Source organism: Nostoc sp. 'Peltigera membranacea cyanobiont' 210A (assembly GCF_002246015.1).
In the GTDB taxonomy this organism is placed as follows: Bacteria; Cyanobacteriota; Cyanobacteriia; order Cyanobacteriales; family Nostocaceae; genus Nostoc.
The window spans coordinates 16,092-73,762 of record NZ_NOLJ01000014.1 but is presented as its reverse complement, the minus strand read 5'-3'; the positions used below and the strand labels follow the sequence as shown (position 1 = coordinate 73,762).

The following is a 57,671-nucleotide window of genomic DNA, read 5'->3' as shown; positions in this document are numbered from 1 at the left end:
CATCGGCGGTTTGTTCGCGCCAGCAATGTTTTTAGGTGCTTCTTTTGGATCGGCTTACGCCAAAATGTTAGCCGTAGCATTCCCGACAATTTGCGATCAAATGGCGGCTCCCCCAGCTTACGCAATGGTCGGAATGGCAGCAGTGCTAGCTGCTAGTGTGAGAGCGCCGTTAACGGCTATTTTAATGCTGTTTGAATTAACCCGCGACTATCGAATTGTTTTACCATTGATGGCAGCTGTCGGTTTGAGTGTTTGGTTAGTAGAAAGGATTAAACCAACTTTTAACTCTAACTCTAATCTACAACAAATTGGTCTTTCGGAATTGAAAGATGAACAATCAGAAATTGTGCAGCAAATTTTGGTAGAAGATGCCATGTACCCTTGTCCCAAAAAGTTACCTGCAACTCTGGGAGTATTAGATGCCGCTGTAGAAATGACCCGCGATCGCGTCCGTAGTGCTTTAGTAATTGATGAAGCAGAGCAATTAGTTGGTATACTTTCTTTGGAAGATATTAACCGTGCCCTTGCTATTTGGCAAACATACCCAAATTCTCTAACCGAAATTCCCGATAATTTATCCAGTCAAACCCTCATAGACATTTGTACTACTGAAATTCTCTATGCATGGCAAGATGAACTTTTATCTGAGGCTTTAGACCGGATGAGTCTTCGAGGTTTACATCAATTACCAGTGGTAGCACGAGATAAACCCGATCGCATTTTGGGTTTATTAGAAAAAGAGCAAATTGCATTAACCTGTAATTTAGCAGTCACACGCAAGGCACTTCGCCACTATTTACCAGTCTTACCTACTACAGATATAGTCATTAGTCATTAGGTCATTGGTCATTGGTCATTTAGTCATTATTTTTCACAAAGGACACTTGACTAATGACTGTTTATAGTCATTGTTTTTCACAAAGGACAAATGACAAAGGACAAATGACAACGGAGAATTGACTAATGACCATTTATTTATTAAGCCGTGGCTTCTATGGCTTCATCACCTTCGCGATCTTCTGGATCTACCTGTCTCAGACGAATGTGCTTTTTGCCTAAAGTGATCAGAAACTCATCTCCTGGTTTCAGATTCATCTGTTTTGTATAAGCTGAACCTATAAGTAAGTTACCATTCGATTGCACACTAATTCTATAGCTAGCACTACGTCCACCACGCCCATTAGCACTGGGTGTACTGTCTAACTGAATGCCTTCAGCATCAATTAGGGCATTTAAGAACTTCATCATATTGACGCGTTCTATACCATTTTTGGTAACGGTATAGTAGCCGCACTTCTTAGCTTTGTCTTCTTTGCTCTCGTTCTCTAGCTCTTTGACTTTTTTGAGCAGTTCTTCGCCGAGTAAGGGTTCAATTTTTTTCTGTTTAGGCATCAACTTAGGTCGAAAATGAATGTTTGAAGTGTTTGAATCGATTTTATTTTAGCTGAGGTTGAGCTAACAGGAACATAATCCTTTAGTTTTTATCTCAACCTAGCCAAGTATATTACACTCAGATGCACAATTGTTATGCTATTACCAATATTGGCAAGACAATCTATTTTAGAGAATGCTGGCAATGCTGATAACTATATATATAGATATATAGTTTGTGAATTACTGCTAGACTATATAAGTTTTAAGTTTTCTAAACTAACGCTCAAGAGGTTGTCTATTTCTTAAGGATGAGAACTGAGTCACAGAATGATAAGCAAAACTGATCCTTAGTCATTGGTCATTGGTAATTAGTCATTGGTTATTTAGAAACGACAAACTAAAGAAGTCTCAGAGTCGGAAGCCGACCATCAGAATTTCTTTTCAGGGAGATGCAGTGCCAACAAAGACAAAGGACAAACAACAAAGCTTGCCAAAATGAAATTAACTACCAGAGGACACTACAGTGTAAAGGCGTTGCTAGATTTGAGTTTACAGCCAAGATATGGGCCTGCATCTGTGAGAGCGATCGCAAAACGCCAAGATATTCCAGCTCCTTACCTCGAAAAACTACTAATAGAAATGCGTCGTGCGTCTTTAGTGAAATCAATTCGTGGTAGCATCGGCGGATATCAATTGGCAAGAGAGCCTGCACAAATATCTATAGGAGAAATTTTAGAAGCTGTTGGCGAGACTAGCCATTTACCTCATCACACCCCAGCACCGACACAAGCTGAAGATTGGGTAACGTTTAGCCTCTGGCAGAGACTCAACCAAAAGCTCAAAGAAGCTTTATACAGTATTACTCTGGCAGACCTTTATTACGATGCTCGAAGCCGGCAAGCTTCCCTTGGAGAAGAAGCTAGTTTTGTGGTTTAGTCAAGAGTCAATAGTCAAAATATTGACCCTTGACTTTTAACCCAAGACTTGTGACTTATGACTAATAATATCTATATCTTAATAATTGCAGCATTTTTAGATTATTTAATTGGCGATCCTTGGGATTGGCCTCATCCAGTACAAATTATGGGATGGGTAATTTCTCGCCTGACCAAATTTTTTCTCCACTTGTGTCAAAATTCTCTAACACAACGCCTAGCTGGAATTGTACTAGGCATTATCTTGATAATTGGTAGCGGTCTTGTTGGCTTTTTGATGATTCAAATTGCCAGATGGGTTCATCCACTCTTAGGTATTGCAATAAATAGTATTCTTTTGGCTAGTTGTTTTGCTGGCAGAAGTTTGCGAGTAGCAGCGGAGGCTGTTTTACAACCTTTAACAGTCGGAGATTTAGAGAAGGCTCGAAAAATTTTAAGTAATTACGTTGGTCGAGATACCCAAAACCTCTCACAAGCAGAAATTTCACGAGCCGTTTTAGAAACGGTTGCAGAAAATGCCACCGATGGGGTGATGGCTCCGCTTTTTTATGCAATTGTTGGTGTCTTTATACCAGTTGTGGGGCCAACTCCCTTAGCTTTAGCATATAAAGCCAGCAGTACCCTTGATTCAATGGTGGGCTATCGGGAAGCACCCTATACTTATTTAGGATGGTTTTGTGCGCGGTTAGAAGATTATTTGACTTGGCTACCTTGTCGGTTAACAGTTGTGACTCTGGCGCTGCTATCAGGTAAACCGATGCATATTTGGCAAATTTGTCGTCGGGATGCAATTAAAGATCCTAGTCCCAATTCTGGCTGGAGTGAGTGCGCCTATGCTGCCTTTTTAGGTGTGCAGATGGGGGGTACAAATTGGTATCGGGGGGTAGCCAAGTACAAACCACTGCTAGGAGATGCTATTTATGCCATTACTGCAACTTCTATTCAGAATGCTTTACAGCTGACTCGATATTGTTTTTTGCTATGGTTAGGGATAGCGATCGCAATATTCTTAATGCTCCCAAATAGGTAATGATAAATATAAAGTTAGGAGTTAGAGACGCGATTAATCGCGTCTGTACAGGAGTTAAGAATAAAAATTCCTAACTCTTAACTTATCACTCCTAACTGATGACTCGCTATGTCTGCCAAAGTAGTTGAAATTCTCTCATCTGAAGAAATCCGTCGTACCTTGACTCGCCTTGCTTCTCAAATTGTCGAAAGGACGCGTGATTTATCTCAACTGGTGCTTCTTGGTATTTATACCAGGGGTGCGTTATTAGCCGAATTGTTAGCGCGTCAAATTGAGACACTGGAAGGTGTAGCCGTGTCAGTCGGCGCTTTAGACATTACATTTTATCGAGATGACCTTGACAAAATTGGATTGCGGACTCCAACGAAAAGCGAAATTCCTTTTGACCTTACGGGGAAAACGGTTGTACTCGTGGATGATGTGATTTTCAAAGGACGGACGATTCGCGCGGCTTTGAACGCAGTCAACGATTACGGTAGGCCAGAGGTGATTCGTTTAGCTGTGTTAGTAGACAGGGGTCATCGAGAATTACCAATCCACCCAGATTTTATTGGCAAGAAGTTACCTACGGCTAAAGAAGAAATTGTCAAAGTTTACTTACAAAATTGTGATGGAAGAGATGCAGTAGAGTTGATTGCAGATTAGGCTATAGAGGCAGGGGGCAGGGGGCAGGGGGCNCTTATTCACAGACCTGCTTTCGGTTTTGGTACAGGACAAAGAAGCCGAAGCTGATTACTCCCAACTATTAACCAAAATTACCCGTTGGGTTCGAGAATCATTCAATGAAGAAGATGTTCTCAAAACTACCTCAGAAGAAATTCGTAAAGCTTTAAGCATCGATCGCGTCACCATCTTTTGCTTCGACTCCAGCTATAATGGAACCTTTATCGCCGAATCAGTAGCACCTGGTTTACCGAAAATATTAGGGGTTACAATCTCTGAGCCTGGATTTGAGGCAGGGTATATAGAAAAATATCAGAATGGTAGCATCCATGCCATTGATAATATCCATCAAGGCGATCTCAGTGATGGTGATATTGAGTTGCTGGAGCAATTTGCTGTCAAATCTAATTTAGTAGCACCTATTCTCAAAGGCAAACAGCTATTCGGTTTATTGATTGCACATCAATGTTCTAGACTTCGCTTTTGGCAACAGTCTGAGATTGATTTGTTCTCTCAGATAGCTATGCAAGTAGGATTTGCCCTTGACTACGCCAACCTTCTACAACAAGTAGATACTAAGGCAGATAACGCTCAGGTATTTATCGAAATTACCCGCAGCATTCGCCAATCGCTCAACGAAGAAGATGTCCTCAAAACTACGGTGGAAGAGGTTCGTAAGGCATTGAGTACTGACCGAGTGCTGGTTTATAGCTTTGACGCTAATTGGTCTGGAACAGTGATTGCTGAATCAGTGGTTCCAGGTTATCCCAAAGTTTTGCGGTCTGAAATTCAAGACATCTGTTTCGGTCAGGGTTATGTAGAAAAGTATCAGTCTGGTCGCGTTGTAGCCACAAACAACATTCATGAGTCTGGTTTGGCTGACTGCCATATTAACTTACTCAAATCCTTTGCTGTCAAAGCAAATCTGGTCGCCCCCATTCTCAAAGATGAACAATTATTTGGCTTATTAATTGCACATCAATGCTCCAGACCCCGTGATTGGCAACAATCTGAGATTGATTTATTTGCTCAGATAGCGATGCAAGTCGGGTTTGCTCTCGACCATGCAAGACTCCTGCAACGAACCGAGGCTGAGGGTGTGCAAAGTCAGTTGTTAGCAGATACTATCGGCATTATTCGCCAATCACTCAACGAAGAGGATGTCCTCAAAACAACTGTGGAAGAGGTTCGCAAAGCTCTGAGTACTGACCGAGTGATGGTTTATAGCTTTGATGCTAATTGGTCTGGAACAGTGATTGCTGAATCAGTTGTTCTCACTTACCCAAAAGTTTTGCGAGCTGAAATCCAAGACCCATGTTTCGGTCAAGGCTATGTAGAAGAGTATCAGTCTGGTCGCGTTCTCGCAATCAACAACATTTATGAAGCTGGTTTGGCTGACTGCCATATTAACTTGCTCGAATCCTTTGGTGTGAAAGCAAATCTGGTCGCCCCCATTATTAAAGATAAAGAGCTATTTGGCTTGTTAATCGCACATCAATGCTCCAAACCCCGTGATTGGCAACAAGCTGAGATTGATTTATTTGGCCAGATGGCGATGCAAGTAGGATTTGCTCTCGACCATGCAAGACTCCTGCAAAGAATCGAAGCTGAAAGGATGCGAAGTCAGTTACTAGTGGATATTATCCGCAGCATTCGCCAATCCCTCAAGGAAGAGGATATCATCAAAACTACTGTGGAAGAGGTTCGTAAAGCACTGAGTACTGACCGAGTGCTGGTTTATAGCTTTTACGCTAATTGGTTTGGAATTATCATTGCTGAATCAGTGCTTCCAGGTTATCCCAAAGTTTTGCGGTCTAAAATTCACGACCCTTGTTTCACTCAAGGCTATGTAGAAAAGTACCAGTCTGGTCGCGTTGTCGCAATCAACAACATTTATGAGTCTAGTTTGGCTGATTGTCACATTAACCTGCTCGCATCTTTTGGTGTGAAAGCAAATTTAGTCGCACCAATTATCAAAGATGAACAGCTATTTGGCTTGTTAATTGCACACCAATGTTCTGAACCCCGTGATTGGCAACAATCTGAGATTGATTTATTTACCCAGATAGCGATGCAAGTAGGATTTACTCTCGATCATGCTAGGCTCCTACAAGCGTATCAAACTGCTGAAGCTAATTCTGATGAATAGTAGGGGCGTGCAGCTGTGCATAGGTGTCAACTTAAGCCGAAAACTATATCGGACAGGCGTTTTGCAAATCCCTCACGCCCTCATCCCCTAACCCCTTCTCCCAAGGGAGAAGGGGAATTGAATGTCTAGCTCCCCTCTCACGGATGGGAGAGGGGCTGGGGGTGAGGGTAAAACGTTGTCACCAAGCGGGTTTAGCGGTTGACACAAATGGCAGCTGTGCGCCCCTAATTGATATATGTATTTTTACGTTACGCTTAGTGTAACTTTTGACGAAGAAGCTGCTAGAGCGATCGCTAGCGGCAAAATTCGATGTTCCTGAATTTGAATCCTGGCGTGGAGTGTTTCTGCTGTATCATCCGGCAATACTGGTACTGCGGCTTGCATCAAGATTGGGCCACTGTCCATTTCTAAACAAGCTATATGCGCTGTACAACCAGTGATTTTTACCCCAGATGCCAAGGCTTGTTCTACAGCATGGATTCCCTTGAAACTAGGTAACAAACTAGGATGGATATTAATAATTTTGTCAGGAAAGGCATCAATGAAAACTGACGTTAACAATCGCATCCAACCTGCCAAAATCACCCATTCCACATCGTAGTGCCGCAATGTCTGCACAATTTTTTCATCCAACTCTTCTCGGATTTTATAGTTGCGGTGATTCAATAAAACAGCTTCTACACCTCTATTGGCTGCTTTGACGGCTGCTTTCGCCGAGGGGTTATTGTAAATTAAAACTTGAATTTGGGCATTTAGCTGCCCATCTTGGATAGCTTGAGCAACGACATCAAAATTACTGCCATTCCCAGAAGCCATAATTCCCAGTTTTAAGGGGGCGACTTGTTGACAAACATCGCTAGTGCTAGGAGAAATCAAGCTCAGGGTAGAATCAGGGCGGAGGGTCATAACAGCTAAGAGGGAAAATTATAGATGCCAAAAATATATAATACGTACACTTTTGTGTAAAAGCGTAGCTTGTTTAATGCAAGGGGACGCATTAATATTGTTACCCAATGCATTGGCATTGTCAGCCAATGCATTAACATTGCAGGGTATTACCAAATTTACCTTGCAATGAATTAATGAAATTATCAGAGGACTCGCTTGGGATTGGAGACAACTGAGGCGAAGGCGATCAAAGATGATGTGTTGGAACCGTACCGCAACGAGTTCCGCGAAAAACTCAAACACAGCAGGTGTTTACTGAGCTACTGGAGCGAGACGAAACAATTACCCAAGCGATCGCCTGTGGGAAAGTGCGATCGCTTTAGTAAGCTAGAATATTAGTACGAATTATTTTTGCTACTAATTGGTAGGAAGATGAATGTAGAAAAACTCTCTATTTCCTTGCCACCGTCTTTAGTGGAGTTTGTCGAAAACTACAAGCTCAATAAAGGCTGTAAATCTCGTTCTCAAGTAATTGAAGAAGCATTAGAATTGCTGCGAAACCGAGAATTAGAGTCAGCTTACCGAGAAGCATCTGCTGAAGTTGATAACGATTGGGATGTGACAATAGCAGATGGTTTAACAGATGAAACGTGGTGATATTTATTACGCAAATCTTAGTCCGGTGATGGGTTCAGAAATGGGTAAACGTCGTCCAGTGATAATTGTCAGTAATGATATAAGTAATAGTGCTGCTACCACTGTGACAATTTTACCGCTAACTTCTAATGTGAGCCGTGTTTATCCCTTTGAAGTTCTGCTTAATCCAGAGGTTAGTGGTTTAACGAAGCCTTCTAAAGTACAGGCGCAGCAAGTGCGAACAATTTCTAAGCAACGAATTACTGCTGAAGTATTAGGTAGTTTAAACGAAGAAATGATGGTACTAATTGATGCGGCGTTAAAATTGCATTTGGGATTGATTTGAGTTTGTAAAAAAATAGCGATGTTTAAGTAAAGACTCCAACTAGAGATAATTATGAACCAAGAGCTTACCCAAGCGATCGCCTTAGAAGTTCAGCTATTCCATCAATATTAAGCATCAAGCTAAGAGGGTTAATTATAGATGCAAAAAAAATATACTAAGTCGTGGTTGGATAATGATACAGTAGCCGCGTGGATTTTTCTCGCACCAGCATTAATTTTGCTGGGTGTTTTTATCATTTGGCCAATCGTCTATTTGTTCTATCTCAGTTTCACTGCTGGTAGTTTCAGCTTAAAAGGTATTTATTGGATAGGCTTAAAAAACTATTGGCGCTTGCTACTCGACCCCGATTTCTGGCAAGTTCTGGGTAACACCTTTTATTTTACTGTTGCCACCATCATTCCCAGTTTAGTTATCTCCTTGGGATTGGCAGTACTATTAAACCGTTCTATTCCCTTGCGGGGCATTCTGCGGAGTGCTTATTTTCTACCTTCAATTATTTCACTTGTGGCAGCCGGTTTGGGATTTCGCTGGCTGTTTCAAACATCAGGGCCAGTTAACGGACTTTTAGATTTTTTTGGGATTTCAGAAATCCCCTGGCTAGGAGACACATTTTGGGCAATGCCGGTAATTATTTTAATGAGTATTTGGAAACAACTCGGTTTCAATATGGTAGTTTTTTTAGCAGGGTTGCAAGCAATTCCTTCCAGTCGTTATGAAGCAGCAGACTTAGATGGAGCGAATGCTTGGCAACAATTTTGGTATATTACTTTGCCCGGATTGCGCCCGACTGTGATATTTGCAGTCATTACTACCGCAATTTTTACATTGCGGAGTTTTGAGCAAGTTTTTGTGATGACTGGGGGTGGACCACTGAATTCTACTAATCTGCTGGTTTACTACATTTATCAAGAGGCTTTTGGACAGTTTGATTTTGGTTATGCAGGTAAGTTTGGATGGAGAAATTAACTAAACCAGTGCGATTTTGGCTTTGTGCAACTATCATAATTTTAAATTTGATGGGCTGCGATCGCTTTATCGGTACTTCTGGAGAACCGGTTGANTCAACCGGTTCTCCAGAAGTACCGATAAAGCGATCGCAGCCCATCAAATTTAAAATTATGATAGTTGCACAAAGCCAAAATCGCACTGGTTTAGTTAATTTCTCCATCCAAACTTACCTGCATTACCTCTGTGGGATGATATTAGCAAAATACAAAGATATATTTGTTAACTGTTGACATATAGTTCCACAGGCAATTTAAAATGGTAAGACCCTCCGGCGGCAACCGATAGAAAATGCGGATTAGTATAAGAATTGTAACCTTCCAATTGTCAGCGGGAATTTCTGATGAACTTCTTGACTAACCTTCTGCATCTAGCTGGTTCAAGTGTCTTTGCCTATTACTCTGCTGCTCAAATTCGCGATTCTAAAACCCGCCCCAATATCCTTGCGGGGTTTCAGTTGGCCGAATCTGGCTCTGTGCCATTTTTATCCGCACTTAGCGATCGCGCCGCAGCAGAAGGCGATACATGGCTAGCCGAAAAATTAGCAAAACATGCATCAGATGAAACTAAGCATGGTCAAATTTTTGCCCACGCCTTACAACAGCTGAATAAACAAGTTATAGATTTCAAGCGTCAACCCCCAACTACATCCACAAAAAAATCACAACAGCGTAGTCCTTTTTTCGCAGCATTCTTTGAAGGCTACACCCAAGAACAGCTAAAACCGGCTGTCATTGACTGGGATGTCTTTATGGCTAGCACATACATTCTGGAGTTAGATGCTAGTAAAGACTTTGCGCGGATGGCAAAAGTATTACCTGATAACGAGCCAACCGCTCGTAACTTGAAATTAGGAATGCTTTGTATTGCCCAAGATGAAACTGGACATGCTGCTTATCTCTACGAAGCGATGATGCGCCGGATGTCTGCGACTAAAGTGCAAAACCTCGTAGATATGTGGCGAACTCGCAAGGTAAACGCCTTGTTGGCAATGGTTGGCAGTATCCTCCAGCGTAATGGCGAAACGCGATCGCTAGTCCAAGATAGCGCGCCGTCGGAAATTGATTCTGAGTTGGTAGCTACGTAATTATAGATATCTTGAGTACCTAATGATCAACTACCCCTGGCTCAAACTTTCGTTAGCGAGGGGTTTCTTAACCTGAAATTTTTGTTGCTGTATACTACTAGTTTGTCGGCGTATTTTGGTAGAGATTGGGACTCATTATCTAAAGCTTCTCAGACATCCTCTAAGAGCGATCGCAATCTAATGACGTTAAATAAGATTTATCACATAATTTTTCAATATAGCAGGTAGTTTTTCCTTGCTTATTTCATGCGTAACTACCTTTACTGTTAATTTCTCAGCTTCTTCTTCTGTTATTTCAATATCATAATCATTCGCATAGCAGCAAAAGCAGTGCGTTTGTTATACCAATTTGAAAAAAGAATGCGACAAATAGACCACTTGTAGAGACGCGATTCATCGCGTCTTTACCCAAGGATGTGTTGCAATCATTAATTGAAGTTGAGCTATCTCTTGTGTAAGCTCATCTTGCGAGATCCCTCTAGTACTGACAATTTCAGCGAGTTTGGCGCTGGCTTCATGTTGTGCATGAGGAAAATCCAAGTATTGCTGAAACCGCTCTACTTGTGCTTGAAATGTTGAGATTGTTTCCTGTGTGAGCATGAAGTCTGGAGCGATTGCCTTGCTGGAAGGCTTTACTTGATTGGATAGCTAGTTATCCAATTATAAAACAAGCGATGCCTACGGCGGTAAACTACGCACTTTGCTGATTACTGTTACAGTAATAAGCAAACATCTGCCTCCAGTGGACTGCAAAAGACAGCAAGTATCTATTCTATTGTCATATTCCCGCAGATGCTACACTAGTTATGAAAGACCTAAAACAAGTAACAGATAATTAGCGGTATATCCAGCAAACCTGAGTCAGGTTATTCCTACAAAAAAACTATGAAAGCTGAAGCAGAAAACCATTTCAGGCTGACTTGTGAAGTAGAAACTACCCTAAAGGTGATTGGCGGACGCTGGAAAGTTTTGATTATTAGAGAATTAATGACTGGCGTAAAACGGTTTGGTGAGCTGCAACGAGCTTTACCTGGAGTTACGCAAAAGATGCTAACTCAGCAACTCCGAGAAATGGAGGAAGATGGAATTATTCATCGAGAAGTTTATCCCCAGATTCCACCCAAGGTAGAATATTCACTGACACCTTTAGGAGAAACTTTGCAACCAATTCTGTATGCTATGCACGAATGGGCTGTGCAACATTTAGCTCAAACAAATCATCATTAATATTGATTATAAATAATAATTGCTAATTTTCAATTCAAGCAAGCACATTGATGAGCAGGATATTGAATTTTTAATTCATTCATTGCTTCTTAAATATTCAATTGCTGCCTCTAATTTTGAAGGATAACTTTCAGCAAACCTTTCAAACCAAAGTCCTTCAGACGAAAGTGGATCTACTTTGGTTAACCATTCTTTCGCCTGCACTTTTAAACCTTCGAGTTGTTTGGCTTTAAGTTGTTCTTGTCGAATTCGTTCCTGTTCTAGTTCTTGCTGTCTTTTTAATTCAATAGCAGCATCTTCTTCGGCAAAATCAGCCTTAACATCTGCCAAAAGCTTATCCATAAAAGATGCTGACTTTGGTGATGATGGAATAAACGATTTGGCTGTGGCTGATTTTGACTGTTGCTGTTGTGGTTGTACTTCTTTGTATTCAGTTTCGAGTTGGGCTAACAGTTTATCAAGGGAATCCATTTTTGCAATTCCTAAAAAATAGTATAGCTAGTCATTAATAGCATTGAGTAGCACTTCTGATAGACTCAAATCTTCCATATCTTCCATAGTAATGGTGTCACAGATATCAAACTTAGCACCAGCACTTTGGAGTTCATCATCTAAGACTTTGAGAAAGCGGGTAGCTTGTTGATCTGTGCCAACTTGAATAAAAGAAATAGCTAATTCTTCATCTCGTTCGATGCGACGAGAAGCTTCAATAATTACCCTCATTACTGCTTTGCGATCGTCGGGTTCACCATCAGTAACTACTAAAATTGTTTCACCATTTGGTTTGGTTTGACCGGCTGCTTTGCGTTGAAGGTAATCATCAGTTGCATGTTTTAACACACTTGCCAAGTCAGTTGTACCAGAAGGATCGTTCTCTCGAAAAATTTGTGATACCTTGCTGGATGTGACATTTTCGTATCGCTTGAATTTGCCAGAAAATACATAGATAGTAATGCCATCTGGATCAAATTGCTCACATTTACTAGCTAAAGCTAAAGTTGATTCTTGGGCTGCAAGCCATCTAGTTCTACCACCCTTTTGATCTTGGGTTGCCATGCTACCGCTTTTGTCAATAATCAAGGTATAGTCACGATTTTCTAGCATTATTCAATTCTCCAATCTAGAATTAATAGTTACTGAACTATGGGCGATCAACACATTAGTCAGTTATGGCATTGCTCAATACATCTGCAAGGCTCATTTCTTCTAAGTCGTCTAAAGTGACGGTATCACAAATATCAAATTTAGCGCCAACACTTTGCAACTGATCATCCAAAGCTTTGAGAAACTTAGTTGCTTGGGCATCTGAACCTACTTGAATGATCGAAATTGCTAATTCTTCATCACGTTCCATCTGGCGAGTAGCATGAATGATGACTTCAAACACAGCTTTGCGATCGTCTGGTTCACCATCGGTGATGACTAAAATTGTCTCTCCGTTTGGCTTGGTTTTACCGGCTGTTTTGCGTTGAAAGTAGTTATTGAGGGCATCCTGGAGTACACCTGCTAAGTTTGTCGTTCCTGAAGGGTCATTTTCGAGAAATATCTGGGCGACTTTGGCTGATGTGACATCATCGTAGCGTTTAAATCTCCCAGAAAACACGTAAACGGTGATGCCATCGGGGTCAAACTGTTCGGCCTTTCTGGCCAAAGCGAGAGTAGACTCTTGAGCGATTTCCCATCTACTTCTACCACCCACTTGGTCGGGTGTAGACATACTACCGCTTTTATCAATTATTAAGGTATAGTCGCGATCGCTCATCATAATCTTCCTTTGATTGTTACCCTGTGGTTCTAGTCTAATCCACGAATTTAACGATACCGTAAGTACTTTAAGGTTTCGTATCAATTATGCTATTCAAAAAAGCCTCGCCACAGTTGATGAATGCGTTGGTGTAGCCCGCCGCAGCTATCGCCTAAGCAAACCTAACCTCATCTCTTTGTTCCCCCAGAACATAATCCTCTCAATCCTGGATTTCTCACAAGTGAGAAATCCAAGGGGTGTGGGAGGTGTGGGAGGATGAGGAAGAAGTCTTACCCCCCCCACACTCCCCACACTCNGGGGGTAAGACTTCTTCCTCATCCTCCCACACCTCCCACACTCCCCACACTCCCCACACTCCTCTTCCCCCTCTGCCTACACTATGCGTGAGAAATCCGGGTCAATCCCCAATTCCCTGTTGCATCCGTAGTGATTCTGGGAATAATAAATACTACTCATGCTGACACACAGGGAACTAAACAAAAGCTGTTTAGCTCCATTTTAGAAATAAATTTGGGTATGAACCATTCTCGATACTTAGATAACCACGAGCAAAAAAACACACGGCAGCAAAACTTCTCCCCAGCATTTCTGCATCAAATAATTAATGGCATCTCTGACCCAATTTTTGTCAAAGACCGTCAACATCGCTGGGTGTTACTTAACGATCGCTACTGTGATTTCGTCGGTCATCGCCGAGAAGAATTAATTGGCAAGTCAGACTATAATTTTTTTCCGCAAGTAGAAGCTGATGTGTTCCGGGAAATAGATGAACTGGTTTTCACGACAAATATTACTAATGAGAACCAGCATCTTTTTACTGATGCTCAGGGTATAACCCATCTCATCTCTACAAAAAAGTCTTGCTTTCAGGATGAGACTGGTAATCAATTTCTGGTCGGTAGTATTCGAGACATCATTTTACAGAATGAAGTCGGGAAAGTTCAAGATGTGACTGGCATTACCGATAGTACCAATCTTATGCAAACCTGCGATGCACTTCGGGAAACCCTGGAAGAACTGCGTCAACAAAACGAAGAATTAGCGATCGCTCGTGAAAAGGCTGAATTAGAGCATCAGCGTTACCAGGATTTGTTCGATCTCGCCCCAGATGCTTACTTGGTGACGGATCTAGTCGGCATCATCAAAGAGGCTAACTATGTAGCCGCAGCCTTACTATCTGTGAAACAAAAATATCTGGTAGGTAAACCATTAATCCTGTTTATCGCTGAATCCGACCGCCAAACCTTCATCAACCAATTGGCAAATTTACAGCAAGTGCAGGATTGGGAAATCGATCTACAGCCGCGAAAAAGTGCAGCCTTTCCGGCTCGGATCAAAATGGTTGCTATGTATAATTCACAGGGTCAGCAGGTCGGCTGGCGTTGGTTGCTTTGCGACATCAGCGAACAGCAAGCTGCGCTGCACAATCGCCAGCAAGCAGAAAAAGACCTACACCGCATTAATGCTGTACTCCAAGCTCAACAAGAAGCTTCCATCGACGGAATTCTGATTATTGATGAAAATCTTACAGTTACATCATTTAATCAGAAATTCTCCCAGTTATGGCAAATTCCTGCGGCACTGATCGAAACACGGGACGATCGCCAACTCGTGGGATGGGTACTAGACAAACTAGTAAATCCAGACGAATTTCTGGCTAAGGTGGAGTACCTTTACCAGCATCCAGAGGAAAGCAGCCATGATGAAATTTTCCTCAAATCTGGAAAGATTTTTGAGCGCTATTCTGCACCTGTGCGTAAACAGCAAGGGGCTTGCGATCGGATATCACCTTTAGGAGACTATTACGGTAGGATTTGGTATTATCGCGACATTACCGAATACAAGCAAGCAGACGCACAACTCAGGGCTTCAAAGCAAAGGCTAGCATTGCTGATTGAACAAACACCTTTAGCCATAATTGAATGGAATACCAACTTTGAGGTTCAGACATGGAATCGGGCAGCAGAGAGAATCTTTGGATACACCACAGAGGAAATGCTGGGGAATCGTTTTGAGATCATAGTACCTGAAAACGCCAGAAAGCACGTAAATGAGATTATCACTGCCCTGTTAACACAACGTGGAGGAAGTTTTAGTGTCAACGAGAACGTCACTAAAGATGACAGGAGGATAGTCGGCGAGTGGTATAACAACCCCTTAGTGGCTCCTGATGGCCAGGTGCTTGGCATTGCCTCAATGGTGCTGGACATTACAGAACGCAAACGAGCTGAAGAGGAACAGCAAAAATTTGTAGCGTTAGTTGAAAACAGCAGTGACTTTATTGGCATTTCTTCAATGGAAGGGCAAGTTCTCTATGTAAACCCTGCTGGACTCAAGATGGTGGGACTTAGTAGCCTGGAAGCAGCCAAAACCAAGCCAGTGGTTGATTTTCATTCACCAGAAGCTTTTGCAGAGTTTCAGCAACAAATTATTCCTTTGATGCTTCAATATGGTTTCTGGCAAGGCGAGTTTCGCCATAGACATTTTCAAACAGGTATAGAAATTCCTACTGATTGCAGCCTGTTTATCGTTAAACACCCTGAAACAGGAGAGCCTTTTTGTCGGGTAGCTGTTGTTAGGGACATCACAGAACGCAAACAAGCCAAGGAAGCCCTGCTAAAGTCGGAAGCGCAACTACGACAACAAGCCCAAGAACTCAAAGAAACACTCCGCGAACTTCAACGCACCCAGATTCACTTAATTCAAAGTGAAAAAATGTCCAGTTTGGGGCAACTAGTTGCAGGAGTGGCACACGAAATCAACAACCCAGTCAATTTTATCTATGGCAACCTCAACCCTGCCAAAGAATACACCCAAGATTTACTTTCACTTTTGCAACTCTATCAAAGTCATTATCCCCAACCTGTGCTAGAAATTCAGGATTTTGCAGAACAAATCGAACTAGACTTTTTGAAATCAGATTTCCCACAAATAATCAACTCAATGAAAGTTGGTGCAGACCGCATTCGCGAGATTGTGCTTTCCCTACGAACTTTTTCGCGCTTAGATGAAGCCGAAATGAAAGCTGTTGATATCCATGAGGGAATCGACAGTACTCTAATGATTTTGCAAAGCCGCCTCAAGGGTAATGACCAGCGCTTGACAATTGAAATAATCAAAGAATACGGTAAGCTACCACTGGTTGAATGTTACGCAGGGCAGCTAAATCAAGTATTCATGAATATTTTGTCAAATGCGATCGATGCTTTAGAAGAGGGACTGGGGAAGGTGGGGCCCCCTCTGGGGATAAGGGGTAATGGGGACAAGGGGGACAAGGAGAATAAACAATGCCCCATGCCCAATTCTCAATGCCCAATTCCGACAATTTGCATTCGTACCGAACTACAGCAGCCAAATCAGGTAACAATTAGGATTACCGACAATGGATTGGGAATATCAGAAGATGTTAAAAAACAACTATTTAACCCCTTCTTTACCACCAAGCCCATCGGTCAAGGTACAGGAATGGGTCTTGCCATTAGCTACCAGATAATTACAGAAAGACATGGCGGTTGCTTAGAATGTATTTCGCAGCCAGGACAAGGCGCTGACTTTGTGATTAAGATTCCCCTGATTCAAGATACGTCAACATCAGAATTAGGAATTAGCTAAATACCTCCACTTCTTCAGGAACCTTCATTTGGTCGAGAATTCCCCAAATTTCCTGTAACATCGGTTCTAACCCGGTGCGAGTAACCGCTGAAATCACAAAAACCGGGGCGTAGGAGAGATGATTAAGCTGGGTGGCTAACGCTTCCAAATCGACGGTTTCCCGATCGACTGCATCAATTTTATTCAGCGCCAAAATTTGCGGACGTTCTGCTAAACCCCGTCCATAAGCTTGTAATTCTTCCTTAATTGTGTTGTAGTCTCTAACCACATCATCACTAGTGGCATCAATCAAGTGAAGTAGCACCCGCGTGCGCTCGATGTGGCGCAAGAAATCATGTCCCAGCCCTGCCCCATGAGCTGCTCCCTCAATGAGTCCGGGAATGTCAGCGAAAACAGTTCCATCGCCAGTAGGTTTCCGCACTACACCCAAATTTGGAATCAGGGTAGTAAAAGGGTAGTCTGCAATTTTTGGACGTGCAGCTGATAAAGATGAAATTAAAGTGGACTTACCAGCATTTGGTAAGCCAATAATCCCCACTTCTGCCAAAAGTTTTAACTCCAGGCGCAGCTGCTTTATTTCTCCTGGTAATCCTGGAAGGGCATATTCTGGGGCGCGGTTACGGTTACTCAAGAAATGCTGATTTCCCAGTCCGCCTTTACCACCTTGGGCAATCAGCAAAGTCTGCTTAGGCTCAATTAAATCTCCCAGCAGTTCGCCAGTTTCAGCATCATAAATGGTTGTACCGCAAGGAACTTCGATAATTAAATCCTTGCCTGCTGCCCCAGTACAGTTATTTGGCCCGCCACGAGTCCCCTTTTCTGCCTGAAAGCGATGGTTGTATCTGAAGTCCAACAAAGTTTGTAGGTTTTCTTCGGCAACGAAAAATACCGAACCACCTCGTCCCCCATTACCACCAGAGGGGCCACCAGTCGGCACGTACTTCTCTCGCCGGAAAGCGACAATACCATCGCCGCCTTTACCAGCTTCAATTTCAATTTTTGCTTGATCGATAAATTGCATCTTTCTAGAGTCCTGTTAGCGGATAGCTAGGGTTTAACCCGTGCTGAATTATGAGTTGCGAGTTATAAATTATAAGTTTTATAAGTTTTAAAATTTCATTCCTCACTATTTACTTGTAACTCACACTTCATCCTCCCCTGCCCCTTTTGCTCAAGATATGGCAATATTATAAAGTTGTAGCTAACCGCCTACGTAGAGGTTTAAAGTGGATACCATTGCAATTCCTGCTCTAAATCGGCCAGTGGATGCCACAGTAGAAATTCCCGGTTCTAAAAGTCTTACCAATCGGGCGTTGCTTGTCGCTGCTTTGGCGCAAGGTGACTCCATTTTAGAAAATGCCTTATTTAGTGAAGACAGCGAGTATTTTGCCAAATGCGTAGAGCAATTGGGCATTCCCATTACTTTGAATCCTCAGTTGGCACAAATTCAAGTGGCGGGAAGGGGAGGCGAGATTCCAGCTAAACAGGCAGATTTATTTGTGGGTTTGGCAGGTACAGCAGCACGGTTTATTTCGGCGCTGGTGGCACTGGGGAACGGCGAATATCGCCTAGATGGCGTTCCTCGGATGCGAGAACGACCGATGGGCGACTTGTTAACGGTACTACAAATGGGTGGAGCAACCATTAACTTTGAGGGAAACTCTGGGTTTATGCCGTACACCGTCTATAGTCGGCAATTCGCTGGCGGCAATTTTCGGGTGAAAGCTAACCAAACAAGTCAGCAACTTTCGGCATTACTGATGATTGCGCCTTATGCTCAACAAGACACAATTGTTGAGGTTGAAGGTACGTTGGTTTCTCAGTCTTACGTCAAAATGACCTGTCGTCTGATGGCAGATTTTGGCGTGGAGGTAATTCAAATTGGCGATAATCAATTTCAGATTAAAGCAGGTCAACGTTACCAAGCTCGACATTACACAGTCGAACCCGATGCGTCAAATGCTTCTTACTTTTTTGCCGCCGCCGCTGTCACGGGTGGACGGGTGCGCGTCAAACATTTGACTAAACAATCCTGTCAGGGTGATATTCTCTGGTTGAATGTTTTAGAACAGATGGGTTGCCAAATTAAGGATGCGGATGATTACACCGAAGTGACGGGGCCGAAGCAATTGCAAGGCATCGACATTGATATGAATGATATATCGGATTTAGTGCAAACATTAGGAGCGATCGCACCCTTTGCCAGTTCACCAATTACCATTCGGAACGTGGAACATATTCGCTATAAGGAAACTGACCGAATTAAAGCTGTTGTTACAGAGTTGCGGCGGCTAGGAGTTGAAGTGGAAGAATTTGCAGATAGACTGAAAATTCAGCCTGGCCCCATTACCCCGGCGGCAATTGAAACCTATCACGATCATCGAATGGCGATGGCTTTTGCTGTGACTGGCTTGAAGGTTCCAGGGATTGTAATTAAAGATCCTGGTTGTACAGCGAAGACTTTTCCAGATTACTTTACCCGATTCTTCCAAATGTTAGAACAATAAGAGCTATTTTCGCTAAACTTACCTTTTCAGTGCCAAAGTTAAGCCATCTGCGATCGCTACTAAACTAAGACTAACTCGCTGGTCTTGATGCAGTTTTTGATTAAAGGCACGAATTCTTTTAGTTCTATTATCTTGCACTTGGGGATCGGCAACCCTGCCTGACCAGAGAACATTATCGATCGCAATCAATCCCCCCGGACGCACTAATTGCAGCGATCGCTCATAATAGGCATCATAGTTGCTCTTATCTGCATCGATAAAGGCAAAATCAAAAGTTTCTGCTTCTTTGGTTGCCAGTAGCCGATCCAAAGTCTGCAAAGCTGGGGCAATATGCAGTTGAATTTTATCTGCCACTCCTGCTTGTTGCCAATAACGTCTAGCGATCGTTGTAAATTCATCACTAATATCACAGGCTACCACCTTACCATCGCTCGGTAACGCCAATGCCACCACCAGGGAACTATAACCTGTAAATACCCCAATTTCCAAAGTTTTCTTAGCTCCTAGCAACTGCACCAGTAATGCCAAAAACTGCCCTTGTTCGGGAGCAATCTGCATTCTCCCGATCGGATACTGGGCTGTTTCTTGTCTCAGTTGGGTTAAAATTTCTGGTTCTCGCAGAGAGACTGACAGTAAATAGTCGTAGAGGTTTTGTTCGAGTCCTAGTGTTTTAGTTGTCATGGGCATTGGGCATGGAGAATAGGGAACGAGTCTTTGATATTCGTGAATGATTTTTTAAAAGTCAAATTTATATTTAAATGCAACTCAGTATGATGAGCAAAGCGATGTCTACGACGGGCTGCGCCTACGCTCAGGATATTTTAAATCATGCCAAACCTTAAAGAAGATGATAACGCTCTGCATGAGGTGTTAATCCAAGCAAAAACCATCGCTGTTATAGGTCACTCTGATAAACGCGATGCCTACGGCAAGGGCTTCGCCCAACGCACCAGTTATCAAATCGCCCAATTCTTGCGACAAAAAGGCTATACAGTCTATGCCATCAACCCGCTAATTAAAGAAATTGAAGGTCAACCCAGTTATGCCGCACTCCAGGAATTACCCGAACCCGTGGATATTGTAAACGTATTTCGTCGTTCTGAGTACTTGCCAGAAATTGTAGATGAAGCAATTTCTATCAATGCGAAAACTGTATGGACACAACTGGGTATCTGGCATCAACCATCAGCACAAAGAGCTATAGATGCAGGACTCAATGTGGTTATGGATGCTTGTATCAAAATTGAATATCTGCGGCTGAGAGTAGGTTTAACAGGAAATGTCTAGTATTTTATGTGTACAGATAACTCTAACAATCATGTAGATTGTAATTATTATGCAAAAAGCAATCGCACAAACATTTTATGTGTAGAGATATTGCATACCAAGTCTTTGTTTGAGTTACTTGCTTAAACCCTTCTAGAATAAAAACTATTGTGGGTATTTTATTACTAAAGTTGTTTTTATTGTGGGAGGTTATGATGAGCCGTCCAATAATTCTTGGTATTGTCGGCGACAGCGCGGCTGGTAAAACAACACTAACGCGAGGAATCGCTCAGGTACTCGGCCCAGAAAATGTCACGCTCATTTGTACAGATGATTATCACCGTTACGATCGCCAACAACGTGCAGAAATTGGCATCACTGCCCTTCACCCCGACTGCAATTACTTAGATATTATGCAGCAACATCTGTCGCTGCTACGCACGGGACAGCCAATTCTTAAGCCAGTTTACAGTCATAAAACCGGCACATTCGAGCCACCGCAATATATCAAGCCGAATAAATTCGTCATTATTGAAGGATTACTCGGTTATTCTACCCGTGCCGCTCGTGATTCCTACGATGTTAAAGTTTACCTTGCACCCCCAGAAACACTACGCGCTAAGTGGAAAGTGAAGCGAGACACCCAAAAGCGCGGCTACACAGCTGAACAGGTATTAGCAGAATTAGAAAAGCGCGAACCAGATTCAGCAGAGTTTATCCGTCCGCAGCGGCAATGGTCTGATATAGTCATTAGTTTTTATCCACCCACTGAGGACGATGATGAAAGTAATGGACACTTGAATGTCCGTTTGGTACTTCGTCCAACAATTCCGCACCCAGATTTTACCGAGATTATCAGCTCTGGCTATGGTAATTTTGACTCAGCGATCCGCTTGGGGCTAGACAGGGATATGAGTAAGCCTGTGGATGTCTTAGAAGTTGATGGTCATGCCACCTTAGACCAAGTAAATAAGCTAGAGCATATTATTTGTTCTGATATGCCCCATTTACGAAGTATTTGCGATCGCGAAAGTAATCCAGAACTGGGTAAAATTGCTGGTACAACTGGAGAAACACTGCAAAGTTACCCCCTGGCTTTGACTCAGTTGATCATTACCTACCACATGCTGAAAGCAACGCAAACTTATCAGTAATTAGCGACAATGAAGGGGTTTAAATGGTTTGCGATCGCGTGTAGTATTGGAATGTTGAATTATGCAATGCCTACGGCGCTAAACTACGCACCTTGCTAATTACTCAAATTTCAGATATTGCTCATGATTGTGACTTGACGGGCGCTTGCAGCAATTCAATATCTCTAATCTGAAGAATGCCACTACTCTCAAATTGCACACTGATTTGAATATTGGCAGCATTCGCTTCTTTTTTAAAATAGGCACGCACTTTGTAAGGCTGAAAATTTTCCGTTTGTGAAACTCCTCTACCCCATGAAGTTGTTCTCATTCCGCCCGATTCTCGTGGTCTACCTACACCCAAACTTACTGCAATTGATTCTTCTGTGTTCAGCGCTTTCGCATTAAATTGACAAGCAAGAACACACTCTTGAACATCGGGTTCTGCAACTTCAAACAAGATGACTTTTCGCAAAGGATCTGTACTATTAGTTAGAAAGCGCTGAGTATTATCATAAGCTTCAATTTGCCAACTTTCTCCGACAATTCCAATGCCTCCCTTTGTGACTATGGAATCGGCAAGTGTGAATCGACGAATCAGCACAAATGGCTCTGCGGGTTCGGGAATAGCGAGGGGTTTTTCTAGCTCGTTAAGGGCTTCCTTAGCTTTAGAGACAATAAAATTTGTCAGATTGTTGAATAGCTCGTCAAACATAGCGTAGTTTACTGCCGTAGGCATCGCCCTAAATTATATTATTTTTAGTATTCCCTTTGAAATAGTAGTCTTTTGTCATATTTGGGCGTTCTTGTTCATCCGCTCATATCATGTTCGGGTAACTTAGTTATGATTTCCACAATCATTGCACCCCACCCCAGCCCTTCCCCAAGCTCATGATTGTTACTTTACAGGCGCTTGCAGCAATTCAATATCTTTAATCTGAAGAATGCCACTACTCTCAAATTGCACACTAATTTGAACTTTGGCAGCATCTGCTTCTTTTTTAAAATGGGCACGCACTTCGTAAGGTTTAAAATTTTCTGTTGGTAAAACTTCTGTAGACCATGAAGTTGTTGTCATTCCGCCCCATTGTCCTGGTCTACGCAAACCTAAACTCACTTTAATTGCTTTTTCTGTGTCTAGCGCTTTCGCGTTAAATTGGCAAGCAAAAACACACTCTTGGACATCGGGTTCTGCAACTTCAAACAAGATGACATTTCGCAAAGGATCTGTACTATTAGTTAGAAAGCGCTGAGTATTATCGTCATAAGCTTCAATTTGCCAGCTTTCTCCGACAATTGCAATACATCCCTTTGTCACAGTGGAATCGGCAGGTGTGAATCGACGAATCAGCACAAATGGCTCTGCGGGTTCGGGAACGCCGAAGCGCTTTTGCAGATCGTTACCGACTTCTTGAATTTTAGAGTCAATAAAACCTTTGAGATTGTTGAATAAATCATCGAACATAGCGATCGCCTATGGCAGCAGGTACATAATTGCACTTATTAAACTTGGTAATAAGTATATTTTCACTGAAAGTCTACTGTTGTTAGGGGTAAAGCGAAAAACCTAATCATTAAACTCTTGACATCAACTTAGCAATTTGCTAAGTTTGAATAACTACGGTTTGATACTTCGAGGAACGTTATTATGAGCTTTATTTTGAAAAAATTCATTTATTATGCATATTATTTCCAATACAGCACTAAAACTTTTTTATCAAAAGTATCCCGATGCTGAATCTAGTTTACGTGGTTGGAACAAAGTTGCAAAATTAGCCAAGTGGCAAAATATACTTGAAGTTCGCCAAGCTTTTAACTCTGCCGATCCAGTAGGTGAACTTACAGTTTTTAATATTCAAGGAAACAAGTATCGCCTTATTACCTATATTGACTATCAAAGTCAAAAAGTATTTATTCGCAACGTATTAACTCATACAGAGTACGATACAGACAAATGGAAAAATGATCCTTGGTTTAAATAAACGTCCTACCTACATTGAACTGCTGCAAGCATTTCCTCCTCGTCCTATCAAGACTGAGGATGAGTTATTTGCTACCCAAAAAGTTATTAATTCTTTGATAGATAGCGCTCCGTTAACATTGGATGAAAAAGATTATCTTAATATTTTAGGCACTCTAGTTTACGAGTTTGAACAAACGCAAGAGCCTGTGCCTGATATTTATGGAATAGATTTACTTCAAGTTTTGATAGAAGAAAATGGGCTACTTCAAAAAGATTTAGTACCCATTTTCAAAACAGAATCTATTATATCGGCCATATTGAAAAAGCAGCGTAAATTAACAACTAGACACATTGAAGAACTGGCGAAGTTTTTTCATATTTCACCTGCTGCTTTCTTCCCAAATAGTCTTGAGTAACTTGTTATTGGTTGATTGTGGAAGTGCGATAGCCTACGGCGGGCGGGTAAAATTAAAGATTTTCTCAAATTAAAGATGATTTTGAGAGCAAACGAGGGATAACTAAGGATAGTTCTATGTGTGGTGCTATTTTCTTACTTTAATATGACCTATTGCCTCAGAATTGCCGACCTACCTACAAATGAGCGTCCGCGTGAGCGATTAATGACGCATGGTGCAAAAATTTTAGCCACAGCGGAGTTAATCGCAATTCTTCTAGGCACTGGTCAAGGACCGGGAAAACTATCTGCTGTGGGTTTGGGACAATATATCTTAAGCGAATTAGGCAAACACCAACGCGATCCTTTGGTAGTTCTGCGAGAAGTTAGCCCTGCTGAGTTGATGCAAATTTCTGGTGTTGGCCCGGCGAAGGCGACAAGTATTTTAGCAGCAATTGAATTGGGTAAACGCGCCTTTCAATCTCGCCCCAATGATGGCACATTAATTGATAGCCCACTTGCTGCTGCTGCTACCCTCAGTCAAGATTTGATGTGGCAGGTACAAGAACGTTTTGCAGTGGTGCTATTAGATGTCAAGAATCGCTTATTGGGTACGCAAGTAATTACTATTGGTACTGCAACCGAAACCTTAGCCTCTCCCCGTGATATTTTTCGAGAAGTTATTCGTCAAGGCGCAACGCGGGTAATAGTTGCCCATAACCACCCTTCTGGGAACCTTGAACCCAGCCAAGAAGATATAGAATTAACGCGCCAGTTGTTAGCAGGGGCGCAGCTTTTGGGCATTCCGGTACTAGATCATTTGATTTTGGGTAATGGCAATCATCAAAGTTTACGGGAACTGACAACTTTGTGGGATGAGCATCCACAGGGGGATTAAAATAATTCGTAATTCGTAATGACGCTCCTGCGGACGCTCGAGTACTCGCTACCGCTTCGCTAACGCTAACGCTGCGCTAACGTAATTCGTAATTAAAGACTTGTGAGAATCGCAACCCGCAGATCCCCGACTTCTTAAAGAAGTCGGGGATATTGTTTCTGAGCGGAATGGCACTAAGAAAAGCCCAAAGACTTATTGTATCCTTGTTCCCAGCCTGGAGGCTGGGAACAAGTTCCGAGAGGCTCTGCCTCTTGTCAAGAAAAAGGAGGCGGAGCCTCCGAGAATGGTTTCCCAGCCTGGAGGCTGGGAAACAGTTGGGGCAAGGGCTGTATCTTAACTTAGTACCATTCGTTTCTGAGCGTTTGATTTAGGATTGCTGTGTTACAACTTATTTGCTTTCCTGCATATTTCTAACTAGTTTAGTTACTAGCTTTCTGGGAGTAAATCTTACAGATTCAGCGAGTAGCTTATTTTTAATTCCAGGAACTACAACAGTTTTGTTTTCAAATAGACCGCGATAACCGATTTGGGCTACTGTTTCCGCAGTCATAATTTTTTGACCGCTTACCAACTTTGAGTCTTCCATTGCGGCTCTTTGTTGAAAACCAGATTCGGTAGGCCCTGGACAAAGTGCTGTTACAGAAACGCCTGTACCTTCTAATTCATTAGCGATCGCTTCTGAGAATGATAAGACATAGGCTTTGCTAGCGTAGTATACTGCCATCAGTGGCCCTGGTTGAAAAGCAGCAGTGGAAGCCAAGTTTAATATTTTTCCAGATCCCCGTTTAACCATACCTTTGAGAAATAACTTGGTTAAATGTGTCAGACATAAAACATTAACCTGTAGCAATTGCATTTCAGCATTCAGGTCAATTTCGTTAAATAATCCGTAGGTAGCAAACCCGGCATTGTTCACCAACACATCAATATTGATTGATGCTTGTTCTAGCTCTGTGAAAATTTCTTCTGGGGCTGATGGGTTAGATAAATCTTTGGAAATAACTTTGACATCAATGCCAAATTTATTTTTAAATTCATCGGCGATTTTATTCAGCTTGTCCACGCTTCTAGCTACCAACACAAGATTGTAACCATCCTGAGCAAATAATTTCACGAATTCATAACCGATGCCGCCAGATGCACCAGTAATAAGAGCCGTTTGTTTGCGATTAGTCTGCATAATTTTCCTCTATTAACAGCTTGAAATAAATAGACATCTGGTGAAAATAACTATGTGTTAATCCAGAAACCTTATAGATACGTAGGTTGTATCTATCCATTCTTTTTCACTCATGTCTTTTATAAATCATTAGTTATTAGTCATTATTAACCTAACGTTCTTTAAGCTTGATTATTCTCTCTCCAGAATAATTAAGAAGTGCTAAGTCAACACAATTAATCACTGACTACACAACAAAAAATTATTTATTTCCATTGGGAGATTTCCAAGCGAACTGCCGCATTTGTTCCTAAGACTTTTTGCCCACGTTCAGGTAAGTAAACATACGCAACATATATACCTGGACTGGATTCGGAAGTCGGATTTAACTTTGTTACTGGCTCTTTTTCTTCAGAGTTCCAACTGTATTTAGCCTCATAAGTGCTATTTGATTCGGCAACATCAGTAATTAGATAGTCAGACCACAAAGGTACTTGGTCGAGATGACTGTCACGTAACCAATTTGTCTCTTGTTTTGTGAATGAATGTAGTGCTAAACGCAGAGCATATCTACATATATTATCATCACTGGCTGAGTTTCTTGGGATTAAGAAAGCTGTAAATAGGGGAACAGGTTTATCTGTTCGGGTTAACTCTTGTGTAATTGGGCAATAATGAGCGATCGCTTGCTCATATATAGGAATAGGAAGACCACGCAAAGCCACCCTAGTTTCTAGTTGATAAAAGTTCTTGTCCAAGTCTTGTAACTCAACATTGCTCAGAGACAGTTTCACCTGGATATCACCAAACAAAAATCGTTGCAGGTTTTGATAACCTTCTTCGGAGTTCAATATGCCATAACGTCCCCCATGAGAGCGATGAACATAAGCACGATGAGATCCCCTGATATAAGCTTTATCAATCTGAACTAAACCATCACTTTTCACTCCCACAGTCTTGCGTGAGAGACCAAAAGCTTCTTCATAATCATGTGCATTAGTGCCGATTAAAGAAAAAACGCGGTCTGGCGAAAATCCATTCTCTATGATTTGTAGTTTTTCTAGCTGAAAGTTATCGGGTAACTCATCTGTTGGCCGGACATCAGGTGTTAAATACTGATACATCCGCTGAGGACCAAAGTCATCAGAATTATTCAATTGAAATTTGTCCCTCAGATTTTCCAGCAAGCCACTCCCCACTTCAAAATAAATACCGCCATGAGGTGTAGCGTAGGTAAAGAATTTGTCAATGCTGTCGGCAGCTTGCTCGCCTTGTTCTGGATAAATCTTTTGAATCAAGCTGCGACAAACAAGACCTCCCATTGAATGGGCAATAAGATAAATTTTGTCAGCACCCGTCGTTTCCTTGACATTCTGGATCAAGTCTCTTAAACCCTTGGCGATCTCCTCCATCTCTTGTCGAACTACACTTGAAGAGCCAAAACTAGGTGTAGATATATCATAAAATCGATAGATCCAAATAGTTTTATGAAGTTGACCGGACAATCTTTTAATCTGATGGCTCACATTCTGATTGTCAACAATCGGTTGATAACCATGATCGGTCATTAGCCGCAGCAATGGACTCTCGAAAAAAAACTTCTGAGGATTTTCCTTCTCATCTACTCGAATATGCGTTGAACCACTATTGAATCCATAAAAGGGATCGTTGACTGTTTGCTCAACGTCTTTTTGTGTACCTGCATATCCACGAACGAAGACGATTGGTAAATACTGCATATATATCCTTGCTATTTAATCAATATTTTTTCTCGTTCCCAGGTTAAATCTGGGAACGAGTGCAGAATATCAAGACAAGTTGTCTTATAGCGGTTCTCAGTGAGGTACAAGAACCCCACCCCCAACCCCCTCCCCGCAAGCAAGGAGGGGACTATGATGTACCTCATGTGATTAGTAAACGCTATAGTACAAACATTTTATTAATTCGTAGCGAATTCTCTGCGTTTAAAACACTACGATTTTACACGGGAGCTGTACTTAGAAAGTTTTCACGAACTCAATTAGGGCTTTCTTATCTTCATCTGGGAGATTTGAGCCAAAATAATGACCCTCATCTTCCACAAAGTCAGGAGATTTGTTGGCTCTTAAAAGTACACGTGCCAATTTACCCTTAATTCCACCGCCCGGTTTCAAGTCTTGGAAAAGGTTGCCGAGATTGAGAGATGTAATCGCCTCTCTGATATTGATGCTTGCTAGCAAATTCACAGGTGTACCTTTAGGAACAGGAAGCCTAAATCTAGGATTCGGATCTCCTGGGGGAAGCTCTAATTTGGTATCTCGATCTGTCCTACTGATAATTCCCTCACGCTTTTCAGGCCACAGCAGCTTTTCCATCGCATCCGTATAGGCTTCTACACGTCCTTTCACTGAAGGATCTTCGTTGTAAAGTCCTAGTGTGTTGTTGTGAAGAAGTGGTGCTGTTGCCCAAATGCTCACTAGTGAAGGTGTACGGTAATATCCCAAACCGCCGTCAGGTATCTTAAATTCGATAGGTTTTTTCTCATCGAAGGGGTTGTACAGCGTCAAAGTACCCGGTGAAGGCAGTTCTTTGTAAGTCTTCGACGAGAACTGATCCCAAATATGCCCCTTAGCGGCATTTGTCCCTAGCGATCGCGCCGCATTCGTACCAATTAGTGTAACTGGATAACGCTGGTCATCAGACAAGAAGTTGTGGTCGAGGAAATTACTACTGAGTACAGACTCTTCGTACCATTTTTGAGCCTGTTCGGCGTCAGCTGCGATCGCAGCCGGTGGCTTTTTGCTGGAATGACAACTAGCACAAGTGCTGGCAAAAACCAGCTTGCCACGTTTGAGAACTTCTTCATCTTTAGTCAAGAACTCTTCACCACCTGGTGCATCTTTCAGGTGCATCGGCTGGATGGTTTTTAAGAATGCTTCCGCATCAGCCATGCGTGCTTCTGTCTGTCTCCAGCCTTCGCACTCCTTCCGTGCCTTTTCGATATCAAAAGGTTTTTGGGGAGTTCTGCCTAATAAAGGCTCATGGAGACTTGTCCAGTAATCGCCGCACATCCCAATGTTGACGTAGACGCGTAATGAGGCAATTGGCACTCCTGTAGAGTCTGCACCATCCTTGAGAATATGATTGACATCCTTGGTTGAACCATCGTTCATCACCTCTGGATATTTGGGGCGATCGCCTAAATTAAAAATGGAATTGATCGCATTCGGATTGTTGATGTGATCGGTGGCAATCCGAGAAGTATCAGAAGTTCCAGGTCTTTGAGAATCAAGTACTTGCTTAACAAAACTATTTTCTCCAACGCTGGATGCAAATAATTTATTTTCCTTAATGTACTGATTACCCAATGCTGCTACAAGGTTTTCCCATTTTGGATGTTCCTTGTCTTTGGGTGGATTGAGGGGATCTAATGCTACGTGACAGATGGCGCAGGACTGGCCAATTACGTAGGGAGGCTCAACTTGTGAGTTTTTGGCATATTCAACAGGGTTCCATTTAGCCGAGTCGAAGTTGGGGTTGGGGAACTTACGCAACCCAATTACGCCAGTTGAGAGCGGATCTTTACATTTATCTAGCAGCAATCCGTATTCATCTGGCGCTGTCGCCTTTTCACATCCAGGATCGTTAATTGCACCATAACGTTGCAATCGCTCGTCATGCATACGCGAGTCAATCAGCTTTAGCAGATCAACACCGCCACGCGTTCGCTTCGCTAAATCGCGATAGTACTTAGAATTACCGCCAGTCCATAAGTACCAAGTGCAACGACCCCGTTTCTCGGCATCTGTCAAATTCTCCTTTGTGTACTCTGGGAGATAACCGATACCTTCGCAGTTATCAGGGTATTCAGATACACCCGTATCTAAATACTCAGTACTTATGGAGGTAGGTATTTTACTATACTCATCAGCTAGAGCTGTAGGCGTTCCATAAAAGCCGCAGACTATAAACATAGTCACGAATAGGAGGAGCAGACAGCCCTTAAAAATTAGACTTGTCTTTTTCATAAAACTCTCTGGTTGTAACACCTAAACCTTTTACACTGCACCTCACGTTTGCAGAGGTACATTAATGATTCATCACTAATTTCCCATTTTCCAGATTTAGTCTAAGGAGATTTTGATGATTAATGTACCTTACTGAGGTTCGTTATATATGAAGTTACTACACAACTTTGTAAAACGTCATCAATAAACTTTTATACATTTCTAAATCAAAAATTTAAAAATTTGTAAATTTACAATGGTGTTCAATAACCAATTTGCTATGGTTATATCGATTTCCTACATACTTGGTTAAATTTGTAACAAATTGTTAGCAGCTACTTTTAAGGTTGCCTTAACCTTTTAAGAGAAATAAAAGACGGAAATTTTCACTTTTTTTAAGAATTGCTCTGTAAATCCCGTAGGTTTACAAACTGCAAAAGTCCTTATATAACTGTAAAAACCAATAAGGATAAATATCCATGCTGAAACTTGGTAGGTAAATTTAAGTAACAAAAACTTAATACTTAGCGATCGCATCCGAAAACCTCCACTGTAGATTTGTAGACATAAAAAACTGCCCTCCCAGAGACACTAGAAAAAATAGTTCTCTGGCGAGACTGTTAGTGCTACGAATAATTTTGACTTCTAATTTTATTGCCGAAACAATAGATAAAGACAGAGAAACACATGGAAAACGATATTATATTTGAGCCATTGAGATTCCGTAATCTCACAGTAAAAAATCGGATATTTCGCTCTAGTATTTCTGGCAGATGGGATAACTATGATGGTTCAGGTACTCAAGCCCGAATCAACTGGGAAGAAAAGTTTGCTCGTGGTGGTGTAGGAGCGATTATCAGTTCCTTTGTTCCAGTCGCCATCCGGGGACGAATTATGCCCAATTACGCCACCATTAACTGTGATGAGCGCATTCCTTTTTGGCGAAAAGTAGGAGAAAGAGTCCACGAATATGACTGTAAATTTATTTTGCAATTAAGTCATTCGGGGCGACAGCAAGATATTGGTGGTGTAGAAAACTTAGGAAAAAAAGCCTTAAGTTCCACTAGCCAAACTGAGCCATTCCACGGCTTTTTGTGTCAAGCGATGACACTAACAGAGATAAAAGAAACAATCCAATACTTCGCCGATGGTGCTAGACGTGCCCGTGAAGCAGGTTTAGACGGGGTGGAATTGCACAGTGCTAATGGATATCTTTTTAATCAATTTCTCAGTTCTGGAATTAACGACCGTCAAGATGAATATGGTGGTTCATTAGAGAATCGAGCGCGGTTTTTGCTAGATGTAATTAGAGCAATCCGCAAAGAAGTAGGCAACGACTTTCATCTGCAATTCAAAATTAGTGCCGTTGACTATAACAACGCCGTCACCTTTTGGGAAAAACCAGGTAATACCATAGAAGATTCCATCCAAGTTTGTCAATGGGCAGAAGAAGCTGGGGCTGATGCCGTGCATGTGTCAACTGGTAGCTTATTTCCTCACCCGCTCAATCCCATTGGTGATTTTAATTTTGATGTCATTACAAAAACTTATGATGCCATGTTGTCAAGTGGTGTCGAAACCACACGTAACTACATTTTATTTCGTAAAGCATTTTTGCATCCAATTTTCAATTTTTTATGGAATCGGGTGAAAAAGCAATTGCCTCCTCAAGCTTTTAGTGGTGATGATGTAAAAGACCCTAAAATCAAGCAGTTACTAATAGAGAACCAAGGCAGAAACTTACTAGATTCCAGAGAAATTAAAAAGCACGTTAATATTCCTGTATTATGTACAGGTGGTTTACAGCAAGCTTCTTATATTCGTCAGGCAATTAGCGATCGCTATTGTGATGGGGTGACAATGGCTCGTACCCTAATTGCTAATAATGACCTAGTTAAATCTTTTCAAGCAGGTAAAGACCTGGCAGAGAAACCCTGTACTTATTGCAATAAATGTCTGCTGAATGTAATTGAAAATCCTTTGGGTTGTTACGAGCAGGATCGCTTCAATAGCTATGAAGAGATGATGGAAGAAGTAATGTCAGTCTTTCATGAAACTCAGTTTGCAAATTTATCTAGATAAAAAAGCGATGCGTATCACATCGACAATTTCGCTTACAAATAATCTCGACAAAATGGGGAGTGTTTCATGACTGAACAAACAAACCCTACCCTACTTCCAACCTCAATCAAGGGAGTATTCCAGCGGATTTGGGTTGTAATTGTAGGTATTGTAGCAGTAGCAGTATTTTTCCTTTGGCCTGTTTTGTCCAACTCCCCAGTGGATTATGCTGATATTGAAAACCACTTTAAATATGGTTCAATCGGCAGCGAACCCATCAATGGCATCCCTTACTGGATTTGGAAAGTTTTACCAGAATTATTCTCAGATAAATTACCTGGAAAAGGTTACACTTCTCTGGGATTTATCAAAGAACCTGATAAAGATTTACCTATAGGTTTTTCGCAACGCAGAATCTTTATCGATAGAGTTGGGTTGAATTGTGCTGTATGTCATACAGGAACCCTGCGAAATACCCCTAATAGCGAACATCAAGTCATCACGACAATGCCTGCTAATGTGGTTAATTTGCAGGGATATATCAAATTCTTATCAGCAGTTGGTGTAGATGAGCGCTTTACTGCTAACCGGATGTTGCCAGAAATTGAAAAAATTAGTGGTGGTCTTAATCCCATTGAAAAATTACTTTATCGCTTCATTGCAATTCCTCAAACTAGAGATGCACTAATTAATCAGGCATCTCGACTTGATTTCGTTGAAAAACAACCAGATTGGGGCCCAGGAAGAGTAGATACTTTTAATCCTTATAAAGCAATTCAATTCCATTTCCCAATGGATAAATTGCGTGAGGATGAACTGATTGGTACTTCTGATTTCCCCTCAGTTTGGAATCAAAAACCCCGTGAGGGATTGCAGTTACATTGGGATGGTAATAATACTTCTGTTGATGAACGAAATAAGAGTGCGGCTTTAGGCGCTGGAGTTACACCCACAACAATTGATTTGCCTCGAATTCAGAGAGTTGCCGATTGGCTTTGGGAACTACCACCACCAAAATATCCCTACGAAGTTAACGAAACTATAGCAGCGAAGGGAGAACAGCTTTTTCAAAGCAATTGTGCTAGTTGTCACGCTTTTGGTGGTGCATATACAGGCAAAGTTGTCCCAATTCAAGAAATTGGTACAGACCCTCATCGTCTTGACTCATATACCTACAAAACGATGTCTAACCAAAATACTCTGTATACAGGGTATCCGTGGCGCTTTAAAAATTTCCGTAAGACTAATGGCTATGCAAATATGCCCCTTGATGGTGTTTGGTTACGTGGCCCTTATCTGCACAATGGCTCAGTTCCCACCTTACGGGATTTACTAGAAACACCAGAAAATAGACCTAAAGAATTCTATCGTGGCTACGATGTCATTGACAGAGCAAAAGTTGGCTTTGTATCTGATGTCGGTGTAGAAAACGGTAAGCAATACTTTAAGTTCGATACCACAAAACCTGGAAATAGTAACAGTGGTCATTTATATGGTACCGATCTTCCTACAGAAGATAAAAATGCACTAGTTGAGTACATGAAAAAGCTTTAAAAGGAGAGAAAAATGAATAATTACGCTAAATGGTTTAGTCGCGTTACTTGGGTTGGCATTATTGTTAATATGCTTTTTGTCATTCCCTCTTGCTTCTTTCCAGAACTAATGTTGACGTTCCTTCAAATGCATATACCAGAGCCAATTATCTGGGTTCGCGCTGCGGGAATGCTGTTGTTTATTATTAGCGCATTTTATATTCCTGGGGCACTTGACCCGTACCGATATCAGGCAACTGCCTGGATATCAATATTTCCTTCAAGAGCTTTCGGATCGACATTTTTCATTTGTGCAGTGCTTTTCTTTGGGCAAGATAAAGGATTTTTATCCATTGCCTTTGTAGACCTGTTTTTTGGATTAGCGGAAGTAATTCTTCTGACTTTAGCAATGCGTAGCAAAATGCAATCGCTGCAATTCCAGTGAAGCAATTCTTCTAATTTTATCCCTAGTCTAGTGTAGGTATATTCCTGCACTACAAACAGATTCTTCTGCAAAGGAGCAAAAGAGTGCCATGACAATACTCAAAAATAACATAGGTAAGGTAATCACAAGCATTGTTTTAATTGTGATCCTTTTAGCTGGTGTAGTTGGGTATGTGGGATGGTACAACCTTTTTCGAGAGGTTCCCACATATTATGAATCGCCTGAAGAACACTTTAAATATGGTTCTATTGGTACAGAAGAAGCGCAAGGTGTTCCCTATTGGATTTGGCTGGTACTACCACGAATATTCCCTGATAAATTACCAGGGTCAGGTGGTTATACTTCCTTGGGAATCACATGGGAAGAGGGTAAAGAAATGCCAGTTGGATTTACGAAAAAAACCATTGGCTTCCCTCGCGTCGGTATAACTTGTGCCGTTTGCCATACTGCTACCTATAGAAAAACAGAGAAAGATAAACCCACAATTGTGGCCGCTGCTCCTGCTAATAAGTTTGATTCGCAAGGCTATTTACGATTTTTGAGTGCAACTGCTGGTGATGCGAGATTTACAGCAGATTATATCCTTGACGAAATCAAATATAATTACAACCTTTCCTGGTTAGAAAATTTACTTTATCGCTATGTGCTAATTCCTCAAACTAAGAAAGCACTGCTGCAACAAAAAGAAGACTATAGTTGGACAGATTCTCGTCCTAACTGGGGCCCTGGTCGAATTGACCCTTTTAATCCAGTTAAATTCAATACTTTAAAGTTGCCCAAAGATAACACTATTGGCAACTCTGATATGATGCCTCTTTGGAATCAAAAGATGCACAAAGGGTTTGCACTCCATTGGGATGGGTTAGAAACTTCACTAACAGAAACTGTTCAAACTGGAGCAATTGGTGACGGTGCTACCAAAAAATCACTTCCTGTAGCCGATTTACAACGAGTAGAAGATTTTATTCGAGAACTACCACCTCCTAAATATCCATTTGCTATTGATGAGCAAGTGGCTACAAAAGGAAGTCAAATTTTTGCTAATACTTGTGCATCTTGTCACGCTTTTGGTGGGGAAAGAACGGGTACTGTTATCCCTGTGGAAGAAGTGGGAACTGACCGCCATCGATTAGATATGTGGACGCAAGAAGGAGCGGATACTTACAATCATTTTGGTGATGGCTACCCTTGGGACTTTAAAAACTTACGCAAAACCAATGGGTATGTATCTGTTTCTCTAGATGGATTATGGTTAAGAGCGCCATATTTACATAATGGTTCAGTCCCATCTCTACAAGATTTGTTAGAAAAACCAGAGAATCGTCCTCAAGTTTTCTATCGAGGATATGATGTCTACGACCCGAAAAAAGTTGGCTTTATTACTGAGGGAGATGAAGCCAAAGCTATAGGTTTTAAATACGATACGACGGTAACTGCTAATTCAAGTCAGGGACATATTTATGGCACTGATTTATCTGATGAGAATAAAAAAGCTTTGATTGAGTATCTGAAAACTCTGTAATGAAAGTTGCTAAATCACATCAGCATTTAGCAACTTTATGATGTCGATCCTTTACTACCAAATGCTAAAAAACTTAATTGGAGATAATCGTGAAACCATATTTACCACAAAAAGATCCTGATGTTAATGTCCGAATCAATTGGCTAGATAGAAATCGAGAAGAGTACAAATTTAATTACGATTATCTAGCTCCTCTACCAGTCATTGATAAAGTTCCTCATAAGGAAATCTTCTCGGCAGAATATACTGCTAAACGTTTGGCAAGTATGGCAAGTCTTGCACCAAATATGCTAGCTGCTAAAGCCAGAAACTTCTTAGACCCATTAGATGAATTGGAAGAATACGAAGAACTTTTGTCACTCCTACCAAAACCCGATGTCATAAAAAATTACAAAACAGACTCTTGTTTTGCGGAACAACGACTCTCTGGAGCGAACCCATTAGCTATCCAAAAAATTGATGTATTACCTGATAATTTTGCTGTCACAGATGCACATTTTCAGAAGGTTGCAGGTACAGAATTTACTTTGCAAAAAGCACTCAAGGAAGGCAAGCTGTATTTCTTAGATTATCCTTTATTATCTGATATTAAAGGTGGTGTCTACGATAATGTTAAAAAGTACCTTCCCAAGCCACAAGCTCTATTTTACTGGCAAAGTAATGATAGTTCTAATGGTGGTTCTCTAGTGCCTGTTGCCATCCAGATTAATCATGACTCTGGTGGAAAAAGCGTGATTTATACACCAGATGACCCCCATTTAGATTGGTTTTTGGCAAAAACCTGCGTTCAAATTGCTGATGGCAACCATCAAGAATTGGGTAGTCATTTCGCCTATACCCATGCAGTTATGGCTCCGTTCGCGATTGTAACTGCGCGGCAACTAGCAGAAAATCATCCCATCGCTTTACTGTTAAAACCCCACTTCCGTTTTATGCTATTTGATAACGATTTGGGGCGCACTCAGTTTTTACAACCTGGAGGCCCGGTTGATCAGTTTATGGCAGGTTCATTGGCGGAGTCTCTTGGATTTGTAGCGAAGGTTTATGAAGAATGGAGTGTTGAAAAATTTACCTTCCCTCGGTTAATAAAAAGTCGCCGAACCGATAACCCAGAAATTTTACCGCACTTTCCTTTCCGGGACGATGGCATATTAATTTGGAATGCCGTCGAAAAGTTTGTGGCTGAATACTTGCAACTCTATTACAAAACCTCACAAGATATCAGTGACGACTATGAGTTGCAAAATTGGGCTAGAGAATTAGTAGCTCAAGATGGTGGTAAAGTCAAGGGAATGCCAGCCAAGATTGAGACTCTAGAACAACTGATTGAAATCATCAGTGTGGTAGTATTCACTTGCGCTCCTCTACATTCTGCTTTGAATTTTTCTCAGTACGAATATATGGCTTTTGTACCCAATATGCCCTATGCAGCCTACCACCCAATTCCAGAAACTAAAGGTGTGGACTTGGAAACTATCATGAAGATACTTCCTCCTTTTAAACAAGCTGCCGATCAGGTGATGTGGACTGAGATTTTAACATCGTACCACTATGACAAATTGGGTTTTTATGATGAGGAGTTTGCCGATTCATTGGCGCAGGAAATTGTGGTGCAATTCCAACAAAATTTGCATGAAATAGAACGGCAAATAGACATTAGAAATCAAACTCGTCCCATACCTTACAACTACTTCAAGCCTTCGGAAATTATTAACAGCATTAATACTTGAATTAGTTTTAGTAAAAAAGAGGAATCACAATGTCAAATCAGCAAGTAACCGTCACCGCTCGACTAAAAGTGAAGCCAGGTTTGGAAGACAATTTCAAGCAGGAATTCCAACCTGTAATAGCTCTTACTCTTACAGAAGAAGGTTGTATTAATTACGATTTGCACCAATCTGTTGACGATCCATCTTTGTTTCTGTTGCATGAAAACTGGGTCAGCCAGGAAATTTTAGCTCAACACCTAGAGCAGCCGTATATTAAAGCTTTAGGGGAAAAATCAGGACAATTTTTAGTTGAACCACCTGAAGTCAGGTTATGGCAGCAGATTGCGAACAACTCCTAGCTGGTGATAATAATGACATCAAGGGTGTTATTGTATGGTGCAACTGGCTATGCTGGAAAACTCATTGCTGAATCTGCTAAAAATAATGGACTGGAATTAATTTTAGCTGGACGCAATCAAAGTTCACTAGCAGCTGTAGCCAATGAATTAAGTTTGGACTTTCGGGTTTTTGGCTTAGACGATCCGCAAGCGATCGCTCGCTCTCTTGAGGATATAATTGCTGTCATCAACTGCTCTGGGCCTTTCTCCAAAACCTCAAAGCCACTTGTCGATGCCTGCCTTCAAACTAAAACTCATTATTTAGATATAGCTGGCGAAGTACCTGAATTTCAGGCGCTACAAGCACGAGATGCTGAGGCTAAAAGTGCAGGGATAATGCTTCTCCCTGGTGTGGGATTTGGAGTTGTCCCTACTGATTGTGTAGCTGCTTATCTCAAACATAAGTTAGCAGTTGCAACGCGACTGATTTTAATCTACGAAACAGTCGGCGGTGTATCTCAGGGAACTGCAAATACAGTACTGCCAACTTTACATCATATCGGGGTAGTCCGAGAAGCAGGTAAGCTCATTCCATCTCGCCCAGCATCGAAAAGACGTAAAGTTGATTTTGGTTATGGCTCCGTGACAGCGGTAACAAACCCTTGGCGTGCTGATATTATCACTGCCTTTCAGACTACGGGTATTCTCAATATTGAGGTTTATACCGTATTTCCTAATCCTGTGCGCTTCTTGATGGAGTCGAGCCAGTATTTAGGATGGTTATTTAACTTGTCTCTATTCCAAAGTACTTTAGCAAGTCTAATTAAAACTTTACCCACTGGGCCAACGGTGGCAGAACGAGCCAAGGGACAAGTTCGAGTAATTGGTATTGCTGAAGATGAAACTGGTCAACAAGTAACTGCAAAGCTCTTAGGCCCGGAAGCATACGATTTTACGGCATTAGCGGCTGTAGCGGTTATCAAACGGGTAATTAAAGGCGAAGTTAAGGTAGGATTCCAGACTCCTGCATCCGTATATGGGGCAGATTTTGTCCTTGAAATTCCGGGAGTTATCGGGTTCGACTAAAATTAGGACTGACGCAAAACTAATACCAATTCAATCGATGATTGCAACACATACTTGGGTAAAGACGCGATTCATCGCGTCTCTACAAATGGTCTATGTGTTGCATTTTTTTTCAAACTGCAACTATACGCGCTCTGGGGCAATTCATGAATTGCCCCTACCTGGAAATAATTCTTTTTGCCTATTGTTTGCGTTAGTCCTGTAAAGATATACCAGGAAACTGGGTTTTTAGGTTTGATATCTTCTTCCGTGAGATTGATTCTACAAAACATCCTCAAGCATAGATGTTAATTCTTTATTTAACCGACCAGATTTGACAAATTCTGCATAAGTATCTGCCTCAATTGCCAACAGTTCTCCTCGAAATTGTTCAGTCGTAAAGCTCTGAAGATTCGGATATTCACCTTGTAATTTGTCAATTTCCATCCGTAAATCTGCAAGTTCGCCTTTGATTAGTGTCTCTTGATAACGGCGAAATTCTGGGTCAATACCGGGGCGTTGGTCTGCCTGGAGGTGTTCTAAAACGCGTTCTAAGGCAACATGACGGGCAACGAATTCTAAATATTGCTCGCGTAAGGGTGCATCACCTAGCAAATTGAGTTTTTCCAGCAAAGGTTTGATGGTCAATCCCTGAACAAGTAGAGTAAATAAAACTACTCCAAATACCGTTGCAATGATTTTTTCTCGCTCTGGTAGTATTGTCGATACACTCAATGCCAGGGCAATGGAGACGGAACCGCGTAACCCACCCCACCATAGGATAGTTTGTTCTGGTAAAGAAATTTCCGATTTGGTGATGCTAGTACTCAATTTGCTGAGAATGTAAATACCAACTGCCCGCATCACAATCATTGCTGCGACTGTCACCATTATGATTTGCAGGTTTTCGCCTAAACTAGCAAAGCGTATTTGGTCGCCAATTAGCAGGAAGACAATTGAATTAACAAAGAACGCCAGAAATTCCCAAAATTCGGAAACAATAATCCGGGTGCGGGGATTCATGCCGATACGAGAGCCAAAGTTGCCTAAAATCAAACCTGTGGTGACAACTCCAATTACCCCAGAACCGCCCAAGTCTTCAATAATCAGGTAAGTCCCATAAGCGGAAACTAGAGTTAAAGATTGTTCCACTAAGGGCAAATCGAAACGCTGGGTAAGGTAGGAAATACCAAATCCGATAAAAGCTCCCACCGCTACACCGATGCCAATAACTGTAAATAACTGTAATAAAATTGGCTGGAATTCCAATTCTACAGTTCCCAAAGATAAGGCTACCAAAAAACCAAAGGCAACTACAGCCATGCCATCATTGAACAAGCTTTCGCCTTCCATTAAGGTGACAAGCCGACTATCTACGCCCAGTTCACGAAACAAAGCGGTGACAGAAACAGGGTCAGTGGCAGATAGACTAGCTGCAATGAGTAAAGCTGTAGTTAGAGAAATACCAACGAGTTGATTGAGAGCGATCGCTACCCCTGCGATCGCAATTAACACTCCAAACACCGCATACAAGCAAATTGGCACTAAATCCCGCTTCAGTTCCGCCCATTTCAAATTCCATGCGGCTTCAAATAGCAGCGGTGGTAAAAAAATGAACAAAATTAATTCGGGGGAAAGGGTTACTAAACGGACATCAACAAACGCCAAACCTAAGCCGACAATCACCAATAGTAAGGTGTAAGGTATGTTGCGAAACCAGCTAAATATCTGCGGTAGTGTCGCCACGCCTAAAGACACCGAAAGTACCAACAGAAACTGCTTGAGATTATTTGTAATGACTTCCTCGGCGATCGCTGATTCAAGCACCATAAGAAAATTCCTGGTATAATTTTGCCTTTATCCTCATCTGACTATTTTTAGATGAGACTAGATTAATGTAAGACTTTAATTAACAAAGAAAGAAGATTTAACAGTTAACCGAGTATTTAGGAGGAAGGTCTTGGGTAATAACATTCGAGACCGGTTTAAAAATTTCCGCCGTCGGGGTTCGCAGCCGGAACAACTCCAACAGCTACAAACAGACTTGCTGGCTGAATCCACTCTAGACTCAGCTTACATAATTTTGATTATTAGCTCCTGCGCAATTGCTACTTTGGGTTTATTGTCTAACAGTGCGGCTGTGATTATTGGCGCGATGATTATTGCCCCCCTGATGTTGCCGATTCGCGGGTTAGCTTTTGGTGCTTTGCAAGCAGATATTAGCTTATTTCGCAAAGGAATTATTGCCGTAGCGGTGGGTACAGGATTAGCGGTAGCGATCGCCTTTACTCTGGGTTTGCTGGTGGGATTGCCGAGTTATGGTAGCGAAGTACTGGCTCGATCTAGACCAACGCTGTTAGATTTGGGAATTGCGGTAGCAGCTGGTGGTATCAGTGGCTACGCGAAAATTGAAACGAAAATCTCTGGTAGTTTAGCGGGAACTGCGATCGCTGTTGCCCTCATGCCTCCCATTTGTGTCATTGGCTTAGGCTTGGCACAAGGAAATTGGTCACTCAGTTTCGGGGCAACTCTACTTTATCTCACCAACTTGCTAGGTATTGCCCTCTCGTGTATGGTGACATTTGTGGTAGCAGGTTACACTTCAATGGCGCGGGCGCGTCAACCCCTAATTTGGACTATGGCATTGACAGCTATCCTGCTAATTCCCTTGGGAGTCAGCTTTGCCCGACTTGTACGACAAGCACAACTAGAAAGCAGTCTACGACGGGCATTGTTGAACCGAACTGTCACCTTTGGCCGCTTGCAGTTGCTTAACAGTAATACCAATTGGTTGACAAATCCCCCAGAAGTGCGTTTGAGTGTCCGGGCAAGAGAACCCGTCACACCTCGGCAAGTAGAATTATTAGAAGCATTTATCAAACAAGAGATGGGGCAAGCATTCACGCTAATTTTTGAAGTTGGTCAAGTTGACGAAATTCGCCGTTCCGAATCCACTCCCTGAACTTGCTAATTTGGCATGAATGAGGGGAGAATCTATCAGTCAAGTCAAACTAACTCTCCAAAACGTAATAGTGGATGTTACCGAATTAGTCAAAGTTTCAATTATTCTCTTGGTTCTGGCTACAGGTGTAGCTTTGCTGTCCCGGCGGTTGAGAATCCCTTATGTTACGGGTTTAGTATTAGCTGGTTTGCCCATCACTGAGTTATTGTCTCGTCGGATTGGTTTAAATCCAACCCTTGTTTTGGATCTTTTCTTGCCAATTCTCATCTTTGAAGCTGGTATTAATACAGATGTTAGCCGCCTACGCAGCACCTTTAAACCAATTGCCCTACTAGCTGGGCCAGGTGCTTTGGTTTCCAGTGCGATTATTGCCGTCCTGTTGAAATTTGGGCTGGGACTGAGTTGGATACCTGCGTTATTTGTCGGAGTAATTCTGGCAAACACTGATACTGTTTCCATGATTGCTGTATTTAAAGATATACCAGTACCCTCGCGGCTTTCCACCATCGTTGAAGGAGAAACTCTATTCAATGATGCCGCTGCCCTAGTTTCCTTCAACCTAATTTTGCAAGTATATTCAACAGGCTCACTCACATTTATAGAGGGAATCCAACAACTGCTATTTATCTCTCTAGGAGGCTGCGTTGTGGGGTTAGTCTTGGGCTACTTGAGTATACCTGTTTTCGCCCGTTTAGATGATGCTCTTAGCAGTCTTTTGCTCACAGTCGCAGTTGCATTAGGAACTTTTCAGGTTGGGCAATTTCTCGGTGTATCAGGTGCTGTAGCCGTAGTTGTAGCTGGATTAATTTTCGGGAATTTGGGGCTTTCTCAGAATACTTCTGCTTCTAGCCGCATCACTTTGTTGAGTTTTTGGGAATATGCGAGTTTTACTGTCAACACCTTTATTTTTCTGTTGATTGGTGTAGAAATAAATTTGGTAACGCTCTGGAAAACTTTACCTGCAATTCTACTTGCAGTTTTGGCTTATCAAATCGGGCGAGTTCTTACGGTGTATCCACTGCTAGCAGTAGTTCGTTGGATTGACCGCCCAATTCCGCTGCGCTGGCAACATTTACTGTTTTTAGGCAACATTAAAGGTTCACTCTCAATGGCTCTGGCATTGAGTTTACCTACAACACTGCCAGGGCGAGATGTCCTGATAGCTATAGTCTTCGGCTGTGTGCTGGTTTCGTTAGTGGGACAGGGTTTAAGTTTGCCTTGGGTGGTAAAACGCTTAAAATTATCTAAATTTTCCGAAGTTCAACAACAGGTTGAAGAGTTGCAAGCTCAGTTGATAACGGGTAAGGCAGCACAAGATGAATTAGATAGCTTGTTGAAATCAGGGGTATTACCAAAAGCCGTTTATGAAGAGATGCGTTCAGCTTATCAGGTACGAATTGCCGGTGCAGAAAAAACACTACGCGAATTATATAATCGTCGCCCTGATGAGGTGGAAGGTGGAAGTGGCAAGAGTAGTAAACTTGAAGCTATTCGCCGACGTTTACTGCTGGCAGAAAAAGGAGCGCTCAATGAGGCAATGCGGAAGCGAATTCTCTCGGAAGAAATTGTGCGTGGACGGATACAAACTCTCGATGAACAATTACTGAAATTAGAAGATGATTAAGGATATGGGGATTGGGAATGGGGCATAGTCTGGGTTTTATCAATGAACCTTTGAGCTTCGTTATTCTGAAGGGGGTGACAAAGAAGCTGAAGCAGAGAAAATACAGCATTGTGACCGTTTTCAGGTAAAAAAAGATCGGTCAGAGTAAGAACTTTAGTCGTTACTTTCTAAGCACTAAAATTCTTACTACAAACCTCAAAACTAGCTTATACCAATTAAATTAAGGATTGCAACACATCCTTGGGTAAAGACGCGATTCATCGCGTCTCTACAGAGGGTCTATTTGTCGCATTCTTTTTTCAAGTTGGTATTAACAAAGTGCTAGGTGATTACAGTTGGCTGTTCCCGTCCTGTCAGTTCGCGAATCTGGACTATCTCCTGAGCAATAGTGATTAAAGAAGCAAGTGCTTGCTGTGGATCGAGGTCATGTTTGGCGGGATCTGGCTCGTAGCTTTCTAGATAAACTCTTAGGGTTGCACCTTGAGTCCCCGTACCAGAAAGTCGCACGACAATGCGGGAGCCATCAGTAAAGCCAATGCGAACACCTTGTTGCTCGCTAATGCTACCATCAACAGGGTCGGTATAACTAAAGTCATCACTGTATTCAACTTGATAGTTACCGAATTGCTTGCCTTTAAGATTTGGCAATAAGGAACGCAGTCTTTCTATTAAAGTGTTGGCTGGGCCTGTCTCTATCTCTTCATAGTCATGGCGAGAGTAATAATTGCGTCCATAGGTTTGCCAGTGTTCCCGGACAATCTGCTCAACAGATTGTTGCCGGACTGCTAGGATATTCAGCCAAAACAGGACAGCCCATAGCCCATCTTTTTCACGGATATGGTTAGAGCCGGTACCAAAACTTTCTTCACCGCACAGAGTTGCTTTCCCCGCGTCTAAGAGATTGCCGAAAAACTTCCAGCCTGTGGGTGTTTCATAAGATTCAATCCCAATCTGAGCAGCAACTCGATCTACTGCTTGGCTAGTAGGCATCGATCGCGCTACCCCGGCTAAACCTGCACTATAACCAGGGACTAGCTTGGCGTTTGCGGCTAACACTGCGAGGCTATCGCTAGGGGTGACAAAGAACTTACGCCCTAAGATCATATTGCGATCGCCATCTCCATCAAAAGCTGCCCCAAAGTCGGGTGCATTCTCTCCGTACAAAATATCCACCAAATCATGGGCATAAACCAGATTTGGGTCAGGGTGGCCGCCGCCAAAGTCTTCTAGGGGTGTACCATTTTGCACAGTTCCCACTGGTGCGCCTAAACGTTGCTCAAAAATAGCATGGGCATAAGGGCCAGCCACCGCATGTAAGGCATCGATGCTGAACCGAAAATTTCCTTTTGTCAACAGTTGGTGAATCCGTTCAAAATCAAACAGGGACTCCATTAACTCTTGATAATCATGTACGGAGTCAATCACCTCAACTACCGTCTCTCCTAAATGTGACTCACCCAAAGTTTCTAAATCTACATCTGATGCTTCCAGAATTTGGTAGCTATCAATCACTTTACTGCGATCGTACATAGCCTCTGTCACCTTTTCCGGCGCTGGGCCACCGTTGTTAATGTTATATTTCACGCCAAAGTCACCATTTGGCCCGCCCGGATTATGGCTAGCAGACAAGATGACGCCACCAATAGCCTCGTACTTGCGAATAATCGCGGAAGTTGCAGGAGTAGACAAAATCCCCCGTTGGCCAACTTTAATCCGCCCAATTCCATTGGCCGCAGCCATTTTCAAAATGATTTGAATGGCTTGGCGATTGTAATAACGACCATCACCACCCAGGACTATGGTTTGTCCCTGCAAGTCCCCTACAGAATCGAAGATGGATTGGACAAAATTTTCCAGGTAGTGGGGCTGCTGAAAAACCTTAACTGCTTTCCGCAGCCCAGAAGTACCAGGCTTTTGGTCGCTGAAGGGAGTAGTAGAGACTTTATGGATGTTCATAGATTTAACAAGGCATTTTTCTTTTACAGCTTTACATAAGTTCGTTACAAAAAAAAAATTGCTAAGTATTATCTATCTATTGGCTACTAACTCCCTTGTTCTCCAATTTTCGATAGCGCCGCACCATACAGCCCCTTTTACCATACTCAGTGATGAGTGATGAGTGCTGAGTGCTGAGGGCTGAGTAATGAGTGCTGAGGGCTGAGTGATGAGTGCTGAGTGCTGAGTGCTGAGTGCTGAATTCTGCTCGATAAATTAGCTTTTGAAAATTTCTATTTTAAAGGCGATCGCTTATCGTTATTTTGACTTTTAATTACTCTACCAGGACTGATAAAAGAAATTCCTTGTTGAAAGTCAGTACCAATCATGACTGCCTCCACTATCGGTTCGGATATTTCTGTTTGGGCTACCCACTCGACAATGAAGTTTGCGCCTAAACCTCCACTGGTGTCATTTCTATTGATAAAAAAATCTGTCGAAGCCAGCGCATCAAGTTGAATAGGGCGCTCTAAATACTGCTTAATTAGTTTCCCTTCTGAGTTGTAGTAGCGCACAGAAGTAATAATAATCGGATTGGTCAAATCTGTATTCCGAATACTAAGCGTAGCTGCTAACTCAAAAACCTCTTGGCGATTGTGATGATAGATATGAGAGTAGACTGGAACATAAAGAGTTTGACCGCTGGCTATCTTAAAATTCTGATCCAGCGTCACTGTTTTTTGTAATGGGGTTGCTGGAATGGCATTGGGTTGTGACTTGGGTGTTGATTCACAAGATGCAAGAATAATAACAGCGATCGCTAAATAAATATATCTATACAGCTTCATCAAAACTCACCAATTTTTTATATGTGTAGCCAACCCTACCTAATAAACAGTTTAGGTAGGAACTGCGCTCAACATCTTTGTTCAATAAAATCAATGACTTGATGTAAGCATCTTGGTTTAGTCACAATCAGCACAGTTGAATGAGGTTCCAGTATTGTACTGCCGTTAGGAATCATCAAATCTTCGTGGGGATGAGATTGATAGCCAATAATTAGCGAACCAGTGGGGAATTGGGGATCTTGAGCAATTTCGGCAACGCTACGACCGGCAACATAGCAATTGTTGGGAATGGAAAGTTTCAGAACCTCAATCTGTCCCTGCTCAAAATGCATCATTGATTCCACTTGTGGATACTCAATGGCATTCACCATTGTTGAAACTGATAGTTCCACAGTACTGATAATATGGTTGGCTCCAGCTATCCGCAATGGTTCGGCAAAATCGGGGTGGCGCATCCGACTCAAAATATGGGTGACGCCGTAGTGTTTAGCAAGAGTTACCATTGCTAAGTTTAAGGCATCACTTCTCAGAACTGCTGCCAAGGAACCGGCTTTGCGAATCCCCGCTTCTAACAATACTTCTGTACTCACAGCACTGCCTTCAAAAGCCATTGCTCCTACTTGTTCGCGGGCGTAGCGGCAAGCGATAGGGTCAATGTCAATTACGGCAACAGTATGTCCTAGTTCTACCAGTTTTTGCGCTAAACTTAGCCCCACTAAGCCTGCTCCACCGATGAGTACGTACATGATTCCTGATATTCTTTGAATTTTTACTTCAGTTTACAGGTTAACAAATAGTCATTGGTCATTTGTCATTTGTCATTTGTCATTTGTCATTTGTCATTTGTCATTTGTCATTGGTCATTAGTTATTGGGCATTGGGCATTAATTCTACTTCTACAGCGATTGAAGGTTTTTTCAATTGTAATTTTTGAATTGGTATTTTTCGAGTAACTCTTTAACTTGAGCAGACACTAAAGGATGTGGATCTTTTTGTAGCTGGGGGAGGATTTGCAGGAGAACGCGATGTGAAACCATATTCAAGTATGCGATCGCAGCTTCTCTGACAAAGCCGGTGGGATGACGCAAACTCACTAATATCTCAGAACTGGTTAGTCGGATGCGTGTCACCTGAGCATAATGAAAACAGCAAGCTAGGCACCAATCAGAAAGTAAGTTACCCAACATCAGCAATCTGTGGAGGCGATCGCTAACTATCATGTTCTCATATTCTACGATCTTGGCTTCGACAAGATATTGTAATTTTTCTGCCTGTGGCCGGTTATCTAAAATATTCAGCAATAAAGACTTTGAAGACAAAGTTACGGTATGCTCTAAGATTTCTAACCCCCGCGCTAAGTTTACCACTGAGAGCGATCGCAGATTGAAGGATGCTGCCTGCATCTTTTCTGGCGAATAAAGCAGTTTCAGTAATAGTAGCAGCCGCTCTTTGACATCCAATTCCAATTCGATAAGGGCGCGTTGCAGTAATTCAGAGACAATCACAATCCTCTCATTGGATTGATAATTTTCTTTTTGGTCTAGTGTTTGGAAGTCAATGTATGCGGCGTAAATTTCACCTAAAAACTTTAATTCCTGCTTAATTAAATTTTCTACCCGACTTTCATAAAATCGATCTACTAAACCCTTAATTCCTGGTTGTTTGTGGATTTTTAATAAGCTGCGGAGAATATTATCCCTAGTAGTACCCCAGGATATTTCCAAGTTTTCCCATAAACTCTCCAATGCTTGCTGGGTTCCGACTTGAGCAATGGTACGCCAAGCATACATCCGCACTACTTCTGGTTTGTAAATATTGGTTGCCAACCGCAACAGCATTTCTAAAGCTTCATTTTCTAGTCGCACTAGGGCTGACATGGCTGTGCTGCGGGTTGATTTGTAATAAAGTGCTGCAATCAGTGCCGAATAGTACTCTTCTAAATGGGTGGCTGAAATCATTTCTAATACGGCACAGCGCACCCGTAATGACTCATCTTGTAATAAATTCGGGATATGAATCCGCAATGCCTGCAAATAAACTGCTTCTCTCAACGCTCTAACTCCATTCACCCGTTCCCGTTCTTGCTTATGAGTTAGCATCCGGCGCATGGTTTGCGTAGCTACTACCTTTTGCATGGGCGTTCCCTGGCGTAAGACTAAAGCGGCGGCGGTGGCGCGGATGAGTGAGTTTTGTCGGGGGTGTAAATATTCTTCTAGGAGGCTTAAATTGGGATTTGGTTCCGCCAGCCAAACGTAGCGCAACGCTAAAGCAAAAACTTCGGGGTTAGTTTCTTGGGATTCTTCTAACAAAGGACGGATGGCGGCTAGATAAACCGGATTGACACCTCCCATCAGCATCACTTCCAAACTTTGGCGCTGCAAATCTGGGGTTAACTTCACTAGTAGCGGTGCTAAAACTTCCGCCGCGCCTTGGGAGTCAATTTGGGCTAAAAGTTCAATACAAGAGCGTTTATCAGCCTCACTGCCTTTTTCTGCTAAAGCTTTGACTACACCCTGTTTGAAAAATCGTAAGCCGACATTGCTTGCACTCAAGTGACCCCGCGCCACACTCAAGACTAACAGTTCCACATAGCGCGATCGCAATTCCCAAACTACTGTTAAACAAGTGCCAGTTATCAGCATGGTTTCTGCTACCAACACCCATTTTTGTAGTGGTTCGGGTACAAATCGCCCACAAAACAAGATAGTTGCAAAAATTAGCGCTCCTGTCAAACCTGTAGCGATCGCTTCGGCAGTTCCACCAGATAAAGTCTGCATCCGGCTGCGAATTGCCTCTGGAATCGGTTGATACAAGATGGGGCCGCTACTCATCACAAAGGTGTAGCGCAGAAGTTCATCAAAGAATTTGACAATTATCAAACCCCAGAAAAAGCTTTGCGATTGCATGGCTGGAATTAAATGCAGTAATACCAGCACTCCTGGGAGTGAAAAGCCGACGGTAATTGGTAAAAGCGTCGCAGTGAAAAATACCCCCATGCGTTCGATGAGTCGGCTGGAAAAAAACCACTGCAACAACAACTCACACAGTCCCAACATTCCACCAAAAAGACCCAAAAAGCTCGCAAGTTCTCGGTCGCTCAAATTGGATTGGAGTTCGCGCAGATACTGAAAATCTATTAACAACCCAATGACTTGCAACAGTCCCACAAAAGCAAACAACTGCCAGACGTACCGCTTTAGGGGACTTTTAATGAAACGCTCTCGTGAAGCTTGTTGTTCGGGAACTAGTCTTTGTGGGGTTTCAGGAAAAGCTGCTCGATAGTGATGAGTTAAATAGAATAGAATCCCCGATCCTAATAAAATCACGATACAGGCGATGAGGATGATCTTATTCAACGTGGTGTATTGCACTAGCCAAGGTAAGCTAAAGCCACTGATCACATCTGCTACCAAAAGACCACTACTCACCAGTGGGTAAGTCCGTTTAATCTCCCGAATATTAAATATTTGGTTGGCGACAATGGAAGTGTTGAGGTCATTGACCACATAAAGTGCATCTACCCACAGCCGCAGCAGAAATGCCGAAATCACTGCCAGGTAGGAAAAATGATATCCCCAACGTAATATAACTAATAAAACTAATGGCATCAACATGCAAGGTGCGATCGCCACAATTACCCGACGTAAGGGAAAAATCTTTTGCAGCCAAGAGTATAAAAAAACCAGTCCGGCACTCATTACCGCACTAGCAATATACATCCACGGCAGTAAATGAGTCCCATATTCATCCAAAAACAGCGCCACCGTACTGTCTTCTGCCCACCGCAATCCTACACATACAGTTGTGTAAAAAAGAAACATTATCTGGGTTCGTTCGCTCTCCTCTGGTCGGAGATTCACCCACTGTAGTAGTCGTGGTAAAGCAACTTTATGTGCAGCCAACCAGTGATTTTTCAGTTCCATGCAGTTTTATTTTCTGGTAGTATCACCGCGTAATGGGGAGGCAGGGGAGCAGGGGGCAGGGGGAAAGAAATATACCTTCCTTGGTTGCTCTCCTTGTCCCCTTGTCCTCCTAACTCCCTTGTCTCTCCATTCCCTGGAAATAGCAAAAGTCCTGAGCAACTGAGTATTATGTTTCCCACTCAGCGTTCAGGACTATCGATTTTAGATAAATTTAAACGCTTTTGTAGGAGTGCATAGCTAACTGTGCGCTCAAAGCGTATATTGCATTCAAATAAAAGATGAAAAAATCCCCTGGCTAGAAGTCAGGGGATTTTCAAACTTGGTCTATTAAACAGTTAGAGAATTATTTTTTAGGCGAAATGAGCATCATCATGTTTCGTCCTTCTTTTTTAGGCGCTTGTTGAAGCTCACCAAAAGGCTCCAAATCCGTTGCCATTCGCTTGAGCAAATCTTCTGCTAGGTCGCTGTGTTGAATTTCTCGACCCCGGAACATCACAGTCGCTTTGACTTTATCGCCATCTTTCAAAAAGCGTTCTGCTTGCTTAACACGCACATTGTAGTCGTGTTCTTCTATTTTGTAGCGCATCTTAACTTCTTTGACATCAGCCGTGTGCTGTTTTTTCCGGGCTTCTCGCGCCTTTTTTTCCTGCTCAAACTTGTATTTCCCGTAGTCCATAACCCGACAAACCGGCGGGTCAGCTTTATCGCTGATTAGCACCAAATCTAGCTCTTTTTCTTCTGCTAGTTGTAGTGCTTCCTGTGGGGGCATAATTCCCAGTTGGGCACCGTCAGTGTCAATGACCCGAATTTTCGGGAAGCGAATTCGTTCGTTAATTTGGGGCAGATCGCGAGTTCTTTTCTTCTCAATCACAGCCATTATGATTAGTGGGAGCTCTTAAATGAAGGATTTGGTGTAGTCTAAATTGGTATGCCTCAGAGGCAAAATACAGAAGTAACTCAGGACTGAAAACATAGTCTCCAGTTCTAGGGTAACTAATCCATAAAATAGTTGCCTCGTTCTATTTGTCATTTTACTCAGTCTGAGAGAATTTCTCTGCAATAGTTAATCTAAATTAGACAACTTAGACTCATATTAAATATTATTACAATTATTTAGCAAGACTTTTTGCGATCGCGTAACCGGCCACCGTAGGCGATCGCATTGAGCAACATTATCAGGACTAGCCCTTGAGCGTTTTCTGAAAGAGAGTCCAGTATTGGTGATGGTTCATGGGCTTTTAGAGAAAGCATTATGTCCCCAAACCCAAATCTTTGATGAAAACCTACAGCTGATAAGAAGCCGTCAAAGCCACTGCCAAAGCATCCGCAGCATCATCTGGCTTAGGAATTTCATCTAAATCCAATTCCCGCGCCACCGCTTCTTGCACTTCTGACTTATCAGCATTGCCATAGCCTGTTAAAGCTTGTTTAATTTGAGCCGGAGTAAACTCTACATAAGGAAGACGACGCTGCCCCAACACTAAAATGACTATACCCCGCGCCTGTGCAACCAGGATAGTACTTGACATACGATAGAAGAATAGTTTCTCGATCGCCACTAAATCTGGTTGAAATTCCTCCATCACAGTGTGTAAATCATCAAACAAGGTACATAGGCGCTGTCCCATTTCTACATCTGCTGACGTTTTAATTACTCCAAAATCCAGCATATTTACTGTAGTCTCTTGCACCTTTTTGAGATTTTGTGTCCAGCTAATTACCCCAAATCCTAAAATTGCCAGTCCTGGATCTAATCCTAAAATTCGTTTTTCCATTAAATTCACTTTTACCAAGCCAGGGTTATTGTTTAACTAGAAATACTGGCAATGTTCACGACTTGCTCTTAGTCTAATAGGATTGATAAATATAATAGTTTCACGCCTGGTCTTTTAAACCAAGCGGTGTAAATTTTCTGTTAATTATTGTTTGTAGCACTGCTCCAATTCAGGTATGTCAAATGGTTTTCTCAGACAAGCCCTCAACGCCCTGCAAAAGCAGTCGCGCTCTCGTACTTCCTATCGGGTTAACCAGTGGTTCAAATGGTTATCCCCTGGACTATCGGTAAAACGTTGGTTGTTGATTAGTGTTGGGGGTGTACTGCTGGCGAGTTTGGGGTTAGCCATTTGGATTAAGCTAACCCCAATTTTTTGGATGATTGAGTTGGTTAGAGGTTTCTTGGGAGTGATCGCCAACCTTTTACCGAACTATATCAGTGGCCCTTTGGTGCTGCTTGGCGGCTTGCTGTTAGTGCTTTGGGGGCAAACTCGCACCGTAGGCTCAATTACTAAGGTACTAAGAGCAGAAGGCGGGGAGGAACTCATTGATGTCTTGATGGCTCATCGTCGATTGTACCGAGGCCCAAAAATAGTGGTAATTGGTGGTGGTACGGGACTTTCTACGTTGTTGAGGGGACTGAAAACCTACAGCGCTAATATTACTGCAATTGTCACTGTCGCTGATGATGGTGGATCTTCTGGGCGTTTGCGTCAAGAGTTTGGAGTGCTACCACCAGGAGATATTCGCAATTGTTTGGCTGCACTAGCAGATGAAGAAAAGTTATTAACAGAATTGTTTCAATACCGTTTTCGGGCTGGAGATGGGTTAACTGGTCACAGTTTTGGCAATTTGTTTTTAACGGCAATGAGTGATATTACTGGAGATTTAGAACAAGCAGTTGCAGCCAGTTCTAAAGTTCTAGCGGTGCGAGGACAAGTACTACCAGCAACTCTCAGTGATGTTCGCCTCTGGGCAGAATTAACCGATGGTCGTCGTATTGAGGGGGAGTCTAGTATTCCCAAAGCTGGCGGTAAAATTGTCAAAATTGGCTGCATTCCGGCTAATCCTCCGGCGGTGCCAGCAGCTATTAAGGCAATTAAAGAAGCTGATTACATCATTATTGGCCCAGGTAGCCTTTATACAAGCCTAATTCCTAATTTATTAGTACCAGAAATTGCCGATGCGATCGCTCAATCAGATGCCCCCCGTATTTATATCTGCAATATCATGACTCAACCAGGAGAAACTGAAGGCTACACTGTTGCCGATCACATCAGAGCAATTGATGCTGCTTGTGGAGAAAGACGACTATTCGATGCTGTATTAATACACAAAAAATCCCCTTCGGAGCAATCACTTATCCGCTACGCCCAACAAAACTCGCATCCCGTTTTCCTCGATAGAGAAGCCGTAACTCAACTAGGGCGACGGATTGTTCCAGCTAATGTTTTGTATGAAGATGAAACAGGTTTTGTACGTCACAATCCGCAAAAACTAGCACAAGTGTTATTGCGGTGGTACGGTAGAAGTCAGTCCCTTCGGGGAATTCAAAATTCAAAATGACGCTCGCGGACTCGCTAACGCTGCGCTAACAAAATTCAAAATTAAGGAAGATAAAAATTTGTCATTTGTCATTTGTTTAGACTAATCAGTAATACCCAATACCTCAATCATGAAAATTTTTCTTGCAGATACAGAAGCGACGCTGCGCTTAGGTATTACTCTTGGCGAATCCCTGACACCTGGCAGCGTAATTTTACTAGAAGGTGATTTAGGCGCTGGTAAAACTACTTTAGTTCAAGGCATTGGTAAAGGTTTAGGAATTGCTGAACCCATTGTCAGTCCTACTTTCACGCTGATTAATGAGTACACGGAAGGGCGCTTTCCCCTTTACCATCTGGATTTATATCGCTTGGAACCGCAAGAAGTCGCAACCCTAAATTTAGAAAGTTACTGGGAAGGTGTTGAAGTGATACCAGGAATTGTGGCAGTTGAATGGGCGGAACGATTGCCCTACAAACCAGATAGTTATCTGAGCGTGAGTTTAACTTATGGACATGAAGGCACTCGTCAAGTTGAACTCACACCATTCAATTGTGCCATTAGCAAAGTCATTGCCATGATTTAAGCTTATCTCTCGCCTAAAGTACGAGGGATTTCACTTTTTTGATCGCAACACTCAAAAATTCCTGCAAATAATCGAGAGAGAACTTTACACTCGTCCTATCTGCCACTACCACGTTCGCCACCATCAGTTCCTAACATTGTTATCTCAACCAAAACAAAAATATTTAATCAGTTTTTCTTCAATAGAAAACTGGTAGTCAGCTTTGCTGACACCTGCTCCTATAAATTTAGGAAAGTTCGCAACACACTAGCTTTCTTTAAAAGGGAGACTATTTTTTCCTTCACTCCCTTAAATCCAGGCGGGGTTATCTTATCCGAATAGTATTGAACCTAAAGTGATTCTTAACTAAACGGGATATACAAATCAAGCAAGTGTAAATAAACTGTTGTTGGGGTCAATGAGAGTTTTGAGAGAACTAGTTAGCTTCGATTGAACCCGATTAGTTCCCTACGATGGTTCAAAAAAGTAATCTAGATTATTTAGCAGCGAATGCTAGTAAAAAAAGTTAAGCAATCATCATTTTATGTATAATTTTAACTTTTCTTACACTTAGTATTCCCAAGTTAAGTTCACAATCTATACAAAAAAATAAACTATTTTATAAATTTACAAAATTAATTTTAATAATTTTAACTAGCAATAAATTCTTATATTCACATCTGTAATTAGCACCGATCTCAAGAAAAGATTAACTAAAATATCTCGTATTTATACATATTTTATCTAGAAAGACAAGATGTATTAAATAAGTTGGCACGAAAAAACCAAACCATGTAAAAATACAGGGTTTTATCTGTGGAGTGACCTCTTTGTGACACCTATTACTTCAGAGTTAAGCAAAAATGCTTAATCTACGATTAAACGCCGTAGATTAAGCATCTTTGCAATGGGTAGAGTAGACCTCTTGCATAAATCAAAAAGAAGAAAGAACCCTACCCCGCCAAAGCTACGCTTTGTCTCCCCTCCCGAAGAGCGGGGAGGGGTTGGGGGTGGGGTGTTAGGGACTTTTGCAAGAGGTCTAGTCTTTTGTCGAACAAGCGCAGACTCTTAGCTAGTCGAAGTTTGTTTCGTTACAAATCTTCATCAAAATTCCATTCCGATATATCGCGATATATTCCGATATATCGTATATTAGAGAAAGTTGATTTGAGATTCACTTATGTTTAGACATTTTCGGTCACGTTTTGGCGCACCTGCATGGGCAGGAGTTAGCGAAGAGGATTCATTGCTTGTCAGGTCTTGGTTTGGACATGGCAACCATCATGACAAGCATCATGGTAGACATCATGACAAACGCTTTGATAATGAAATGTTTGGTCGTGGTTGGGGAGATGAGCACCGGACTCGTCGGGGTGACATCAAGTTCATTCTGCTGGAATTGTTATCCGAGCATCCTAGTCATGGTTATGACCTGATTAAAGAGATGGAAACTCGCTATGGTGGTTTCCGTCGCCTCAGTCCTGGCTCAGTGTATCCAACACTCCAATTGTTGGAAGAAGGTGGTTATCTCAAGAGCGCACAGGAAGGGGGCAAGCGGATTTATACGATTACGGATGAGGGTAAACAATTATTGGCAGAACGTGCCCAACAAGAACCTTCAGACACTCCTTGGGATACCTTCAAGAGTTTTGTTACAGGTAAGCCCCAAGAGTTTATTGAGTTGCGGAATGCCGCCACAGAGTTAGCTGCTGCGGTGGTGCAGGTTGCTCGTAGTGGCAATATGGAGCGGATAAATCGGGTGCGGGAGCTTTTAGAGCAAGTTAAACGGGAAATTTACGCGATTCTGGCTGAAAAATAAGTAGAGGCTCGTAGTAAGACTTTAGTCCTTATTTTCTAAGCACCAAATTGCTTACTACAAACCCTCTCGTACTTTGCTTACGATGTCGATCGCATTAGCGTTCGCTGTCCAACATTTGCATTTGATGTTCATCATAACGAGTGCCTGCGATCGCAGATGCGGGAATTGCTGCTGCAATGCGGGTTAAGTCTTCCGGGGATAGATTCACATCCAGAGCCGCCAACGATTCGGAAAGTTGGGTGCGCTTACGTGCGCCGATGACTGGCACAATATTTCTGCCTTTTGCAAGTACCCAAGCAATAGCCAACTGTGAAGGAAGAACTCCTTTCTCGGCAGCAATTTGCTTTAGTTCTTCGATCGGGCGTTGATTCTGAGCAAGGTTTTCTTTACTGAAGCGTGGTAAGTAGGCACGGAAGTCTCCTTGTGTAGCTGGAGTGGAGCCACTCAGTAGCCCTCGTGACAGCACACCATAAGCAGTCACGCCAATACCAAGTTCTTCCAGTACAGGAAAAATCTCGCTCTCAGGACTACGGCTAATCAGGGAGTACTCGATTTGTAGGTCACTGATGGGGTGGATGGCATGGGCGCGGCGGATAGTGTCCGCTCCCACTTCCGATAGTCCGATATGTCGGATGTAGCCAGCTGTGACTAGCTCGGCGATCGCTCCGATGGTGTCTTCAATGGGAACTTGCGGGTCTAATCGAGCTGGGCGGTAGATGTCAATGTGGTCTACTCCCAATCGGGTAAGACTATAAGCGACAAAGTTTTTCACCGCAGCGGGACGCGAATCTATACCAATCCATCCGCCATCGGGAGTACGTAAAGCGCCGAATTTCACAGAAACTAGTGCTTTGTCTCGACGATCCTTGATTGCCCGACCAATTAGCATCTCATTGTGTCCGCTGCCATAGAAATCGCCAGTATCCAATAATGTCATCCCGCGATCGAGAGCTGCTTGGATAGTTGCAATGCTTTCGTTTTCGTCTGCTGCGCCGTACATACCGGACATACCCATACATCCGAGAGCTAGGGGGAAAACAGTTAGACCTTTAGAACCAAGTTGGCGATGTTGAATTTTATTTTGGGTATTCATATAGGGCTTCTCAGTTGTTTTATATCATGTCCGCTTGCTTACTTATTAAACCTCAAGAACCCCACCCCGCCAAAGCTACGCTTTGTCTCCCCTCCCCGCAGGCGGCTATGCATTAGTCACATGTTTCTTAACATTGCTGTAAGTAAGTCAGGAAAAGGATTATGGAACAATGCAACATGTAGATAGTTGACAAAAGGAGGAGAATGTGAATAAGGTTAATTTGATCGGCGATCGCTAAATACATATTTGACAATTCTGGTAGAGTAGTTTCCAGGTTGCAGCGATATCGTGTAATCGCTGTAATCCCCGCCAAATAGTCTTAACACCAGGTTCTCCATCACCCTTTCGACCTAAAAAGCCACCTAATATTGCAATCATTCGTACTGCTTCGCGTAAAGAAGGCGGCTTTTTGGGTGGGATTGGATTTTTGTTGATAGTGGCACACAAAGACTGCCATTCATCGATTTCTAGAACAGAACCACATGGCATATCAGGGTTAAATCTGGCTTCATAAGTTAGCCATAACAAACGCCACGCCACAATTGAATATGTTGCCAGTGCCATATCGATTCGCCTTGCGGTTTCAAGCTGTAATTTTTCAATTCCACAACCACTTTTTAATGTGTAGTGGTAACGTTCTATCAACCAACGATATGTGTACCAGCGAACGCAACGGGCAGCCTCTTCAAAACTGTTAGCTTTAAGGGTAGTAAGCAACAACCAGCTAATCGGTTTGATTCCATCTGGCGGGTTTTCTTCAAGTGCCAGAATTACCTGCAATTTTACAGGCTTCAACTGTAAACGTCGGATATGGTGTAAGGGTACTTGTATCTCAAAAGTGGCTTGAAAGAGTGTTAGTTTTGCTGTCCTTGCATCACGCTCTGGGTTT

At 42.3% G+C, this 57,671-nt stretch carries 53 protein-coding genes (1 of these 53 only partly in view); 30 read left to right on the top strand and 23 right to left on the bottom strand.

Annotated features, from left to right (window positions below; all coding sequences use genetic code 11):
* A protein-coding gene (locus CDG76_RS32685; RefSeq protein ID WP_094353005.1) for a chloride channel protein crosses the window boundary here: on the top strand, nt 1-838 show its 3' end. 1,067 nt of this gene lie to the left of the window's left edge; the window shows 838 of its 1,905 coding nt (coding positions 1,068-1,905); its start codon lies off the left edge, out of view; its stop codon occupies nt 836-838.
* 140 nt (nt 839-978) lie between these two features.
* On the opposite strand, the gene CDG76_RS32680 is transcribed toward CDG76_RS32685, so the two are convergent.
* Complete coding sequence (locus CDG76_RS32680) at nt 979-1,392, bottom strand: AbrB family transcriptional regulator (RefSeq protein WP_094353004.1); 414 nt, start codon at nt 1,390-1,392, stop codon at nt 979-981.
* 477 nt (nt 1,393-1,869) lie between these two features.
* Between CDG76_RS32680 and CDG76_RS32675 the strand changes: the two genes are divergently transcribed.
* The 4 genes from CDG76_RS32675 to CDG76_RS32660 all read left to right on the top strand — a co-directional run bounded on the left by CDG76_RS32675 (nt 1,870) and on the right by CDG76_RS32660 (nt 6,151).
* Nucleotides 1,870-2,310 carry an Rrf2 family transcriptional regulator gene (locus tag CDG76_RS32675; protein WP_094353003.1) on the top strand — a complete coding sequence of 147 codons (441 nt, stop codon included), beginning with the start codon at nt 1,870-1,872 and terminating at the stop codon, nt 2,308-2,310.
* Nucleotides 2,311-2,367: 57 nt separating this feature from the next.
* Entirely contained in the window at nt 2,368-3,339 is a 972-nt protein-coding gene (gene cbiB / locus CDG76_RS32670; protein ID WP_094353002.1) for an adenosylcobinamide-phosphate synthase CbiB, read from the top strand.
* Nucleotides 3,340-3,447: 108 nt separating this feature from the next.
* Complete coding sequence (gene pyrR, locus CDG76_RS32665; RefSeq protein ID WP_094353001.1) at nt 3,448-3,984, top strand: bifunctional pyr operon transcriptional regulator/uracil phosphoribosyltransferase PyrR; 537 nt, start codon at nt 3,448-3,450, stop codon at nt 3,982-3,984.
* 58 nt (nt 3,985-4,042) lie between these two features.
* Nucleotides 4,043-6,151 carry a GAF domain-containing protein gene (locus CDG76_RS32660; protein ID WP_223265487.1) on the top strand — a complete coding sequence of 703 codons (2,109 nt, stop codon included), beginning with the start codon at nt 4,043-4,045 and terminating at the stop codon, nt 6,149-6,151.
* Between the two features lie 243 nt (nt 6,152-6,394).
* On the opposite strand, the gene purN is transcribed toward CDG76_RS32660, so the two are convergent.
* A complete protein-coding gene (gene purN / locus CDG76_RS32655; protein ID WP_094352999.1) occupies nt 6,395-7,057 on the bottom strand; it encodes a phosphoribosylglycinamide formyltransferase in 663 nt (220 codons plus the stop codon).
* A 204-nt stretch (nt 7,058-7,261) separates the two neighbouring features.
* Between purN and CDG76_RS37915 the strand changes: the two genes are divergently transcribed.
* The 5 genes from CDG76_RS37915 (at nt 7,262) to CDG76_RS32625 (ending at nt 10,113) form a co-directional block, all read left to right on the top strand.
* Complete coding sequence (locus tag CDG76_RS37915) at nt 7,262-7,438, top strand: hypothetical protein (RefSeq protein WP_223265486.1); 177 nt, start codon at nt 7,262-7,264, stop codon at nt 7,436-7,438.
* 33 nt (nt 7,439-7,471) lie between these two features.
* Nucleotides 7,472-7,696 (top strand): ribbon-helix-helix domain-containing protein, encoded by a 225-nt coding sequence (locus tag CDG76_RS32650; protein ID WP_094352998.1) that lies wholly within the window; start codon nt 7,472-7,474, stop codon nt 7,694-7,696.
* Nucleotides 7,683-8,021: a type II toxin-antitoxin system PemK/MazF family toxin gene (locus CDG76_RS32645; RefSeq protein ID WP_094352997.1), complete on the top strand. Its 339-nt coding sequence runs from the start codon at nt 7,683-7,685 to the stop codon at nt 8,019-8,021. Before CDG76_RS32650 ends, CDG76_RS32645 begins: the two co-directional genes overlap by 14 nt.
* Before the next feature lie 138 nt (nt 8,022-8,159).
* On the top strand, nt 8,160-8,987 hold the full coding sequence (locus tag CDG76_RS32640) for a carbohydrate ABC transporter permease (protein ID WP_094352996.1): 828 nt from the start codon (nt 8,160-8,162) through the stop codon (nt 8,985-8,987).
* Nucleotides 8,988-9,369: 382 nt separating this feature from the next.
* Complete coding sequence (locus CDG76_RS32625) at nt 9,370-10,113, top strand: rubrerythrin family protein (RefSeq protein ID WP_094352995.1); 744 nt, start codon at nt 9,370-9,372, stop codon at nt 10,111-10,113.
* A 393-nt stretch (nt 10,114-10,506) separates the two neighbouring features.
* On the opposite strand, the gene CDG76_RS32620 is transcribed toward CDG76_RS32625, so the two are convergent.
* Nucleotides 10,507-10,713: a hypothetical protein gene (locus CDG76_RS32620; protein ID WP_094352994.1), complete on the bottom strand. Its 207-nt coding sequence runs from the start codon at nt 10,711-10,713 to the stop codon at nt 10,507-10,509.
* A gap of 285 nt (nt 10,714-10,998) precedes the next feature.
* Between CDG76_RS32620 and CDG76_RS32615 the strand changes: the two genes are divergently transcribed.
* Nucleotides 10,999-11,340 carry a winged helix-turn-helix transcriptional regulator gene (locus tag CDG76_RS32615; RefSeq protein WP_094352993.1) on the top strand — a complete coding sequence of 114 codons (342 nt, stop codon included), beginning with the start codon at nt 10,999-11,001 and terminating at the stop codon, nt 11,338-11,340.
* 75 nt (nt 11,341-11,415) lie between these two features.
* On the opposite strand, the gene CDG76_RS32610 is transcribed toward CDG76_RS32615, so the two are convergent.
* The 3 genes from CDG76_RS32610 to CDG76_RS32600 are packed head-to-tail and all read right to left on the bottom strand — an operon-like array spanning nt 11,416 to nt 13,105.
* Nucleotides 11,416-11,811 carry a salt stress protein, Slr1339 family gene (locus tag CDG76_RS32610; RefSeq protein WP_094352992.1) on the bottom strand — a complete coding sequence of 132 codons (396 nt, stop codon included), beginning with the start codon at nt 11,809-11,811 and terminating at the stop codon, nt 11,416-11,418.
* 27 nt (nt 11,812-11,838) lie between these two features.
* Entirely contained in the window at nt 11,839-12,444 is a 606-nt protein-coding gene (locus CDG76_RS32605; RefSeq protein WP_094352991.1) for a vWA domain-containing protein, read from the bottom strand.
* 55 nt (nt 12,445-12,499) lie between these two features.
* Entirely contained in the window at nt 12,500-13,105 is a 606-nt protein-coding gene (locus CDG76_RS32600; protein WP_094352990.1) for a vWA domain-containing protein, read from the bottom strand.
* 516 nt (nt 13,106-13,621) lie between these two features.
* Here CDG76_RS32600 and CDG76_RS32595 point away from each other — a divergent pair.
* Entirely contained in the window at nt 13,622-16,717 is a 3,096-nt protein-coding gene (locus tag CDG76_RS32595; RefSeq protein WP_143854210.1) for a PAS domain-containing sensor histidine kinase, read from the top strand.
* Here the strand turns inward: CDG76_RS32595 and obgE are convergent.
* Nucleotides 16,710-17,738 (bottom strand): GTPase ObgE, encoded by a 1,029-nt coding sequence (gene obgE / locus CDG76_RS32590; protein ID WP_094352988.1) that lies wholly within the window; start codon nt 17,736-17,738, stop codon nt 16,710-16,712. The two genes, CDG76_RS32595 and obgE, sit on opposite strands and share 8 nt — an antisense overlap.
* Before the next feature lie 205 nt (nt 17,739-17,943).
* Between obgE and aroA the strand changes: the two genes are divergently transcribed.
* A complete protein-coding gene (gene aroA, locus CDG76_RS32585; RefSeq protein ID WP_094352987.1) occupies nt 17,944-19,224 on the top strand; it encodes a 3-phosphoshikimate 1-carboxyvinyltransferase in 1,281 nt (426 codons plus the stop codon).
* An 18-nt stretch (nt 19,225-19,242) separates the two neighbouring features.
* On the opposite strand, the gene CDG76_RS32580 is transcribed toward aroA, so the two are convergent.
* Entirely contained in the window at nt 19,243-19,905 is a 663-nt protein-coding gene (locus tag CDG76_RS32580; protein ID WP_094352986.1) for a class I SAM-dependent methyltransferase, read from the bottom strand.
* A gap of 147 nt (nt 19,906-20,052) precedes the next feature.
* Here CDG76_RS32580 and CDG76_RS32575 point away from each other — a divergent pair, with 147 nt between their 5' ends.
* Together CDG76_RS32575 and CDG76_RS32570 are read left to right on the top strand one after the other, a co-directional pair.
* The gene (locus CDG76_RS32575; protein ID WP_094352985.1) at nt 20,053-20,511 is read left to right on the top strand and encodes a CoA-binding protein; all 459 of its coding nucleotides are present in this window, start codon (nt 20,053-20,055) and stop codon (nt 20,509-20,511) included.
* Nucleotides 20,512-20,705: 194 nt separating this feature from the next.
* A complete protein-coding gene (locus CDG76_RS32570) occupies nt 20,706-21,644 on the top strand; it encodes a phosphoribulokinase (protein WP_094352984.1) in 939 nt (312 codons plus the stop codon).
* A 121-nt stretch (nt 21,645-21,765) separates the two neighbouring features.
* Here the strand turns inward: CDG76_RS32570 and CDG76_RS32565 are convergent, their stop codons facing one another.
* Entirely contained in the window at nt 21,766-22,362 is a 597-nt protein-coding gene (locus CDG76_RS32565) for a hypothetical protein (protein WP_223265485.1), read from the bottom strand.
* A 159-nt stretch (nt 22,363-22,521) separates the two neighbouring features.
* A complete protein-coding gene (locus CDG76_RS32560; protein WP_094352982.1) occupies nt 22,522-23,088 on the bottom strand; it encodes a hypothetical protein in 567 nt (188 codons plus the stop codon).
* Between the two features lie 214 nt (nt 23,089-23,302).
* On the opposite strand from CDG76_RS32560, the gene CDG76_RS32555 reads away from it, so the two are divergent.
* The 3 genes from CDG76_RS32555 to radC all read left to right on the top strand — a co-directional run bounded on the left by CDG76_RS32555 (nt 23,303) and on the right by radC (nt 24,878).
* Nucleotides 23,303-23,605, top strand: a complete 303-nt coding sequence (locus CDG76_RS32555) for a type II toxin-antitoxin system HigB family toxin (protein WP_094352981.1) — start codon at nt 23,303-23,305, stop codon at nt 23,603-23,605.
* Nucleotides 23,586-24,002, top strand: coding sequence for a helix-turn-helix domain-containing protein (locus CDG76_RS32550; protein WP_094352980.1), 417 nt, complete (start codon nt 23,586-23,588; stop codon nt 24,000-24,002). The genes CDG76_RS32555 and CDG76_RS32550 overlap by 20 nt, the downstream gene beginning before the upstream one ends.
* Before the next feature lie 144 nt (nt 24,003-24,146).
* Nucleotides 24,147-24,878 (top strand): RadC family protein, encoded by a 732-nt coding sequence (gene radC, locus CDG76_RS32545; protein ID WP_094344442.1) that lies wholly within the window; start codon nt 24,147-24,149, stop codon nt 24,876-24,878.
* A gap of 388 nt (nt 24,879-25,266) precedes the next feature.
* Here radC and CDG76_RS32540 read toward each other — a convergent pair whose 3' ends face one another.
* The 3 genes from CDG76_RS32540 to CDG76_RS32530 all read right to left on the bottom strand — a co-directional run bounded on the left by CDG76_RS32540 (nt 25,267) and on the right by CDG76_RS32530 (nt 29,990).
* Nucleotides 25,267-26,058 (bottom strand): SDR family NAD(P)-dependent oxidoreductase, encoded by a 792-nt coding sequence (locus CDG76_RS32540; protein WP_094352979.1) that lies wholly within the window; start codon nt 26,056-26,058, stop codon nt 25,267-25,269.
* 245 nt (nt 26,059-26,303) lie between these two features.
* A complete protein-coding gene (locus CDG76_RS32535) occupies nt 26,304-27,776 on the bottom strand; it encodes an esterase/lipase family protein (RefSeq protein WP_094352978.1) in 1,473 nt (490 codons plus the stop codon).
* Nucleotides 27,777-28,034: 258 nt separating this feature from the next.
* Nucleotides 28,035-29,990 (bottom strand): hypothetical protein, encoded by a 1,956-nt coding sequence (locus CDG76_RS32530; RefSeq protein ID WP_223265484.1) that lies wholly within the window; start codon nt 29,988-29,990, stop codon nt 28,035-28,037.
* A gap of 720 nt (nt 29,991-30,710) precedes the next feature.
* Between CDG76_RS32530 and CDG76_RS32525 the strand changes: the two genes are divergently transcribed.
* The 7 genes from CDG76_RS32525 (at nt 30,711) to CDG76_RS32495 (ending at nt 38,716) form a co-directional block, all read left to right on the top strand.
* Nucleotides 30,711-32,105: an NADH:flavin oxidoreductase gene (locus tag CDG76_RS32525; RefSeq protein WP_094352976.1), complete on the top strand. Its 1,395-nt coding sequence runs from the start codon at nt 30,711-30,713 to the stop codon at nt 32,103-32,105.
* 66 nt (nt 32,106-32,171) lie between these two features.
* On the top strand, nt 32,172-33,638 hold the full coding sequence (locus CDG76_RS32520; protein WP_094352975.1) for a c-type cytochrome: 1,467 nt from the start codon (nt 32,172-32,174) through the stop codon (nt 33,636-33,638).
* Between the two features lie 12 nt (nt 33,639-33,650).
* Nucleotides 33,651-34,061: a hypothetical protein gene (locus tag CDG76_RS32515; RefSeq protein WP_094352974.1), complete on the top strand. Its 411-nt coding sequence runs from the start codon at nt 33,651-33,653 to the stop codon at nt 34,059-34,061.
* 88 nt (nt 34,062-34,149) lie between these two features.
* The gene (locus CDG76_RS32510; protein ID WP_094352973.1) at nt 34,150-35,583 is read left to right on the top strand and encodes a c-type cytochrome; all 1,434 of its coding nucleotides are present in this window, start codon (nt 34,150-34,152) and stop codon (nt 35,581-35,583) included.
* 89 nt (nt 35,584-35,672) lie between these two features.
* Entirely contained in the window at nt 35,673-37,313 is a 1,641-nt protein-coding gene (locus CDG76_RS32505) for a lipoxygenase family protein (protein ID WP_094352972.1), read from the top strand.
* Between the two features lie 29 nt (nt 37,314-37,342).
* Nucleotides 37,343-37,651: a putative quinol monooxygenase gene (locus CDG76_RS32500; RefSeq protein ID WP_094352971.1), complete on the top strand. Its 309-nt coding sequence runs from the start codon at nt 37,343-37,345 to the stop codon at nt 37,649-37,651.
* Between the two features lie 12 nt (nt 37,652-37,663).
* Nucleotides 37,664-38,716: a saccharopine dehydrogenase family protein gene (locus CDG76_RS32495; protein ID WP_094352970.1), complete on the top strand. Its 1,053-nt coding sequence runs from the start codon at nt 37,664-37,666 to the stop codon at nt 38,714-38,716.
* A gap of 261 nt (nt 38,717-38,977) precedes the next feature.
* Here CDG76_RS32495 and CDG76_RS32490 read toward each other — a convergent pair whose 3' ends face one another.
* Nucleotides 38,978-40,525 (bottom strand): cation:proton antiporter, encoded by a 1,548-nt coding sequence (locus CDG76_RS32490; protein ID WP_094352969.1) that lies wholly within the window; start codon nt 40,523-40,525, stop codon nt 38,978-38,980.
* 130 nt (nt 40,526-40,655) lie between these two features.
* Between CDG76_RS32490 and CDG76_RS32485 the strand changes: the two genes are divergently transcribed.
* A complete protein-coding gene (locus CDG76_RS32485; RefSeq protein ID WP_094352968.1) occupies nt 40,656-41,657 on the top strand; it encodes a DUF389 domain-containing protein in 1,002 nt (333 codons plus the stop codon).
* Between the two features lie 70 nt (nt 41,658-41,727).
* Nucleotides 41,728-43,281 (top strand): cation:proton antiporter, encoded by a 1,554-nt coding sequence (locus CDG76_RS32480; protein WP_094353057.1) that lies wholly within the window; start codon nt 41,728-41,730, stop codon nt 43,279-43,281.
* 321 nt (nt 43,282-43,602) lie between these two features.
* Here the strand turns inward: CDG76_RS32480 and CDG76_RS32475 are convergent, their stop codons facing one another.
* The 7 genes from CDG76_RS32475 to ruvC all read right to left on the bottom strand — a co-directional run bounded on the left by CDG76_RS32475 (nt 43,603) and on the right by ruvC (nt 51,762).
* Nucleotides 43,603-45,237 (bottom strand): alpha-D-glucose phosphate-specific phosphoglucomutase, encoded by a 1,635-nt coding sequence (locus CDG76_RS32475; protein WP_094352967.1) that lies wholly within the window; start codon nt 45,235-45,237, stop codon nt 43,603-43,605.
* Between the two features lie 272 nt (nt 45,238-45,509).
* Nucleotides 45,510-46,064, bottom strand: coding sequence for a DUF3124 domain-containing protein (locus CDG76_RS32470; RefSeq protein ID WP_094352966.1), 555 nt, complete (start codon nt 46,062-46,064; stop codon nt 45,510-45,512).
* 68 nt (nt 46,065-46,132) lie between these two features.
* Nucleotides 46,133-46,810 carry a potassium channel family protein gene (locus CDG76_RS32465; RefSeq protein ID WP_094352965.1) on the bottom strand — a complete coding sequence of 226 codons (678 nt, stop codon included), beginning with the start codon at nt 46,808-46,810 and terminating at the stop codon, nt 46,133-46,135.
* A gap of 171 nt (nt 46,811-46,981) precedes the next feature.
* Entirely contained in the window at nt 46,982-49,987 is a 3,006-nt protein-coding gene (locus CDG76_RS32460) for an MFS transporter (RefSeq protein ID WP_094352964.1), read from the bottom strand.
* A gap of 343 nt (nt 49,988-50,330) precedes the next feature.
* A complete protein-coding gene (gene infC, locus CDG76_RS32455) occupies nt 50,331-50,864 on the bottom strand; it encodes a translation initiation factor IF-3 (RefSeq protein WP_094352963.1) in 534 nt (177 codons plus the stop codon).
* Nucleotides 50,865-51,100: 236 nt separating this feature from the next.
* Nucleotides 51,101-51,238, bottom strand: coding sequence for a hypothetical protein (locus tag CDG76_RS37905; RefSeq protein ID WP_190241049.1), 138 nt, complete (start codon nt 51,236-51,238; stop codon nt 51,101-51,103).
* A 32-nt stretch (nt 51,239-51,270) separates the two neighbouring features.
* Nucleotides 51,271-51,762: a crossover junction endodeoxyribonuclease RuvC gene (gene ruvC, locus CDG76_RS32450; RefSeq protein ID WP_094352962.1), complete on the bottom strand. Its 492-nt coding sequence runs from the start codon at nt 51,760-51,762 to the stop codon at nt 51,271-51,273.
* Nucleotides 51,763-51,937: 175 nt separating this feature from the next.
* Here ruvC and CDG76_RS32445 point away from each other — a divergent pair, with 175 nt between their 5' ends.
* The 3 genes from CDG76_RS32445 to CDG76_RS32435 all read left to right on the top strand — a co-directional run bounded on the left by CDG76_RS32445 (nt 51,938) and on the right by CDG76_RS32435 (nt 55,689).
* Nucleotides 51,938-53,326 (top strand): gluconeogenesis factor YvcK family protein, encoded by a 1,389-nt coding sequence (locus tag CDG76_RS32445; RefSeq protein WP_094352961.1) that lies wholly within the window; start codon nt 51,938-51,940, stop codon nt 53,324-53,326.
* A gap of 109 nt (nt 53,327-53,435) precedes the next feature.
* Entirely contained in the window at nt 53,436-53,891 is a 456-nt protein-coding gene (tsaE, locus tag CDG76_RS32440) for a tRNA (adenosine(37)-N6)-threonylcarbamoyltransferase complex ATPase subunit type 1 TsaE (RefSeq protein ID WP_094352960.1), read from the top strand.
* Nucleotides 53,892-55,050: 1,159 nt separating this feature from the next.
* A complete protein-coding gene (locus CDG76_RS32435) occupies nt 55,051-55,689 on the top strand; it encodes a PadR family transcriptional regulator (RefSeq protein WP_094352959.1) in 639 nt (212 codons plus the stop codon).
* A gap of 94 nt (nt 55,690-55,783) precedes the next feature.
* On the opposite strand, the gene CDG76_RS32430 is transcribed toward CDG76_RS32435, so the two are convergent.
* Nucleotides 55,784-56,782, bottom strand: coding sequence for an aldo/keto reductase (locus tag CDG76_RS32430; RefSeq protein WP_094352958.1), 999 nt, complete (start codon nt 56,780-56,782; stop codon nt 55,784-55,786).
* A gap of 234 nt (nt 56,783-57,016) precedes the next feature.
* Nucleotides 57,017-57,671 (bottom strand): IS4 family transposase (locus CDG76_RS38805; RefSeq protein ID WP_223265483.1); only part of this gene is annotated, 655 nt, incomplete at its 5' end.

Excerpts from the sequence above, each read along its gene's own strand:
- CDG76_RS32510 (WP_094352973.1), top strand. The coding sequence starts at position 34,150 with ATGACAATACTCAAAAATAACATAGGTAAGGTAATCACAAGCATTGTT.
- CDG76_RS32500 (WP_094352971.1), top strand. The coding sequence starts at position 37,343 with ATGTCAAATCAGCAAGTAACCGTCACCGCTCGACTAAAAGTGAAGCCA.
- CDG76_RS32600 (WP_094352990.1), bottom strand. The coding sequence starts at position 13,105 with ATGATGAGCGATCGCGACTATACCTTAATAATTGATAAAAGCGGTAGT.
- CDG76_RS32540 (WP_094352979.1), bottom strand. The coding sequence starts at position 26,058 with ATGCAGACTAATCGCAAACAAACGGCTCTTATTACTGGTGCATCTGGC.
- CDG76_RS32530 (WP_223265484.1), bottom strand. The coding sequence starts at position 29,990 with ATGTTTATAGTCTGCGGCTTTTATGGAACGCCTACAGCTCTAGCTGAT.
- CDG76_RS32490 (WP_094352969.1), bottom strand. The coding sequence starts at position 40,525 with ATGGTGCTTGAATCAGCGATCGCCGAGGAAGTCATTACAAATAATCTC.
- CDG76_RS32460 (WP_094352964.1), bottom strand. The coding sequence starts at position 49,987 with ATGGAACTGAAAAATCACTGGTTGGCTGCACATAAAGTTGCTTTACCA.
- CDG76_RS32640 (WP_094352996.1), top strand. The coding sequence starts at position 8,160 with ATGCAAAAAAAATATACTAAGTCGTGGTTGGATAATGATACAGTAGCC.
- CDG76_RS32535 (WP_094352978.1), bottom strand. The coding sequence starts at position 27,776 with ATGCAGTATTTACCAATCGTCTTCGTTCGTGGATATGCAGGTACACAA.
- CDG76_RS32620 (WP_094352994.1), bottom strand. The coding sequence starts at position 10,713 with ATGCTCACACAGGAAACAATCTCAACATTTCAAGCACAAGTAGAGCGG.
- CDG76_RS32465 (WP_094352965.1), bottom strand. The coding sequence starts at position 46,810 with ATGTACGTACTCATCGGTGGAGCAGGCTTAGTGGGGCTAAGTTTAGCG.
- CDG76_RS32520 (WP_094352975.1), top strand. The coding sequence starts at position 32,172 with ATGACTGAACAAACAAACCCTACCCTACTTCCAACCTCAATCAAGGGA.
- CDG76_RS32430 (WP_094352958.1), bottom strand. The coding sequence starts at position 56,782 with ATGAATACCCAAAATAAAATTCAACATCGCCAACTTGGTTCTAAAGGT.
- CDG76_RS32475 (WP_094352967.1), bottom strand. The coding sequence starts at position 45,237 with ATGAACATCCATAAAGTCTCTACTACTCCCTTCAGCGACCAAAAGCCT.
- CDG76_RS32615 (WP_094352993.1), top strand. The coding sequence starts at position 10,999 with ATGAAAGCTGAAGCAGAAAACCATTTCAGGCTGACTTGTGAAGTAGAA.
- purN (WP_094352999.1), bottom strand. The coding sequence starts at position 7,057 with ATGACCCTCCGCCCTGATTCTACCCTGAGCTTGATTTCTCCTAGCACT.
- CDG76_RS32525 (WP_094352976.1), top strand. The coding sequence starts at position 30,711 with ATGGAAAACGATATTATATTTGAGCCATTGAGATTCCGTAATCTCACA.
- CDG76_RS32595 (WP_143854210.1), top strand. The coding sequence starts at position 13,622 with ATGAACCATTCTCGATACTTAGATAACCACGAGCAAAAAAACACACGG.
- cbiB (WP_094353002.1), top strand. The coding sequence starts at position 2,368 with ATGACTAATAATATCTATATCTTAATAATTGCAGCATTTTTAGATTAT.
- CDG76_RS32645 (WP_094352997.1), top strand. The coding sequence starts at position 7,683 with ATGAAACGTGGTGATATTTATTACGCAAATCTTAGTCCGGTGATGGGT.
- CDG76_RS32680 (WP_094353004.1), bottom strand. The coding sequence starts at position 1,392 with ATGCCTAAACAGAAAAAAATTGAACCCTTACTCGGCGAAGAACTGCTC.
- CDG76_RS32555 (WP_094352981.1), top strand. The coding sequence starts at position 23,303 with ATGCATATTATTTCCAATACAGCACTAAAACTTTTTTATCAAAAGTAT.
- CDG76_RS32445 (WP_094352961.1), top strand. The coding sequence starts at position 51,938 with ATGTCAAATGGTTTTCTCAGACAAGCCCTCAACGCCCTGCAAAAGCAG.
- CDG76_RS32625 (WP_094352995.1), top strand. The coding sequence starts at position 9,370 with ATGAACTTCTTGACTAACCTTCTGCATCTAGCTGGTTCAAGTGTCTTT.
- CDG76_RS32435 (WP_094352959.1), top strand. The coding sequence starts at position 55,051 with ATGTTTAGACATTTTCGGTCACGTTTTGGCGCACCTGCATGGGCAGGA.
- CDG76_RS32470 (WP_094352966.1), bottom strand. The coding sequence starts at position 46,064 with ATGAAGCTGTATAGATATATTTATTTAGCGATCGCTGTTATTATTCTT.
- CDG76_RS32675 (WP_094353003.1), top strand. The coding sequence starts at position 1,870 with ATGAAATTAACTACCAGAGGACACTACAGTGTAAAGGCGTTGCTAGAT.
- tsaE (WP_094352960.1), top strand. The coding sequence starts at position 53,436 with ATGAAAATTTTTCTTGCAGATACAGAAGCGACGCTGCGCTTAGGTATT.
- CDG76_RS37905 (WP_190241049.1), bottom strand. The coding sequence starts at position 51,238 with ATGCTTTCTCTAAAAGCCCATGAACCATCACCAATACTGGACTCTCTT.
- CDG76_RS32565 (WP_223265485.1), bottom strand. The coding sequence starts at position 22,362 with ATGCCTACGGCAGTAAACTACGCTATGTTTGACGAGCTATTCAACAAT.
- CDG76_RS32560 (WP_094352982.1), bottom strand. The coding sequence starts at position 23,088 with ATGTTCGATGATTTATTCAACAATCTCAAAGGTTTTATTGACTCTAAA.
- ruvC (WP_094352962.1), bottom strand. The coding sequence starts at position 51,762 with ATGGAAAAACGAATTTTAGGATTAGATCCAGGACTGGCAATTTTAGGA.
- CDG76_RS32605 (WP_094352991.1), bottom strand. The coding sequence starts at position 12,444 with ATGCTAGAAAATCGTGACTATACCTTGATTATTGACAAAAGCGGTAGC.
- CDG76_RS32515 (WP_094352974.1), top strand. The coding sequence starts at position 33,651 with ATGAATAATTACGCTAAATGGTTTAGTCGCGTTACTTGGGTTGGCATT.
- pyrR (WP_094353001.1), top strand. The coding sequence starts at position 3,448 with ATGTCTGCCAAAGTAGTTGAAATTCTCTCATCTGAAGAAATCCGTCGT.
- infC (WP_094352963.1), bottom strand. The coding sequence starts at position 50,864 with ATGGCTGTGATTGAGAAGAAAAGAACTCGCGATCTGCCCCAAATTAAC.
- CDG76_RS32575 (WP_094352985.1), top strand. The coding sequence starts at position 20,053 with ATGCCAAACCTTAAAGAAGATGATAACGCTCTGCATGAGGTGTTAATC.
- CDG76_RS32580 (WP_094352986.1), bottom strand. The coding sequence starts at position 19,905 with ATGACAACTAAAACACTAGGACTCGAACAAAACCTCTACGACTATTTA.
- CDG76_RS32550 (WP_094352980.1), top strand. The coding sequence starts at position 23,586 with ATGATCCTTGGTTTAAATAAACGTCCTACCTACATTGAACTGCTGCAA.
- CDG76_RS32570 (WP_094352984.1), top strand. The coding sequence starts at position 20,706 with ATGAGCCGTCCAATAATTCTTGGTATTGTCGGCGACAGCGCGGCTGGT.
- CDG76_RS32650 (WP_094352998.1), top strand. The coding sequence starts at position 7,472 with ATGAATGTAGAAAAACTCTCTATTTCCTTGCCACCGTCTTTAGTGGAG.
- CDG76_RS32495 (WP_094352970.1), top strand. The coding sequence starts at position 37,664 with ATGACATCAAGGGTGTTATTGTATGGTGCAACTGGCTATGCTGGAAAA.
- CDG76_RS32610 (WP_094352992.1), bottom strand. The coding sequence starts at position 11,811 with ATGGATTCCCTTGATAAACTGTTAGCCCAACTCGAAACTGAATACAAA.
- obgE (WP_094352988.1), bottom strand. The coding sequence starts at position 17,738 with ATGCAATTTATCGATCAAGCAAAAATTGAAATTGAAGCTGGTAAAGGC.
- radC (WP_094344442.1), top strand. The coding sequence starts at position 24,147 with ATGACCTATTGCCTCAGAATTGCCGACCTACCTACAAATGAGCGTCCG.